This is a genomic window from Pseudoflavonifractor sp. BSD2780061688st1 E11, assembly GCF_005844125.1.
GTDB classification, from domain to species: domain Bacteria; phylum Bacillota; class Clostridia; order Lachnospirales; family Lachnospiraceae; genus Sellimonas; species Sellimonas catena.
Genome location: NZ_SPHM01000015.1, coordinates 1 through 57,671, shown reverse-complemented (window position 1 = coordinate 57,671; position 57,671 = coordinate 1). Strand labels below are relative to the sequence as shown.

Here is a 57,671-nt window from a genome sequence, read left to right as displayed (position 1 = left end):
TCATAGCACAGATCCAGCACGGTTTCTTCCCAGGAGCCAAAGGTCGGCATTTCAAGATTGGAACTTCCGCAGGCAACGGTTTCAATAGAAGGATCCAGCATTTTCATCATTCGTCCGGTTTCTTCGGCGGTACGTCCATATTCCACAGCTGTCTTGTGACCGATCTGCCATGGCCCGTCCATTTCATTTCCCAGACACCAGAGTTTGATCCGATGAGGTTTTTCATACCCATGCTTTTTCCGCAGATCGCTGAAGTATGTACCGCCTTCAAAATTACAATATTCCAGAAGATTTTTGGCATCTTCAGGACCTCTTGTTCCCAGATTGACTGCCATCATAACTTCCGTATCCGCTTTCTGTGCCCAGGTCACGAATTCATTTAGTCCAAACGCATTTGTCTCGATGACCTGCCATGCCGGATCCGGCCGGGCTGGACGCAGATCCTTCGGACCTACACCGTCTTCCCAGTGATAACCGGATACAAAATTTCCGCCAGGATACCGCACGACAGGAACCTGAAGTTCACGAACCAGTTCCAACACATCGGTACGCATTCCGTCTGTATCTGCAAAAGGACTCCCGGGCTGATAGATTCCCTCATATACAGCACGTCCAAGATGCTCAATAAAAGATCCAAAGATCCGTTTGTCGACGTCCCCAATAAGAAAATGCCTGTCCACAATAATTTCTGCTTTTTTCATTTAAAATCCTCCTTGCTCTTTTCGCGTGATACAATCGTCATGCTTACTTTACTTTTAATGATACTTTTTATGAATGGCTTAAAAATTAAAACTATAGAATATTCTAAAGACAGTATATCATAGAAACACATAGATCAGTACAGATTTCAATTCACAGGTACACGACGTAAATGGACAAAAAACGCCGGAACCCCGCTAAAAATAAGGCGGAAAAGGAATTGTCAGATTTTTTTCATCGGGGACGGGTTCCGAAACACCGGAACACGTCCCCGATGATATATAATTATTCATACTTTTTAAAAATGTGATTGTATATGAGTGAGGTGAGCAGGGCGGACAGGGAAAATCCGCAGAACATTCCGATCAGTGTGAACAGTCCCAGTATTTGAGGAAAGTGAAGAAGCAGGTAAAGTATCGTGCCGTAATACAGGAACAGCAGCAGTGTCCAGGGTAAGTGGGCGATGCTGAGAAGGAGAGCATTCTGTAATGCTTTTGTTGTCGGGCTGTTAAAGTAGGATACAACCGGGAATAAATAGAGGAAAATGGCGCATAGAATCAGGGTGATCAGTATCAGGAGGATGCGCAATATGGAAAAATCGGAGCCTTGTGCATTTAATATCCGGTAGTCGTATCCAAGGAAGCAGATCATAATAAGGCAGAAGATCCAAAGGATTGTGCTCTGCCTGAAATTGGAGCGGAAAGCCTCAAAAAAGCCTTTGATGATGTATGGTTCTTTTTTTCTCACTATTTTCAGCGTGACTGTATAAAGGGAACTGATGGATGTTCCGATTGTAAAAACCGGTATACAGCTGATGATAAAAACAATATTCAGCACAACAAGATCAAAGAGTTTTCCGAGCGTCTGCATTACGATATTATCCATATTAAACAGTCGATTCATAGATTTACCTCTCTTTCCGATATAAACTGCCCGGGGACATCAGTCGCCCCGGGTATATAAATGGGTTTTACGGTAGGTGCTGGGTGAAACCCCGGTCATTTTCTTGAATACAATAGAAAAGTACTGTGAGGTATCGAACCCGGTAACAGCTGCGATATTCTGTATTGATTCGGATGTTGATGACAGAAGCTGTTTGGCGTTCTTTATTCGTTCCTGGGAAACATACTCGGACAGGCTGATTCCTGTGAGCTGCTTGAACAGTCGCGAAATGTAGGTCTCATTATAATTTACAACCCGCGAGATTGTGGCAAGATTGATGGTTTCGCTCAGGTGCTGACCGATGTAAAGTTTGATTTTTTGAATCAGCAGATTGTTTTTATCGGTTTTTTTGGAATCCTGTATCTCGAACAGGTGATGTGACAGCGAGCCAATGTAATGAAATGCTTCTTTCCATGAGGAAAAGTCATAAATGTAGTACAGTTGGTAAAGCGCAATTTTAGAAGCAAGGTGTTCCTGAAGCTGATACAGGTCAATGTAGTTTAAAAGCAGCAGGGCGATGGACATATAAATTTTGATCGCCCGAATATCATGCATGCTCCGGATGGTCGTGCATTCTTCTTCGAGTTTCTTCAAAACAGCGGCATAGTCTGTTTCGCTTCCCTGATATAAGGAAAATGTCAGTTCCTGAAGAAGACGATCGATTTCGGTCCGTTCAATATAGTCCCCGGAATGCAGGAATAATGAGGAAGGCTCATCATCCAGAATGTTGACCGAGGAATAGATCAAAGGAGCCTTGGTGATAAAAGAGTCCGCATACTGCTGCAACGTGTAAAAGTTTTTGTATATGTTTTCCCAGTCTGAGGCGGCAGGATAAAGCACAACTGTCACATGGCGGTGCAGGGTATCCGTACAATAATCACTGAAATCATTTGCCAGAGACTCCAGCAGGTCGAATTCGGAAGCAAGGGACGGGTCAAAAGAGGGCTGAAACAGCCACAGCAAGGTACCCTGTTCCAGATCCAACATGGAATAGTGGAATTTATTGACGCACAGCCGGTCCATGAGCTGCAGATATTCCAGCGTTGTCCTGGAATGAATCCGGTATTTTTCCTGAAATGTACGATGATGGATCTGGGTGTACATCAGGAAAACGGGCGAGTTCAGATCAAGTGGAAATTCTGAGAAACTGATCTGAAGAGACTGGATAATTTTATCAATACTTCCACCTGAAAAAATCTCTTTTAAAATGGTTTGCTGCAGCAGATGGGAGAGAAGCATGGACTTCTGACTTGCTGTAGACAACAGATGAAGTTTGGCGGCTTCCGACTGAATTTCCCGGATTGCAGAAAATACTTCATCCAAAATGACCTCATCACTTTCCGTTTTCAGGAGATAGCGGGAGTGGTCAAGCTTGTCAGCAGCATAAATGTGTTCAAAATTATCAAATGCCGTAAGAAAAATGAAACGGCAGTCGGGATAATATCCGGCGATGCCGGAGGCGGTATCAATGCCGGATAATCCGGGCATGTGAATATCCAGCAGCGCCAGATCAATTTTCATGGTCTTTGCAAGATCCATCGCTTCGATTCCCGAGTAACATTTATAAACTTCAAGATCCTCGCCCGCATGTTCTAAAATCAGTGCGGCGAGATAATTTACAATATAGTGTTCATCATCAACGATCAGCAGTTTCATTTGTAAGATCCCCCTTTATTTTTTTGTCCAGTGTAATGGAAACTTTCAGCCCGCCGAGTGAAGAACGCGACACGTGAAGAGAATCATGGGTATTGGAGAAAATGATCAGCCGGCGCTGAATGTTCAGGATACCGGACATTTCAAGATCAGAACCGGGTTCTCTGACTTTCATCAGATTTTGTGTAAGCTGCCGGAGCTTCTGGTCCGTAAGCTCTTCACCGTTGTCCTCAATATCAATTCTCAGCAGATCTCCGGATGGATAAAAGCAGACCTGGCAGATTCCGTCTTTGATTTTATTTGCAAGCCCATAATTAAACGCGTTTTCCAGAATCGGCTGTAATATCAGTTTCGGAACAACGATGGACTCAAAGCCGTCAGGGAGCTGTTCAAAGTCAATCCGTATACGTCCGGTAAAACGGAGTCCCTGTATATATGCATAATTTTTTGCGTGTTCGTATTCTTCAGCGAGTGTCACATGATCCATACTGTTTCTGGTAAGATAACGGAAATAAAGACCGAGCGCATTCGCAATATTCTGTGCATCTTCGATATTCTCTGTCTGGATCATCCGTTGAAGCATAAAAAAACTATTATAGAGAAAGTGCGGATTTATCTGAGCCTGGAGCTGTTTCAGTTCTGCTTTTTGCAGAAGAAGTTTCTGGGTATAGTCTTTCTCAATGAGTTGATTTAGTTTTTTAGTCATTTCATTGAAAGCATGATACAGATAGGCAAAGTCCGGACTGTTCATATTGTCAATCTGCACTTTGAAATTTCCTTTCTCGACTTCGCGGAACGCATTGATCAGCTGGACAAGCGGTCTGTGGACAAGGCGGTAGATTTCCACGAAGAAGACGATGCATGCGATTGAGATCAACAACAGGAAAACAAGGTGCAGCAAAGGGGTAATACTTGTAGCATTTAAAATGTCCGCCGTTGGAATCAGCCGGATATATTGAAATGAGATATCCGGCATTTCGTAAACAAATGCATAGTAATCTATACCGTCAAGCGTGATGACTTCACAGGGAAAAGTGCTGTCCGATTCAGTCGATCTTTCCTGCATGTCCTGCAATTCCTCTTCCATATCTTTGCCCATATCAGTTAAAGAAAATTGTGTCCCGATCGTAAAAAGGTAATATTCATTTTCATAGGAACTGTTATTTTCCATATAAGACTGCAGATCGCTTACGGAAAGTACGAAAATGAGTCCGTAGGAGGCGTTTGAAAATGGCATCAGGCAGCAGGCAAGTTCTTCCTGCCCGGTGAGCGGATTTTGATAATAGTGAAAGGCACCTGTTTCCTGAGAAATCTTTTTCAGAGTTTCGCATTCTTCTTCTGTGATAGAGGTAAAACTTCCAAGCTGATATCCGTCGGAGTTGTACATGACTCCTAGATTTTCAAAAAAGATATGGGCGGACTGACAGAATGGAAGCGACAATGCAATTGCGGAAAGTTCTTCTCTCAGCAGATTGATCTGAGTTGACCTTCCGTAAGTGGACAGACCGGAAAAACCGTTTGAAAATGTCTGGAGGTTGGACTGCCGGACGAGAGTAAAACCGGATCCGTAAATGGTATAAAGAGAATTATTCAGGTGCGAAATATAGGTTGTGTTATTGGAATCTATGGAAGAAAGCACCTGTTGTCTCAGAATCTGATTGCTGTATCGGAGTGTAAAGAACCATACAATGATCAATGGAAAAACTAGACATAAAAACAGAATCACAATTTTTTTCAGTAATGTATTTTTTCGTTTCATTTGGTCTTCTCCTTTGATGCTTTCTTATTAAAGATAGTATATCATGAAAAGGAAGCGATTCAATTTGGAAAAGTTATAAAATATTGTGATCTGTATAAAAATCCGGTTGTTTTATTTTTAACTGTCAATAAATTATAAAAAAGAAAAGAAATTATATGGTTATTTTCCGGGTAACTCTGGATAATAGAAGAAACCTTATGAAATCTCATAAAGAAATGGAGGAGAGAAAATGAGAAAAAGAAAAAAAGTGCTTGCGGCCCTGTTGGCCGGATGTATGATGGCAGGTCTGCTTTCCGGCTGTATGGAGCAGGGAACCGGCGGTGGATCATCCAATTCGAGCAAGGAGGCAGTGGAGATCCCGGAAGGCCTGTGGGATCCGTATGAAGAAACCGTAACGATCAGTACTGTTGTCCCGGAGAATGCGGGAATTTTGTTTAAGGACGGCGACGACTATGATAACAACCCTTGGTATCGTGCGTATAAAGACCGCTTTAACATTGAGGTTGTAAATGACTGGGTAAGCAATGACTATGATACAAAATTGAATCTGACCATTGCGGATAAGAGTATTCCGGACGTTTTCTGTGTTGATTCACAGCAGCTACGCCAGCTGCAGGAAGCGGACATGATCTATGATCTGACGGATCTTTTTGATGAATATGCATCGGACCTTCTGAAAGGTTATATGGAACAGGAAAGCGATACGTTTGAAACCGGATATCTGGATGGGAAACTGTATGGAATTCCACAGTTGTCCTATGGAATTATCGATCAGCCGAACCAGATCTGGATCAGAAAAGACTGGAAAGAGAATCTGAATCTGGAAGACCCTCAGACGATGGATGATGTCATTGCCATTGCACAGGCGTTCCAGGAAAACTACGGTGGATATGGAATGACAGAGAATCAGGATCTGGAATGCTTTAAGATGCTGGCGGTAGCATGGGGAGCCCACCCGGATATTTGGGTAGAGACAGCTGACGGATCTCTTGGATATGGATCAGTACAGCCGGAAATGAAAGAAGCGCTGGAAGCATATGCACAGTGGTATGCTGATGGAATTATCGATCCGGAATTTACGACAAAAGATCTGGAAAAAATGCTGGAAGGCGAGAACAGCGAACAGGTAGGTGTCAGCCCGTACTATCAGTACTGGGGATATGATCCGGGCCCGAGTATCGTACAGAATCTTGGAGCAGATGCAATCTTTGAGCCATATAAGATTCCGTCAGCAAACGGAGAAGATGTTCTCTCAAATATTACATTTGCAAACTATGGATATATCGTAATCAGCAAGGAATGCAAGAATCCGGAAGCAGTGCTGAAGCTTCTCAACTTCTATGCGCATGTCATGGACGAAGGCGAAGAAGAAGATATGGATTTCATTAACGAACTATTTGGAAATAATAACAATGTTATTCCATATGCGCTGCGTGTTATTAATCCGAACACGGACTACAATCAGTTTGTTAAGGTTACCGATACACTTGCGGTGAGTCTGGATGAAGATCCGGCAACACTTGGAAAAGACGGAGTAAAATATGCTAATAGTGTAGACTTTATCAAAGAAGGAGCGGCTACAGGAGTAGGAGATTATCTGCAGCAGGGCGGACCTAAATCAGCATATCGCATATCCAAGGAGATTATCGATAATGAAGAATACATTCGTGACGCAATGTGGGGACCTCAGACGGAAACACTTCTGAGTGCAGGAAGCACATTGGATGATATCCTGATTGAAGGATTTACCAAAATTATCGTAGGAGAAGAAAGTATTGATTATTTTGATACGCTGGTAGCCGACTGGGAGAATGCAGGCGGTGCAAAGGCGACAGAAGAAATCAATGAAACATATGGAAATAACTAAGAAGGTGGGCGTATGAAAAAATTAAAAAAACAGTGGCAGTATCATATCATGCTGCTTCCGGGCGTGATTTTGATCTTCATATTTGCATATATTCCACTTTACGGGGTGATTATTGCATTCGAAGATTACAATCCGGCGCTTGGTTTTTCATCCCCATGGACCGGCTTGAAAAACTTTGAATATATTTTTAGTCAGCCGGCTTTTCTGAGAACGATCTGGAACACATTTTTTATTGCGGTGGCCAAGCTGATCGGAGGAATTGTCGTACCGGTTATCTTTGCACTATTGCTCAATGAGCTGGTATCCAACAGGTTGAAAAGAGTTTTTCAGACACTGATCTACATTCCGAACTTTCTGTCCTGGGTTATTATGGCAGGGGTTTTGATGGATATTCTTTCCAACAGCGGAGCAATCAATCAGCTGCTTGGTTTTTTCGGGATTGATCCGGTTAATTTTCTCGGAAGCGCGTCCATCTTTCCGTGGACGATGATTGTAACGGATATCTGGAAAGGGTTCGGCTTTGGTACAGTCGTATATCTGGCCGCATTGACAAGTATTGATCCGGGATTGTATGAATCAGCGATTCTTGATGGAGCGACAAGATGGCAGCAGATCCGGTATATTACACTTCCGCTTTTGATGCCGACCATTATTCTGATGCTGGTACTTGCTCTTGGAAACGTACTGAATGCGGGATTTGACCAGATTTATAATCTATACTCCCCGATCGTATACCAGACCGGAGATATTATTGATACCTATGTATACCGCCTTGGTATTGAGCAGGCACAGTACTCGGTCGGAGCCGCTATCGGCCTGTTTAAATCTGCCGTTTCTGCAGTACTGGTACTGACATCCTACATTCTTGCTGACAAGTGTGCAGGATATAAGATTTTCTAGGAGGGATGAGATGCAGTATAAGACAAAAGGAAATAAAATTTTTAACTTTGTAAATATTTTTATTCTGACGATTGTATCGCTGACCTGTATCCTTCCGTTTATCAATCTGCTGGCAATTTCCTTTAGTGACAGTGCGGCGGTTTCTGCGGGAGCGGTAGGATTTGTTCCGGTGAACTTCACTTTGAGCGCATATGAGTATGCGCTCAAAGGAGGAAAGTTTTTAAGAGCTCTTTTAATCTCGTTTGAGAGAGTATTTCTGGGAGTGGGGATTAATCTGATCCTCATGATTCTTACGGCATACCCCCTGTCGAAGACAAAAAAACAGGTCACAGGAAGAAGCGTCTATATGGTTTATTTTGTCATTACCATGCTTGTTTCAGGAGGAATGATTCCAACTTATCTGGTTGTAACAGGGCTTGGACTGAAAGATACAATCTGGGCGCTTGTGCTTCCGGGGGCGGTACCGGTTTATAACATGATTATCCTGATGAATTTTATGAGAGGAATCCCGGAAGAGATTGAAGAGGCAGCTGCTATTGACGGGGCAAGTCCGTTCCAGATTCTGGTGAAAGTTCTGCTTCCGGTCTTGAAGCCGGCACTTGCAACCGTGGGGCTGTTTTGTATTGTAACGCACTGGAATGACTGGTTCAGCGGAATGATTTATATGAACAATCCGAACAACTATCCTTTGCAGACCTATCTGCAGACTCTGCTGCAGAGTTTCGAACAGTTGCTTCGATCTGCCCAGGGTTCGGATATTCAGGCGTTGCTGATTCAGATGGATGCCAGAACCGGAAGAGCAGCACAGCTGTTCTTGGGAGCAATCCCGGTTATGATTATCTATCCGTTTCTTCAGAAATACTTCACAAAAGGTTTGGTCCTTGGAAGTGTAAAAGGTTAAAAGACAGAATCGGCATGCGAGGTGAAAGATGAGGCAGATTTATGTAAAAGAGTTCGGGATCATGCCCGGAGATGAGAAAGAAACAACCCTGAAACTGAGAAAGATGCTGCAGGAAATACAGAAAGAAGAAAAGCTGGAAATCCGTTTTGAAAAGGGAATCTACCATTTTTATCCGGATTATGCAGGAGAAAAACTGCTGTACATATCGAACCACGATGAAGACACCATAAAAAAGGTGGCATTTGATTTGAGCGGGATGAAACAGGTCAAAATCAGCGGTACGGATACGCAGTTTCTGTTCCACACGGATATTCTGCCGTTCCATATTGACAGATGCAGGGAGATCTGTATTGAAGGGATCACAATTGACTATGCACGGATCGGATATTCAGAAGGTAAAATTGTGAAAGTGACGGACAAAAAGATGCTTCTTGAGATCAATCGGGAGGAGTATCCATACCGGATCATTCACGGGAACATTTTTTTTGAAGAGGAAAATGGACTTGCTGAACTGTATTGCGGATGTCTGGAAATGGATGCCCGGAGATGTGCTCCGGTATACAGGGGAAGGGATATCAGTTTCAACAAGCCATACCCGTCTTCCTATGGGGCGACCTTCCGGGAAGAAGGGGAGAATCTGGTGGAAATCAGTCTTACAGGGGGGCAGAAGTTTCCCGAAACATCAAAGTCGGGGAATATTCTGATCCTGCGGCATCACTGGAGGACGCATCCGTGCTTTTATCTTACAGACAGCGCAGATGTAACATTAAGACATATTACGATTTATCACTGTACCGGGATGGCAGTCATATCACAGTTTACAAACAATATTACAATCGAACAGGTGGATATACGAAGACACCCGGTAAAGAAGAGAATGTTTACGGCGACAGCGGATGGATTTCATTTTGTGTATGCCGGTGGAAAAATTCAGATCAAAGACTGCCTGGTGGAAAATCAGCTGGATGACCCGGTTAATATTCACGGAATCTACGGAAGAATTCATAAGGTGCTTAACAAAAAAGAAGTCATTGTGGAACTCGTGGAAGGTATGCAAAAAGGAGTAAAACTGGGACAGCCGGGAGAACTCTTCGGGATCATTGACAACCGGACGATGCTGGAAAAAGAAAGAGCAGAAGTCTGTGAAGTTACGATGCTGAATAAAGATTTTCAGTATATCGCCTTTCGAGATGAGATGGAATCTCTGACACAGGGGTTTGTAGTAGAGAATAAATCCTATGCGCCGGATGTATTGATTGAGGGTTGTACATTTCGAAACAACCGGGCGAGGGGGCTTCTACTAACAACCGCGGGGCAGGTGATTGTGCGGAAGAACCGGTTTGAAACACCGGGAGCGGCTATTTTGATCGAAGGAGACTCTAATTATTGGTTTGAGTCAGGAGCGACGAAGTATATTCTTCTAGAGGAGAATGAGTTTATCAACTGTGCGTATGTTCCCCAATGGGGAAGTGCACCGATTCAGGTATCCCCAAGTGCCGGGATCTGGGAAGAAGGACAGAGATACCATCAGTATCTGGAAGTAAGGAAGAATCTCTTTCGATGCTTTGACAACCGCCTGGTTTACGCGGTTAATCTGGAAACACTGATTTTTCAGGATAACAAAATAGAAAAAACAGATCAGTTTCCGCCGATTGCGGGCAAGGCATTTAAGCTGGACGGAGTACTAAAGTTTCGGACAGATTATTATGGATAAAGGAGAACATCATGGGTGAAAAAATCAGAATCGGACTGATCGGATTGGGATGCAGAGGAGCAATGCTTCTGGAGGATGTCTTTCTCAATCATGAGGATGCAGTGATCAGTGCAGTGTGCGATGTATATGAAGACCGATGTGAAAAAGCGGCAAAACTGATCGTGGAGAAGACAGGAAAGGAGCCGTATCAGACTACGGATTACAGGAAGATATATGAATGTTCCGATATTGACGCGGTTATTTTGTGCAGCTCCTGGGAATCACATATCCGTCTGGCCATCGAGGCGATGGAAGCAGGAAAACCGGTCGGTTGTGAAGTAGGAGGCGCCTACTCGATTCAGGAATGCTGGAGACTGGTTGAAACGTATGAGAAAACGGGAACGCCGATTATGTTGCTGGAAAACTGCTGCTATGGGCGGGACGAGATGATGGCATACCATATGGTAAAAAAGGGCGTGTTTGGAAAAATTGTCCACTGTGCCGGAGGATATATGCATGATTTGAGAAAAGAAGTCGCTTACGGGAAAGAAGAACGGCATTACAGACTGAGAAATTATCTTCACCGTAATACAGAAAATTATCCGACCCACGAACTGGGACCGATTGCACGGATTCTTGGAATTAACCATGGAAACCGTATGGTGTCACTGACATCCATGGCGTCGAAAGCGGAAGGACTGGAAGAGTATATCAAAAAAGAAAAGCCGGATGATCAGGAACTTCGTGCAGTCAGATTTCAACAGGGAGATATCGTCACGACACTGATTAAATGTGCAAATGGTGAAACGATTACACTGAAACTGGACACGACTCTTCCAAGGTATTATTCCAGAGGATTTTTTGTGCAGGGAACAAAAGGACTGTTCAATGAGGAGAATGGATCGATTTTTCTGGATGGAGAACATGAGAAGTATGATTTCTCCTGGAAGGATCAATGGGGAAACATCGAAACTTACAGAGAAACATATGAACACCCTGTGTGGAGACGCTATCTGGAAGAAGGAGTAAAGCGTGGACACGGAGGAATGGACTGGCTTGTCTTCTGTGATTTTGTAGAAGCCATCAGAGACCATAAACCGATGCCGATTGATGTATATGATATGGCATCATGGATGAGCATTTCGACATTGGCGGAACAGTCTATTACACTTGGAAGCCAGCCGGTAGCAGTACCGGATTTTACAAACGGCGCATGGATGACGCGATAAATACATGAAATACTGAAGGGCACAGTTGAAAAGCTGTGCCTGTTTTTTTACAATAAAAGAAATGAAAAACGGGAGGAAACAATGGAACAGAAAAAAGAGATGTATGAAATAAGACTTGTAAGTTCTCTGGAGAAAGTTTTTCCGGAGGAAAGGCCGGTTTATCGTCCGGAGTGTATGAAGTTGACTTGCCTGAAGGGGGAAACGATTTCTTTTCAGGCTGCCTGTACGAGTACAGACTCGGAGCGGTGCCGGGTAACAGTGCAGGTAGAATCAGAGATTAAGGATCTGATCCGTGTCAGGCAGGTGGAAAATGTTCCGGTATGTAAGGCGTGTGGAAAAAGGACAGATGATAACTACCTGAAAACAAAAGCGGGCTTATATCCGGATCTGTTAAGAGAACTGGAAAATAATGAGACATATATCTACCCTCAGCAATGGAGGAGTTTCTGGATTGATATTGAAACGAGAGAAGATGTTTTGGCCGGAGTATATCCTGTTACGATTATCTTAACGAAAGGACAGGAAAAACTGACGGAAGCAAAGACAACGGTTACTATATACAATGCGGTACTTCCAAAGCAGAAGATCCTGCACACAGAATGGTTTTATGCGGACTGTCTTGCGGATTACTATCATGTACCGGTCTTTTCGGAAGAACACTGGAAGATTATGGAAAACTATATCCGGGAGTATGTAAAACGCGGCGGCAATATGATTCTTACACCGCTTTTTACACCGGCGCTTGATACGGCTGTCGGGCATGAGCGGACGACAACACAGCTCCTCGATATTGAAGTGAAATCAGGAGAGTATCACTTTGGGTTTGAAAAACTGAAACGCTGGGTCGATCTTTGCAGAAGCTGCGGCATTCAGTATTTTGAAATGAGCCATCTTTTCTCCCAGTGGGGAGCCGCATATGCGCCAAAAGTGGTTGCACTCAAAGATGGAAAAGAGGAGAAAATCTTTGGATGGCATACACCGGCATCAGGAAAGTATACAGACTTTCTGCATGTGCTGCTTCCGCAGCTTACGGGAAAGCTGAAAGAATGGGGGATCGCTGAGGTAACCTGGTTTCATCTGTCCGACGAACCACGAGAGGAAGATCTGGATAGTTACCGTGCGGCGAGAGAATCTATTGAAGACCTGCTGGACGGATTTCATACGATGGACGCACTTTCGGACTATAAATTTTATGAACACGGACTCGTTGAGCAGCCGGTTCCGGCAAATGATGCGATTCAAGAATTCCTGAACCACGGAGTAGAAAATCTGTGGACTTATTATTGTGTGTCGCAGTCTTATGAGGTGAGTAACCGATTTATGGCAATGCCGTCTCTCCGTAACCGGATTTACGGGTTGCAGCTTTATAAATACCGGATTGCCGGAATTCTGCACTGGGGTTATAATTTTTATAACAGTCAGTATTCTTTGGAAAAACTGAATCCGTATCAGGTGACAGACGCAGGGGGATGTTTTGCGGCGGGAGATCCGTTCCTTGTTTATCCAGGAGCAGACGGGTATCCGGAGGAATCCATTCGCATGATGGTGCTGGAAGAGGCGCTTCAGGATCTGCGCGCATGTGAACTTCTTGAATCTCTGGCAGGACGTGAAACTGTCATGGAATGCATAGAGGAGAATCTGGCAGAGCCTCTGACATTTACATGTTTCCCGAAAACAGACTATTATCTGATTGCTCTGAGGAACCGGATTAACCGCGAAATCGCAAAACGGATTTAGTCCATAACTATAGATAAAGATGATAAACTGATAGACAAACCTTATTTTACACTCCGAAGTGTACCGACGTATAATAGACGTACTATGAAGTTTGTTTGGGAGGAGGCAGCGGAGCGTTTATGGAGAAAAAGCAGATTTTCTGTGGGATTTGTTCGACCGGGTGTCCGATGGATGTTTATGTGGAGGATGGAAAGGTTGTTTCCGTTGAGGGCCGTGTGGAGAATGGAAAGAGCCGGGGACTTTGTTCTAAGGGAGCGGCGTCAAAGCAGTACCTTTATAATGAGGAGCGGATCCTGTATCCGATGAAGCGCGTCGGGGAGAGGGGAAGCGGAGAGTTTGAGCGGATTTCCTGGGAAGAAGCGTATGATCTGATTGTGGAGAATCTGAACCGGGTGAAGGAGCAGTACGGGGCAAAATCTGTGGTATTTTATGCGGGTTACCCAAAGTGGTACAGGCCTGCGCTTCTGCGCTTCGCAAATGCGTTTGAAAGTCCGAATTTCTGTACGGAATCAAGTACCTGCTTTCAGGCTTCGGATCTGGCGTGGAAGTCGGTTTACGGAAACGGGATCTGTTTTCCGGATCTGGCCCATACGAAGACGCTTTTGCTTTGGACGAGCAATCTGTTCCATTCTAATACACCGATGGGAAAGATGTACCGGAGTTTAAAGGAGCGGGGTGTGAAGATCATTGCGGTGGATCCGCGTAATACAGTGACTGTGAAGGAGGCGGATATTCATCTGAAGATCACGCCGGGGACGGATGGAGCGCTTGCCCTTGCGATGGCCCATGTGATTATTGAGGAGAATCTTTACGACAAAGAGTTCGTGGAAAAGTATGTACATGGGTTTGAGGAATATAAGAATTATGTCCGGAAGTTTACGCCGGAAAAGGCGCAGGAGATTACCGGGGCGGACGCGGATCTGATCCGGGAGGCGGCAAGGATGTATGCTTGCAACAGGCCATCGTCTATCCGCTTTTCGGTTTCTACGATTGTCCATCATATCAATGGTTTTCAGAATTACCGTGCAGTATTCTGCCTGATTGCACTTACTGGTAATTATGATGTTGAGGGAGGCAACCGTTCCAGGCCGGGGCCTGCATCACCGTGCAACGAGTTTGGAAAAGTCATTCGTTATAACAAAGAAGAGGCCATCGGGGAGAAGGATTTTCCGGTGTGGTTCGATCTGCCTTGTCAGGAGGCCCAGTGCACAAGACTTGCGGACTATATCCTGGAGGAGGATCCGTATCCTTTGAAGGCAGTCTTTGCCATGGGACTGAATCACCGGATGTGGCCGCAGCCGGAGCATCTGCAGAAAGCACTTGGAACGCTGGATTTCTATGTCAACACAGAGCTGTTCTGGTCGGATTCTTCTAAAATGGCAGACCTGGTGCTGCCTGCCTGCACCACATTTGAGCGTGAGGAGGTCAAGTCGCTTCGGGGAGGAATGTTTGCGCTGAATCAGCGGGCAGTGGAGCCTGTCGGAGAGGCGAAAAATGATATTGAAATCATTATGGAACTGGCACGGAGAATGCAGTTGAAAGATAAAGTGCTGACCGGCGGATACGAATCCTACATGAATTATATTCTGGAACCGTCGGGGCTGACACTGGAGGATCTCCGAAGTCATCCGGACGGCATGAGAGGCAAAGTGATCTTTCCGCCGGGAGTACGTACTTATGAGGATGAGCCGTTTCATACACCGTCCGGAAAGGTGGAGTTTTCCTCACTCGTACTTGAAAAATATAAGGAAAGCAGAGGATATGATCCGCTGCCTGTCTACAAGGATTTTCGGGAACAGGATCAGGTGGACCGGAAGGAGTATCCGCTGATTTTAAATACCGGATCCAGAAAACCGCAGTTTTTCCATGCGAGAATGTACCGGCTTCCGTGGCTTTCTGGTCTGGAAACGAACCCGATGGTGGAGATTCATCCGGATGACGGAAAGACTTACGGAATCGCAGACGGAGATCCGGTGAAAGTGACGTCTCCGGCCGGGGAAATGCAGGGGACAGCCGTGTATTCCATCACTGGAAATCCTGGCGTGGTCTACATTTATCACGGAAATAAAAAAGGGGAAGCAAATAATCTGATTGACCGGAACTATCTGGATCCCTATACGGGTTTTCCGGGATATAAAAGCTATTTCTGTAAAATAGAAAAGCAGGCGGAGGTGACAGGAAATGCCGTATCGACTGAAATTTAATACCGCAGGATGCGTTGGATGTTATGCGTGCCATACGGCATGTCTGGATGCGCATCACGGTGCAGAAGAAATTCATGCAAGAAGTTTTCGGACGATCCGGAAGGTGACAGATGAGGAAAAGGGATTTTCCTATGAGATCTGTCCGGGCTGCACCCATTGTGGCGCATGTGCAGAGGTGTGTCCGTCCGGTGCGCTTTACCGGGATCAGGAATACGGATTGATTCTGGTTGACAAGGAGATGTGTATCGGCTGCGGAGCATGTGAAAAGGTCTGTCCGGATCATGTGATTTTTCTGGATGAAAATAAAAAAGCAGCGAAATGTGACGGCTGCATTGAGCGGCTGAAAGAAGGAAGGGAGCCGGCGTGTGTGTCCGTCTGCTGTCTGGATGTGATTACACTGGAGAGAGAATAGATGAGCAAGCAGAGACCCGATCTGGCCGGATACATTCTGGCGGGAGGAAGAGGAAAAAGGATGGGCGGACGGCAGAAACTCTATCTGCGGCATCAGGGGAAGTATCTGGCTCTATGGGCAATGGAGACGCTCCGCTCTCTGGAGAATTTTTATATTTCGGTAGCTGAGATTCCAAATGAGACCGTGGGGAGTGCCAAATGGATTACAGATCTCTATGAGGAAGCAGGACCGCTTGGAGGGATCTTGAGCGGTCTTTTGCTGTGCCCTCAGGAAGCCCTGTTTGTTATGCCGTGCGATACCTTTGGACTTGATGAAGAGATGGCGGAAATGATGCTCCGGGAATATGAGAGGAGTGGACGTCCGGTATTTTACCGGACAGAAAAAGGGCCGGAACCGTTCCCGGGTATCTATACAAAAGCAATGATTCCCGTTATGGAACGGCAGCGCACAGCGGGAAATTACAGAATGAAGAGCCTGTTTGAGACAGAAGAAGCGAAGGAATATACGTTTCTCGACGTGACAAAGCAGCTGAAAAAGCTCGTCAATCTGAATACGGAGCAGGAATATCGAAGACTTCAAAGGAGGAACGATGGACGGGAAAACAGTGACAATAAATGAAGCGCAGGAACTGATAAAAAAGGTGGCTGCAGGGGAAGGAAAAACAGAGGAAGTCAGCCTGATGGAGGCGGGAGGGAGAATTCTTGCTGAAGAGATCAGGGCCTGGCAGGACAATCCTCCGTTTCCAAGATCTCCCTATGATGGGTATGCCCTCCGTGCGGAAGATATCCGGGATGCCGGAAAAGAGACGCCGGTCTGCCTGCGGGTTGTGGAAAAACTGTGGGCGGGAGAATATCCGAAGCGGGAAATCAGGCCGGGGGAAGCAGCGCGGATCATGACGGGGGCACCTGTTCCAAATGGGGCGGATACTGTCGTCAAGCAGGAAGAGACTGACGGCCAGGAACAGGAAGTACGAATAAAGAAGAGCCAGAATGCATACGACAACTACTGCCCGGCAGGAGAGGACTTCCGGGAGGGAGACCTTCTGCTTGAAAAAGGGATCAGGCTCGATGCCATCCGAATCGGAATCGCGTCTGCAGCGGGGTATCATACCGTCCGGGTAAGTAAGAAAGTGAAAATTGCGGTACTGACCACCGGGAATGAACTGTGTCTTCCGGGAAGAACGCTTCGTCCCGGACAGATTTACGACTCCAGTTTGTTCATGATTGCAGAGCGGATTCGGGAGCTTGGAGGAGAAGTTGTGCTGGCAGAAGAAATACCGGATGAGGAGGAAACTATTCGGACAAGCCTGAGAAAAGCGGCCGGCTGCGCCGATCTGGTTGTGACGACGGGCGGAGTCTCTGTGGGAGAAAAAGATCTGGTAAAAGATGTTCTGCAGCAGGAAGGAGCAAAGTTTCTTTTTGAACATGTTCTCGCAAAACCGGGTTCTCCTACAGCATGTTCTGTCTTACAGGGGACTTTGGTCGTAAGCCTTTCGGGGAATCCATTTGCAGCGGCCGTGCACATGGAGCTTCTTGTAAAATATGCGGCAGCATGTCTTGCCGGGTGCGAGGAACTGCTTCCAAAAGAAGAGCCGGGAATCTTGATGACAGCCTTTCATAAGACATGCAAAACAGACCGCTACATCAGAGGAAGAGAAGAGTCCGGCAGAATTACCATTCCTCAGGATAAAGAAAAATCAGGGATTTTAAGTTCCATGAATGGCTGCAACTGTCTGGTAAAAATCGAGAAAGGCAGAGAGCGGATTGAAAAGGGAGAACAGGTATGGTATATCAGAATATAGCAGGGCATCCGGTGCTCTTTGGAATAGCCGGGGAGAAAAATTCCGGGAAGACAACGCTGATGGAATCACTCATCCGGATTCTCACCGGAAGAGGCTTTCAGGTTGCGGCCATAAAGCATGACGGCCATGACTTTGAGGCGGACCGGGAAGGAACGGACAGCTGGAGGCACTATCAGGCAGGTGCCTATGCATCCGCAGTTTTTTCTTCCGGAAAATATCAGCTTGTGAAAAATCAAAGAGGTACGAAACTGGAAGAACTGACCGCATTTTTTCCTGAGGCGGATGTGATTTTGATTGAGGGAATGAAGGACGCGGATCATGAGAAATACTGGTGCTGTGATCCGAAGGAACTGCCGGATGCAGAAAAACTTGCGGACCGGATTGAAGAGAAGATACGAAAAGAGAGGAGTCAGATGATGGAGCTGGAAACATTGATGGAGAAGATTCAGCTTCCGGAGGAGGGAAGGAACTGTGCGGGATCCTTTCCGATGACGGAGACAGTTTATCAGAAATGGAAGAATTTATTTTACGAGGATACAAAGACATTTTTTGAGGAAGCAGATAAAAGGACGGACAAAGAACAGTTCTATCTCTGTCTGTACCTGCGTCTGGCATGCGATCTGTACCCGGCATTTATGGAGAAAGGGATTTCCGACCGCGTTTATTTTGATACCTTTTATGATCTTACGATCTGGTACAGGCGGTGCATGAAAACGAAGGGAATTCCGGGTATTGTGGAAGAACGCTGGCTGTCGCTCCCATTGCAGATGAAAATTTTCCGGCTTGGAAGACTTCAGTTTGAGCCGGATCCGGAGAATAAGGTTCTGCATGTGCACATTCCGGAGGGAGAGCCGCTTCTGGATGAGGAATGCGGAAAATCATTTGCGGAGGCAGACCGCTTTTTCGGACCGGAGTATACGATGTATGACTGTGAATCGTGGCTGCTCTCGCCGAAGCTTCAGAAACTCTTAAAACAGCAGAGCAACATTCTGAAATTCCAGAACCGGTTTGAGGTGGAAAAGATCATCTATCCTTTCCGCCAGGCGGAGGAAAGGGTATTTGGCGAAATCCGGGAAGATAAAGAAAACTATCCGGAACAGACAAGCCTGCAGAGAGCTGTGAAACAGCTTGTGATGACAGGGGAGGACGTCGGAATCGGCTATGGTGTGATAGAAATAAACTATAAAAGACCCCGCATATTTGTAATTTCAATTTGCCACCCCTTCCAGGGAAACAGTATAGTAATAGAAGAACATTATAACCATGGAGGAAAAGTGATGACAAAGCAAGAGACAGTTTATGAGATGAGGCTTGTAAGCTCTCTGGAAAAAGTGTTCCCGGATGAGAGACCGGTTTACCGGCCGGAGTGCATGAAAATGACGGGACTGAAAGGGGAGACCGTGTCCTTTCAGGCCGCCTGCACCTGCACCGGATTTATAAAAAACCGTGTGAAAGTGAGGATTGACTCTGAGCTGAAAGATCAGATTCATGTGCGTAAGGTGGAAACGGTTCCGGTGGGAAGGACCTGCGGACCGATCGTGGACGATAATTATCTGAGAACGGATTCCGGCGTATACCCGGATCTTCTGAGGGAACTGAAGGACGATGAGGCGGATATCTATCCGCAGAAATGGAGAAGCATCTGGATCGACATCGAGATCACAGAAGAAGTGAAAGCAGGAACGTATCCGATTACGGTAAGTCTGGAAAAGGATGGGGAGACACTTGTAAGCGCACAGACTGAGGTAACTATCTATGATGCCGTGCTTCCAAAACAGAAGATCATGCATACGGAATGGTTTTACCTGGACTGTCTGGCAGACTATTACCATGTGCCGGTATTCTCAGAAGAACACTGGGAGATTATTGAAAATTACCTTCACGAGTATGTGAAACGGGGGTGCAATATGATTCTTACCCCGCTCTTTACACCGGCTCTGGATACGGCAGTCGGAGCTGAGCGTACGACAACCCAGCTTCTGGATGTCAAGGTGGAAAACGGGGAATATGTCTTTGGATTTGACCGGGTGAAACAGTGGGTTGACCTCTGTCAGTCCTGCGGGATCGAGTATTTTGAGATGTGCCACCTGTTCTCCCAGTGGGGAGCAAAATATGCGCCAAAAGTTGTGGCAATGGTGGACCAGGAGGAGAAGCAGATTTTCGGATGGCATACGCCGGCAGTCGGAGAGTATACGAAATTCCTCCATGCACTGCTCCCTCAGCTGACACAGAAACTGAAAGAGTGGGGAATCGATCAGGTGACGTATTTCCACTTGTCCGATGAACCAAGAGAGGAGCATCTGGACAGTTACCGTGCGGCAAAAGAGTCCATTGACGGCCTTCTGGACGGATTCCACACGTTTGATGCACTTTCCAGCTATGAATTTTACAAACACGGTCTTGTAGACAAGCCGATTCCGGGAAATAATGAGATCGAAGAATTCCTGGAGCACGGACTGACCGACATGTGGACCTACTACTGTGTAGGACAGTTCTATGAAGTGAGCAACCGGTTTATGTCCATGCCGTCCCTCAGAAACCGGATTTATGGCCTGCAGCTTTATAAATACAAGATCATCGGAATTCTTCACTGGGGATACAACTTCTACAACAGCCAGTTCTCACTTGAGAAGATCAATCCGTATCAGGTGACGGATGCAGGCGGAGCATTCCCGTCCGGGGATGCGTTCCTTGTATATCCGGGAGAGGACCGGCATCCGGAAGAATCCATCCGTATGATGGTGCACGAAGAGGCACTTCAGGACCTGCGGGCATGTGAACTGCTGGAATCACTGGCAGGACGTGATTTTGTCATGGAGTGTATCGAAGAAGATCTGGCGGAGCCTTTGACATTCAAACGCTTCCCGAAATCGGATCATTACATGATCGCTCTTAGAAACCGGATCAACAGGGAAATCGCCAAAAGGGTACAGCAATAACTTAATTATATGAAAAAGCTATGCCGCTCTATTTTGAGCGGCATAAATTATCGTTTTAGGGAAGATGTAAGCGGGAATGGAGAATCCATGTATATTTTTCTTTGACGGAAAGATACTAATATAAATATGTATGAAATAAAAAATCGAAATATTAAATGCAAAAATGAAAGTTGAACACCGGGAAAGGTCATGATATACTGTATATATCAATGAATGCAGGGGTGGTGAATGCAGTGGAGAAACAGTTTATCAGAATTGAGAATATTACGATAGAAAACTTTAAAAATGTGAAGAAGGGAACGATTAGCTTAAAAAACAGAAGAAAGAATTATCGTGCAAGTATTCTTGGCTTATATGGACAAAATGGGTCAGGAAAAACGGCACTCATTGATGCAGTACAGTTATTGTGTTTTGCATTATGCAGTCAGCCAATTCCAGAAAAATATGCAGAATATATTAATGTAGAGGAGCGGACTTCTACATTAAAATTCCAGTTTATATTGCAGCAGGAGGACTATTGCTGTAATCTTTGGTATCAGTTTTCTATGGAAAAAGTTATAGACGAATCTCCTTATCATGATAACAAATTGGAAAATTCTAAAACGAAGTATAAAGTCAAGATTTTTGATGAAGTATTGAGTTATGGGTACACATCAAATGAGAAAAAAATTCGGAAAGGTCCGTTGATTGATACAAGCGCAGATGGAATTTTTCTCCCAAAATCAAAGTATCAGGAACTACTGGGAAACAGCACGGAAGACGTGACAGAGATGCTCGTGACAAAAAGGCTGGTTCAAGAGCAGTCCAGAACATTTATTTTTTCCAGAGAAATGATGAGGCGCTTCCGGGAAAACTGTCAGGTAAAGTTGTATTTGGATATTTTGGAAGGATTGCATCGATTTGGAAACAGAGAACTGTTTATAATTGATACGGAGCACGAGGGGCTAATCAATATGAATGCGCTTCCGCTGGCTTTTAAATATAAAGATGATACTTCAGAATCCTTTGGAAGTCTTTTGCTTCCATTGAATATCCCAGCATCAATTCCGGAAAAGGCAATGGAAATTGTTAGAAAAATTATTGCGAATATGAATATTGTGCTGCAGGAATTAGTTCCGGGGCTGACGATTGATATAATTGATTTGGGACCGGTTGTGGAAAAAGATGGAAGCCTGGGAAGAATGATTCAATTAATGTCTTTAAAAAACAACAAGGCGATTCCGTTTCGGTATGAATCAGAAGGAATAAAAAAAATCGTTTCGATTTTACAGTTGTTGATTGTAGTTTATAATAACCCATCAATTACTGTAGCAGTAGATGAACTGGATACAGGGATTTTTGAATATCTTCTCGGAGAACTGCTGCACATTATTTCTGAGAAAGGGAAGGGACAACTTATCTTTACTTCACACAATCTCAGACCATTGGAGACACTGGACAAAGGGTTTGTTGCGTTTACAACAACAAATCCGGAAAATCGGTATATTCGGTTTACAAATGTAAAAGGAACAAATAATTTACAGGACTTTTATTATCGAGATATTGTTCTTGGGGAACAAAATGAACAAGTATACTGTCCAACAAATAACTACGAGATTGCGTTAGCATTTCGAGAGGCGGGTGAGACATTTGTCCCATAGAAAAATTGTGCTTGTTATTGTGGAGGGACCCTCGGATGAGACGGCGCTTGGCGTGGCATTGAGTTAACTTTTCGACAGAGATAAAGTTTACATTCATATTATGCATGGGGATATTACATCCAGAAAGGGAGTTCAATCATCTAATATTATTTCTAAACTCGGAAATGAAATACGAAAGTATGCAAATTCCCAACATTATAAAGCAAAAGATTTTAAACAAATTATCCATATTGTAGATGCAGATGCCGTGTTTATACCAGATGAAAAAATTATTGAAGATGAATCGGCTAAAGAGATATTATATCAATCGGATGGAATTCATACACAAAAGCCTGATGAAATTATAGAGCGGAATCTTCAAAAAAAGGAGAACTTATACCGGTTAAGAAAAACGGGGCAGATATGGAATATCCAAATGGGCTTATATTGAAGAGGGGATGAATTCGATTGAACGTCATACAAATTTATGTATCGGTATTGAAGAAGAAGTAAAGAACTAACCCAAAAGAGGGTGCAGAGGAGTCGCCGCAAAGATGCGGGGACTCCTCTGCCTACTGTAGGAAAAGATATTATCCCGGGGAACCAGCGCTGCCTATCGTAAAGAAAAGAGCAACTCGTCGTAAGTTGGATATGGCAGGTAACTCCCCGGAATGATGGCTTCAGCCTGATCCACGGAGGCACGGAGGGTATCCATGTCTTTCAGAATTGAATCATGATAATAGCGTGCGGTCTCAAGTGGTTCCTCCATCTGTTCTGCCTTTTTTGTGTCCTCGGTGAGAGCGGCCAGAGCAAGTACGATCTGTTCGGAAGATTCGGTCAGCGTCTGGACGATTTTTTCTTCGTAGGACGCGGACAGGGACGGAAGGAGTTTCCGTTTGTCAAGCGCTTCCTTTGTCACATCGGATACATAGGCAAAAAGTGCCGGTGTGAAGTCTTTTTTCACCATGTCCTGCATGGTCAGAGACTCGATATGGATCGTCTTGGAGTAGTTTTCCAGAATGATTTCGTACCGGGAGTAGATTTCTTCCTTTGTGAAAATCCGATGTTTTGTAAAGAGGTCGATATTCTTTTCGGCGATAAACTGCGGCAGAGCATCCGGCAGGGATTTCAGGTTGAAAAGTCCGCGCTTTTTCGCTTCTTCCACCCATTCATCGGTGTATCCGTTTCCGTTAAAGAGAATACGCTTATGCTGCGTAATCATGGATTTTAAAAGTTCCTGAATCTGTTCTTCCATCTGTTCTTCCGGGACGTCTTTGAGCACTTCGTAGATCCGGTTCAGAGATTCTGCGACAGCGGTATTTAAGATGACGTTTGGCTCTGCGACGGACAGGGCACTTCCCGGCATACGGAACTCAAATTTGTTTCCCGTAAAGGCAAACGGTGAGGTACGGTTCCGGTCAGTTGTGTCTTTGGCAAAATGCGGCAGCACTTTTGCACCGATCTCCATAAGAATCTGCTTCTGCTTGAGAAAGTCGGTTCCTTCTTCGATGGATTTCAGTACGGAGGTCAGTTCATCGCCGAGGAAGATGGAGACGATGGCCGGAGGCGCTTCGTTGGCTCCAAGCCGGTGGTCATTTCCTGCACTTGCAACGGAGACACGCATCAGATCTGCGTAATCGTCCACAGCCGCGATAACTGCCATCAAAAAGACAAGGAACTGTGTATTTTCCGCCGGAGTTTTCCCGGGATCGAGAAGGTTCTCGCCGGAATCCGTGACGAGGGACCAGTTGTTATGCTTTCCGCTTCCGTTGACACCTTCAAATGGTTTTTCATGGAGAAGGCAGGCAAGATGATGGGAGTCAGCGATTTTTTTCATCATTTCCATGGTCAGCTGGTTGTGGTCGACCGCCACGTTTGCTGTATCGAATACCGGTGCAAGTTCGTGCTGTGCCGGTGCGACTTCGTTGTGCTTCGTCTTGACCGGAACACCGAGTTTCCAGAGCTCTTCGTCCAGATCATGCATATAGGCAGCCACCTTCGGTTTTAAGACACCGAAGTAGTGATCTTCCATTTCCTGTCCTTTCGGGGCCGGAGCGCCGATCAGCGTCCGTCCGCAGAAAAGCAGGTCCTTCCGTTTTTTATAAAGATCCTTGTCTACCAGAAAGTATTCCTGCTCGGACCCGATGGTCGTATCGACTTTTTTCACTTTTGTATTTCCAAGAAGATGAAGAACTTTCAATGCCTCCTTGTTCAGAGCTTCCATGGAGCGAAGCAGAGGAGTTTTCTTATCCAGGGCTTCACCATTGTAGGAACAAAAGGCAGTCGGAATATAGAGAGAGCCGTCCTTGATAAAAGCAGGGGAAGTCGGGTCCCAGGCGGTATATCCTCTTGCCTCGAAGGTGGCACGCAGGCCGCCGGAAGGGAAGCTGGATGCATCCGGTTCTCCTTTGATCAGTTCTTTCCCGGAAAACTCCATGATGACCTGTCCGCCGCCCACCGGGGAAATAAAGCTGTCATGCTTTTCCGCTGTAAATCCGGTCATCGGCTGGAACCAGTGGGTAAAATGGGTTGCGCCGTGCTCGATGGCCCATTCTTTCATGGCAGCGGCAACGGTATTTGCCACATCAAGCTCCAGGTGTGTTCCGTTCTGTATGGTTTTGTGAAGTGCCTTGTAGGTGTCTTTTGGAAGACGTTCGCGCATGACTTTGTCATTGAATACAAGACTTCCGTAAAGTTCCGGTATGGTTTTTGATACTTCTTTCATCATATAGAGACTGCTCCTTTCATTTCCTGAAGAAATCATGCATGAATCCGCGGATCCATACAACAGAAAAAGGCACTTCGGACAATGTCCAAAGCGCCTTTGCTTTATGCTGTGTAGTATAAACACAAAACAAGAAATCTGTCAATCCTTTTTTTGAAAAATAATAAAAAAAGAAAAAAACCCTTGCAAAACCGAAAAAGACCATTAAAATGTCTTAATATGAACGCGGTAGGTAATAACCACTTTGTTTTTTCTATTACAAGATGATGAGATCAATGGACGGAGGAAGGAAAATGAAGACATGTTTACAATATGATCAGTATCAGGAAACCGGAGTCAGAGAAGAGTGCGGTGTGTTCGGCATTTACGATTTTGACGGGAATGATGTTGCGTCATCGGTTTATTACGGGCTCTGTTCTCTGCAGCACAGAGGACAGGAATCCTGCGGTATCGTTGTATCCGATACAAAAGGAGACAGGGGAAACATCGCATATCATAAGGATCTTGGACTTGTCAGCGAGGTATTTAAGCCGGATACGCTGTCATCTCTCCATGGAAATCTTGGAATCGGACATGTCCGGTATTCAACAACGGGAGGCTCTACAAGAGAGAATGCACAGCCTCTTGTTTTGAATTATATCAAGGGGACGCTGGCTCTTGCGCATAATGGAAATCTGGTCAATGCTGCAAGTCTGAAAGAAGAACTCGTATACGGAGGTGCCATTTTCCATACAACGACAGATTCCGAGATGATTGCATATTATATTGCGCGCGAGAGAGTCCATACCAGAAATGTGGAGGAGGCTGTTCTCCATACAGCAAGACGGATCCGAGGTGGATATGCTCTTGTCGTGATGAGCCCGAGAAAACTGATCGCCGTGAGAGATCCGTTCGGTCTGAAACCGCTCTGTATCGGAAAGAGGAACAATGCTTACATTGTCGCATCGGAGAGCTGTGCCCTTGCATCCGTAGGAGCAGAGTTTATCCGGGACATTGAGCCGGGAGAGATGGTTGCAATTACGGAAAAAGGCATCACGTCCAATAAGGAACTGCAGCAGAAGGAGCGGGCACACTGTATTTTTGAATACATCTATTTTGCGCGTCTGGACAGTGAGATGGACGGCATTAAAATCTATGATGCCAGAATCCGTTCCGGACGGGCCCTGGCAAAAGCGTGGCCTGTGGATGCGGATCTTGTGACCGGTGTTCCGGAATCCGGACTTACGGCAGCAAAAGGATATGCCATGGAGGCAGGACTTCCATTCGAAATCGCCTTTTATAAAAACAGCTATATCGGAAGGACCTTTATCAAACCGACACAGAAAGAAAGAGAATCCAGTGTCAAGCTGAAATTGAACGTTCTGGAATCTGTTGTAAAGGATAAACGGATTGTACTGGTGGATGATTCCATCGTTCGGGGGACCACGATGGCCAACCTGATTCAGATGCTGAAAAAGGCAGGGGCAAAAGAGGTTCATGTACGCATCAGCGCCCCTCCGTTTCTGTATCCATGTTATTACGGAACGGATGTACCGTCCAATGAGCAGCTCATTGCGGCGGACCATACAACAGAAGAAATCCGTGAAATTATCGGTGCAGATTCCCTCGGATACATGAAAATTGAGGACCTGCAGACAATGGTAGGAGATCTGGGGATTTGTAAAGCATGTTTTGACAACCACTATCCGGTTCCTGCGGAAAGCGAAAAAAAGGGATTTACAAACGAAGAAAATTAGAGTATAGTAATGGAATAATAAAAAAAGAAAAGAGCATATGGCAATAAAGGCGGCAAAGGTGTCGATAAAGAAACGCAGGACGAAAGCGGTTTCGGGCACTTTTGCCCCCTTTTTATTTGAAATTCCATCCTGCCGGATGGAGGAAAGTCGTAAGGAGGTAACAGAAAGAATGGTAAAATATGTATTTGTAACAGGCGGAGTGGTATCCGGACTGGGGAAAGGAATCACGGCAGCGTCACTTGGAAGGCTGTTAAAAGCAAGAGGATATCAGGTGACCATGCAGAAATTTGACCCGTATATCAATGTGGATCCGGGAACGATGAATCCAATCCAGCACGGGGAAGTGTTTGTGACGGATGACGGAACGGAGACGGATCTGGATCTGGGACATTATGAGCGGTTCATTGACGAGAGCCTGGATAAGAATTCCAATGTCACCTCCGGAAAGATTTACTGGTCTGTGCTAAATAAAGAGCGCCACGGAGATTACGGCGGAGGCACTGTTCAGGTGATTCCGCATATTACAAATGAGATCAAAGAACGTTTTTACCGGGCAAAAGATCCGGGAGAGGACCGGATCGCCATCATTGAGGTGGGAGGCACTGTAGGGGATATCGAAAGCCAGCCGTTCCTGGAGGCGATCCGACAGTTTCAGCATGATGTGGGAAAGGAGAATGCGATCCTCATCCATGTAACGCTGATTCCGTATCTGAAAGCATCCGGAGAAATGAAGACGAAACCGACTCAGGCAAGCGTTAAGGAACTGCAGCGGCTTGGAATCTGGCCGGACATTCTGGTCTGCCGTTCCGAGTATCCGGTACCGCAGGAGATGCGGGACAAGATCGCACTCTTCTGTAATGTACCGTCAGAAAATGTTCTTCAGAACCTGGATGTGGACTATCTCTATGAAGCGCCGCTTGCCATGGAAAAAGAGCATCTGGCACAGGCGGTTTTAAAATGCCTGCATCTGGAAGACAGAGAGCCGGATCTTCAGGACTGGATCGAAATGACCGAAGCGCTCCGTCATCCAAAGCAGGAAGTCGAGATTGCCATCGTAGGAAAATATACCCAGCTTCACGATGCCTACCTCAGTGTGGTGGAAGCATTGAAGCACGGCGGAATCAGCTGCCATGCGGATATTCAGTTTAGATGGACGGACTCGGAGGAGATTACAGAGGAAAACCTGGAGGAGAAGCTTGGAGGCGTGGACGGAATTCTCGTACCGGGCGGATTCGGAAAGCGTGGAACGGAAGGGATGATTCTTGCGGCGGACTATGCGAGAAGAGAGAATATCCCGTATCTTGGAATCTGCCTTGGAATGCAGATGGCGATCGTTGCCTTTGCCCGGTATGTGGTCGGCTATCACGATGCGGACAGTATCGAGTTCCATCCGGAGACGCTGCATCCGCTGATTGCGCTGATGCCGGATCAGAAAGATGTGGAAAACATCGGCGGAACACTCCGTCTTGGTGCATATCCATGCGTACTGGATGAACATTCCAGAAGCTGTGCGCTCTATGGCAAAACAGAGATTTCCGAGCGGCACAGACATCGTTATGAAGTCAATAACGATTACAGGGAAGTGCTGGAAAAGGCAGGGCTTCATCTGGCAGGACTGTCACCGGACAAACGGATTGTGGAAATGATTGAGATCACAGATCATCCGTTTTATGTCGGAACTCAGGCTCATCCGGAATTCAAATCCAGGCCGAACCGTCCGCATCCGCTGTTTGCGGGCTTTGTCAAAGCGGCGGCAGAGCATCAGAAATAGAAACGAAGCGAAAGGAAGAAACAGATGAAAGGAAAACAAGGATTGTACTGCCCGATGCTGGAGCACGATAACTGCGGAATCGGCGCAGTCGTAAATATAAAGGGAAAAAAGACACACCGGGTAGTCAGCCAGGCGCTTGAGATTGTGGAAAATCTTGAACACCGGGCGGGGAAAGACGCAGAAGGAAAGACCGGAGACGGAGTCGGAATTCTGCTTCAGATTTCCCATTCTTTTTTCCGCGAAGCATGTAAAAAAGCACAGATCGATATCGGGGAAGAACGGGAGTACGGAATCGGGATGTTTTTCTTCCCGCAGAATGAACTAAGGAGAAACCAGGCCCGGAAAATGTTTGAGACCATCGTGAAAAAAGAAGGACTTACCTTTCTTGGGTGGCGGGAAGTCCCGGTCTGCCCGGAAGTACTCGGAAAGAAAGCAAAAGACTGTATGCCGAAAATTATGCAGGGGTTCGTGGCCAAGCCGGAGGATGTAGAAAAGGGGCTGGACTTTGACCGCAGGCTTTACGTTGTAAGGAGAGAGTTTGAGCAGAGCACAACAGAAACCTATGTGGTCTCTCTTTCCAGCAGGACGATCGTGTACAAAGGGATGTTTCTCGTAGGACAGCTTCGCACCTTTTTCACGGATCTGCAGGATGAGCGGTATCAGTCCTCGATTGCACTGGTACACTCCCGGTTCAGCACCAATACGGAGCCGAGCTGGCAGAGGGCCCATCCATACCGGTTTATTGTGCATAACGGAGAAATTAATACCATTCAGGGCAATGCGGATAAGATGCTGGCAAGAGAGGAAAACATGTCCTCCCCGTATTTTGAGGGCAAGCTTCACAAGATTCTGCCGGTAGTGGACCGGAGCGGTTCTGATTCCGCGATGCTGGATAATGCGCTGGAATTTCTTGTGATGAACGGTATGGATCTGCCTCTTGCGGTCATGTCTGTCATCCCGGAGCCATGGGCAAACAATGATACACTGACACAGGCGAAGAAAGATTTCTATCAGTATTATGCGACCATGATGGAACCGTGGGACGGTCCGGCATCGGTCATGTTCAGTGACGGAGACATTCTCGGCGCAGTACTGGACCGGAACGGTCTCCGCCCTTCGAGATACTATATTACAAAAGACCATCACCTTTATCTGGCCTCCGAGGTCGGTGTGTTAGAGGATATCCGGGAGGACCAGATCCTGGAGAAAGGAAGAATTCATCCGGGGAAAATGCTGGTGGTGGATACAATCGGACAAAGGATCATCAACGATGATGAGCTGAAAGAATACTATGCGAAGAGACAGCCGTACGGCGAATGGCTGGATCAGCATATGATGGAGCTGAAGGATCTGAAGATTCCGAACAGGAAGGTGGAGCAGTATACAACGGAAGAATGTGCAAAGCTCAGAAAGGCCTTCGGATATTCTTATGAGGAATATCATGATTCCATCCGGACCATGGCATTAAACGGTGCGGAAGGCATCGCGGCGATGGGAGTGGATACCCCGCTTGCAGTGCTTTCAAAAGAGCATCAGCCGTTGTTCTATTATTTTAAACAGCGGTTTGCGCAGGTGACGAACCCTCCGATCGATGCGGTCCGGGAGGAGATTGTGACATCTACAAGCGTGTACATCGGAAAAGAAGGAAACATCTTAAAAGAGCAGCCGGAAAACTGTCAGGTTCTGAAAGTCAACAATCCGATTCTTTCCGACACGGATCTTCTGAAGATCAAGGATATGAAAAAACCGGGATTCTGCCCGGCGGAAGTTTCCATCATCTGTTTTAAGAACATGCCGATGGAAAAGGCGCTGGACCGTCTTTTTATTGAAGTGGACCGTGCCTATAAGGACGGGGCTACAATCCTGATTTTGACAGACCGGGGCGTGGACGAAAACCATGTGGCGATTCCGTCGCTTCTGGCGGTTTCCGCAGTGCACCATTATCTCGTGCGGACGAAAAAGAGTACGTCCATGCCGATCATTCTGGAGTCTGCAGAGCCAAGAGAAGTCCATCATTTTGCGACGCTTCTCGGATACGGCGCAAGCGCGGTGAACCCGTATCTGGCGCATGAGACCATACGGGAGATGATTGAAAACGGACTTCTGGAAAAAGATTATTATGCGGCAGTTTACGATTACGATCAGGCAATTTTGAATGGAATTGTCAAGATCGCTTCCAAGATGGGAATTTCCACAATCCAGTCTTATCAGGGATCCCAGATTTTTGAGGCTGTGGGAATCTCCAAAGAAGTGATCGACAAATATTTTACCCATACCGTCAGCCGGGTGGGAGGCATCACCATGAAGGAAATCGAAGAAGATGTGGAACGGCTCCACAGTCAGGCATTTGATCCGCTGGGGCTGGATACGGACCTGACACTGGAGAGCATCGGACGCCACAGTTTCCGAAGCCAGGGAGAACATCACCGGTATAATCCGGAGACGATCCACCTGCTTCAGCAGTCGGTATGGCAGAATGATTACCAGATGTTTAAGGAATATACCGGGAAGATTGACAAGGAGAAAACCGGGTATCTGCGAAGTCTGATGGAGTTCAACTATCCGGAAAACGGCGTCCCGATCGAGGAAGTGGAAAGCGTCGAATCCATTGTGAAACGGTTCAAGACCGGCGCCATGTCCTACGGTTCCATTTCCCAGGAGGCACATGAGGCACTGGCCCTTGCTATGAATGCGATCCATGGAAAATCCAACAGCGGGGAAGGAGGAGAGTCGCCGGAACGTCTCCTGACCAAGGGGACAAAGGAGAACCGGTGCTCTGCCATCAAACAGGTGGCAAGCGGAAGATTTGGCGTGACGAGCCGGTATCTGGTGAGCGCCGACGAGATCCAGATCAAGATGGCACAGGGGGCAAAACCGGGAGAGGGCGGACATCTGCCGGGAAGGAAAGTGTATCCGTGGATTGCAAAAACACGGTACTCCACACCGGGCGTGAGCCTGATTTCCCCGCCGCCTCACCATGATATCTATTCTATCGAGGATCTGGCACAGCTGATCTACGATCTGAAAAATGCGAATAAGGATGCAAGAATTTCGGTGAAACTCGTATCCGAGGCAGGAGTTGGAACGATTGCGGCCGGCGTTGCAAAAGCGGGAGCGCAGGTCGTGCTGATCTCCGGATATGACGGTGGAACCGGAGCTGCTCCGGGAAGTTCCATCCACAATGCAGGGCTTCCATGGGAGCTGGGACTTGCGGAGGCACACCAGACTCTTCTGAAAAACGGTTTGAGGAACCGGGTGCACATCGAGACGGACGGAAAGCTCATGAGCGGCCGGGACGTAGCGGTAGCAGCGCTTCTTGGAGCGGAAGAATTCGGATTTGCGACGGCTCCGCTTGTGACTCTCGGGTGTGTCATGATGCGTGTATGCAATCAGGATACCTGCCCGATGGGCGTGGCAACACAGAATCCGGAGCTGCGGAAATGTTTTAAAGGGAAACCGGAGTACGTTATTCATTTCATGGAATTTATCGCACAGGAACTTCGGGAATATATGGCAAAACTTGGTGTACGGACGATTGATGAAATGGTAGGCCGCACGGATTTGTTAAAAGCAAAGGAACAGCCGGAAAACGAGCGTGGCAGGACCATTGATCTGAGTGCGGTCCTGGATCATCCGTATACCGGAGAAAACAATATCAAAGGGGAGTATGATTTCGGGCTGGAAAAGACGCTGGATGAAACGGTGCTGATCAGGGAACTTGGAGAAAAGCTTGCCAAGGAAAAACCGGGCCGGGTGGAGGTCCGCGTAAAAAATACAGACAGGACATTCGGCACCATGTTCGGTTCCGAGATTACCAGACGGTATCCGGAAGGGGTGCAGGAAGATATGTATACAGTGGAATGCACGGGAACCGGAGGACAGAGTTTCGGAGCATTTATTCCGGCAGGGCTTACGATCCGCCTGTCCGGGGACAGTAATGATTACTTCGGAAAAGGACTCTCTGGAGGGAAGCTGGCCGTGTATCCGCCGAAAGAAAGTACTTATCGGGCAGATGAAAACATGATTGTCGGAAATGTGGCGCTTTACGGCGCAACTTCCGGAAAAGCATTCATCTGCGGAATGGCCGGAGAGCGGTTCTGTGTGCGCAACTCCGGAGCAACAGCAGTGGTGGAAGGCGTGGGAGACCACGGATGCGAGTACATGACAGGAGGAAGGGTTGCCGTTATCGGCAGGACCGGAAAGAACTTCGCGGCAGGTATGAGCGGCGGTATCGCCTACGTGCTGGATGAGGAGAATTCGCTGTACCGGAACATCAACAAGTCCATGATTTCCATGGAGGAGATTACGTGGAAATCCGAGGCGGAAGAATTAAGAGGGATGATCCGGGAACATGTGGAGGAGACCGGTTCTTTAAAAGGCCGGATGATTCTGGAACATTTTGATGAGTACCTTCCGAAGTTTAAAAAGATCATTCCAAATGACTATAAAAAGATGCTTGTCCTGAGCAAACACTATGAAGAGATGGGACTTGGAAGCGAGCAGGCCCAGATCGAAGCATTTTATGAGAGTACAGGACAGAAAAAGATGGGAGGGAACCAGTAGCGATGGGAAAACCGACAGGATTTTTAGAATATGCAAGGCAGACCGGGAAAGAACGGCTCCCGAAAGAGCGGATTGTTGATTTCCATGAATTTCACGAACCACTCCCTCCTGCAAGGCAGAAAGAGCAGGGCGCGAGATGCATGGCCTGCGGCGTGCCGTTCTGCCAGTTCGGAGGAAATCTGAACGGGATGGCTTCCGGATGCCCGTTAAATAATCTGGTTCCGGAATTCAATGATCTGGTATTGGTATACCACGAGCAGTACGGGCAGGCCTACAAACGGCTTCAGAAGACGAACTGTTTCCCGGAGTTTACCTCCCGGGTATGTCCGGCACTGTGTGAGGCGGCCTGCACCTGCAATGTGAATACAGATCCGGTGGCGACAAAAGAAAATGAGCGTGCGATTATCGACAGAGCATTTGCCGAAGGCCTTGTTGTGCCGCATCCTCCGAAAATCCGGACCGGAAAAACGGTTGCGGTGATCGGAAGCGGGCCGGCAGGTCTCGCGGCGGCGCTTCTTCTGAACCGGAGAGGCCACAGCGTGACGGTATTTGAACGGCATGACCGGATCGGAGGGCTCCTGATGTACGGAATTCCCAACATGAAGCTGGAAAAATCAGCCATCGAGCGCAGGCGGAAGCTTATGGAGGCGGAAGGCGTTGTCTTCCGGACGAATACCGATGTGGGACGGGATCAGGACGCAAAAGAGATTCTGGCATCCTTTGACCGTGTCATCCTTGCCTGCGGAGCTTCCAGGCCAAGAGACATCGATGCGCCGGGAAGAGATGCCAAAGGCATCCGGTTTGCGGTAGATTTCCTCTCAGAAGTGACAAAGACCCTTCTGGATTCGGATTTCGCGAAGGTACCGTATGAGCTTGCCAAAGATAAAAACGTTGTCATTATCGGGGGAGGGGATACCGGAAACGACTGTGCCGGAACGGCCGTGCGCCTGAGCGCAAAATCGGTGGTACAGCTTGAGATGATGCCAAAACCGCCTGAAAAGCGGAGCGAAAATAATCCGTGGCCGGAGTGGCCGAGGGTTTTGAAAACCGATTACGGACAGCAGGAAGTGATCGCTCTTTCCGGAAACGATCCGAGAATTTATCAGACAACGGTGAAAGAATATATCAAAAACGAGGCCGGGGAAGTATGCGCCATCCGGACAGTCCGGCTGGAACCGAAGAAAAACAAGAAGACCGGGCGGATAGATATGGTTCCGGTCAAGGGAAGCGAACAGACGATCCCGGCGGATCTGGTGCTGATCGCTGCCGGGTTTACCGGGGCGGAGGACTATGTGATGGACGCATTTCAGGTCAAAAAGACCGGCAGGAACACGGTAGAGGATACGGGATTTGCATCCAGTGTTCCGAATGTGTTTACGGCAGGCGATATGAGACGCGGACAGTCTCTCGTTGTCTGGGCAATCCGGGAAGGAAAGGAAGCAGCAAGGGAAGTAGACATTTCCCTGATGGGCTATACCAATCTTTCCTGACAGGAGTGAAGATCATAAAAGAATAGCAGGATATGAAAGAACAAGGGCGTTCTTACCGGAATATGAGCGGTAAGTGCGCCTTTTTTCAGTGCTTTGACAGCAATAGAAAAGACAGGGGTGTGAATTGGATGGAAAAGATAACTGGTGTGACAAAGGATTCGGCCGGTGCGGCTGCGGCATTAAAGGCCATGGAAGAAGGAGCGCACGTAAAAGTAAAGGGTGCGGTCCATTCCGTCAGAAGGATGGGAGAGATTACCTTTCTCATTCTGCGGAGGCGGGACGGCCTGCTGCAGCTTGTCTGTGAAGAAGGAAAAACAAAGGAAGGGTACCGGGAGGTCCGGGAAGGAGATACCCTGAAAGCAGAAGGAACCATTCGGAAAGAAGAACGTTCGCCCGGCGGACTGGAAATTGTGACAGAAGAAGTCACAAAACTTTCCGAGTCGAAGAAGGCTTTCCCGCTTCCGGTATCCAGAAAAAAAATGAATACTTCACTGGAAGCGAAACTCTCCGTGCGGCCGTTATCTCTCAGAAATCTCAGAGAGCGGGCAAAATTTAAGATTCAGGAGGGGATCTGCCGGGCTTTCCGGGAGTATCTTTTTCAGAACGGATTCACGGAAATCCATACGCCAAAAATCGGAGCAAAAGGAGCAGAGGGAGGAGCCAACCTCTTCCGGCTTGACTATTTTCACAAAAAGGCGGTACTGGAGCAAAGTCCCCAGCTGTACAAACAGATGATGGTGGGGGTGTTTGACCGGGTATTTGAAACGGGACCTGTTTTCCGGGCAGAAAAACACAATACAAAACGACATCTCAATGAATATACCAGCCTGGATCTGGAGATGGGCTATATTGATGATTTCACCGATGTGATGGAAGTGGAAACCGGATTTTTGCAGTACATGACCCGCCTTCTGGAGCAGGAGTACCGGCCGTGGCTGGATCTTCTTGGCACCCGGCTTCCGAAGACGGATGAGATCCCGTCTGTCCGATTCGATGAGGCGAAACAGCTTGTTGCGGAAGTTTACCAAAGACCGATGCGGGCACCGTATGATCTGGAACCGGAGGAGGAAGAACTGATCGGCCGTTACTTTAAAGAGACATACGGCGCGGATTTTGTCTTTGTCACCCATTATCCTTCCAGAAAACGCCCGTTCTATGCGATGGATGATCCGGTGGACCCAAAGGTGACATTAAGCTTCGACCTTTTATTTCGAGGACTGGAAGTGACAACCGGAGGCCAGCGGATACATGATTATGATAAGCTGACCGCGAAAATCGGAGAAAAGAAGATGACGACAGAAGGACTGGAAGATTATCTTTCTGCCTTTTTATATGGAATGCCGCCTCACGGCGGGCTTGGAATCGGGCTGGAACGGCTGACCATGCAGCTTCTGGGGGAAGAGAATATCCGGGAGACCTGTCTGTTTCCGAGAGATTTGAAACGGCTGGAGCCGTAGAAAGGAGATGGCAATGAAAAAAATCAGCTGGGATGAAACTATGGAATATCTGGAAATCCTTTCCCAGATCAGTCTCACGGAAGAAGAAAAGCAGGAGACAGCCGGAGAGTTAAAAAAAATCCTTGCCTATATGGAAAAGCTGGAAGAGCTGGATACGGACGGGGTGGAACCCATGTCCCATGTCTTTCCGGTACAGAATGTATTTCGTGAGGATATTGTGGAACGGGAAGATCAGTGGGAAGCACTGCTTGAGAATGCTCCGCAGAAAAAAGAGGGGCAGTATCTGGTGCCGAAGACAGTATAGAGGAGGAATGGTATGGGAGAAGAATATCTGACATGGACGGCCGGGGAGCTTGCCCGAAAGATTCAAAAAGGGGAGATCCGCCCATCGGAGGCTGTGGAAGCTTCCCTGTTACAGATAGAAAGGATGGAACCGCAGATCGGAGCATTCCTGCAGATTGACCGGGAAGGAGCGCTTGCCCGGGCAGAGGAAGTGGAGCAGGGTATCCGATCCGGAAAATATCAGGGGCCATTTGCCGGAGTGCCGGCAGCGGTCAAGGATAATATCTGCACAAAAGGTATGGAAACAACGTGTGCATCCAGGATTTTAAGCGGTTTTTACCCACCCTATGATGCCTGTGCGGTAGAAAAACTCAAAGAGGCAGGCATCATTATTCTCGGGAAGACCAACATGGATGAGTTTGCCATGGGAAGCACGACGGAGACTTCTGCGCGGAAGGTGACAAAAAATCCGTGGAATACCGGACATGTGCCGGGCGGCTCTTCCGGGGGTTCCTGTGCGGCAGTGGCGGCGGATGAATGTTTTATTGCCCTGGGATCGGATACCGGAGGATCCATCCGCCAGCCAAGTTCCTTTTGTGGAGTGACGGGAATCAAACCGACCTACGGGACTGTTTCCCGGTACGGTCTGATCGCATATGCATCCTCGCTGGATCAGATCGGACCTATTGGAAAAGATGTGGCGGACTGTGCACGGATGCTTTCCCTTCTGGCCGGGCAGGACAGAAGAGACAGTACTTCTTTGAAGAGGGAGACTCTGGATTTTGAGGAGGATCTTGCGGGAGATATCCGCGGAATGAAGGTTGGGATTCCGAAAGAATATCTGGACGAAGGAATTGACCCGGAAGTGCGGGATGCTTTGAAGAAGACCATGGAGATCCTGAAAGAACGGGGAGCATCAGTGGAAGAGTTCTCCCTTGGCATGACAGAATATGTCATTCCTTCTTATTATATTATTGCCTCGGCAGAGGCAAGTTCCAATCTGGCCCGGTTCGACGGTGTCAAATATGGATACCGGAGTCCTCATGCGGACTCGCTCCATGAGATGTACAAAATGACCCGTTCGGAAGGATTCGGAACGGAAGTGAAACGGAGAATTTTTCTTGGCTCCTTTGTTTTAAGTTCGGGCTATTATGATGCATATTATCTGAAAGCACTGAAAGCCCGTGCCGTCATCAAGGAGGCATTTGACCGGGCATTTGCCGCTTACGATGTGCTGCTTGGCCCTGCAGCACCTCAGACTGCACCGAAAATCGGAGAAAGCCTTTCGGATCCGCTTCAGATGTATCTGGGAGATCTCTACACAGCGGCAGTCAATCTGGCAGGCCTCCCGGCCATATCCGTACCGTGTACGGTGTCAAAGGCGGGCCTTCCGATCGGAATCCAGCTGATTGGAGACTGCCTGCAGGAGAAGAAGATTATCCGTGCGGCAGCCGCTTTTGAAAAAGAGAGAGGCATATTTCCGAAGGCATATTCTGGAACAAAAAGGGGGAAAATCTGACGATGAGAAAACAGTATGAGACAGTGATTGGTCTGGAAGTGCATATTGAACTTTCCACAAGGACAAAGATTTTCTGCGGCTGTCCGACCGCATTCGGCGGAGAGCCCAATACCCATACCTGTCCGGTGTGCACCGGAATGCCCGGTTCCCTTCCGGTTCTGAACAGGAAGGTCGTGGAGTACGCATTGAAGGCGGGACTTGCCATGAACTGTAAAATCCATACTTTCTGCAAATTTGACCGGAAAAACTATTTTTATCCGGACAATCCTCAGAATTACCAGATTTCCCAGCTGTATCTTCCAATCTGCTATGACGGATATGTGTCGGTTGATACGGCACAGGGAGAAAAAAGAATCCGGATTCATGAGATGCACATGGAAGAAGATGCCGGAAAACTGGTCCACGATCCATGGACGGACAGCTCCCTTGTAGACTATAACCGAAGCGGCGTGCCGCTGATTGAGATTGTATCGGAACCGGATATGCGAAGTGCCCAGGAGGTCATCGCCTATCTGGAACAGCTCCGGATCATGGCTCAGTATCTGGGAATTTCAGACTGCCGGCTGGAAGAAGGCTCCATGCGTGCGGATGTTAACCTGTCCGTTCGGGAAGCGGGGACAGAAAGCTACGGCACCAGGACAGAGATGAAGAACCTGAACTCCTTTAAGGCCATTGCGAGAGCAATTGAAGGGGAGACCATACGGCAGATTGAACTTCTGGAAGAAGGAAAAGAAGTGATTCAGGAAACAAGGCGGTGGGATGACAATAAGGAATGTTCCTTCCCGATGCGCTCCAAAGAGGACGCTAAAGATTACCGGTATTTTCCGGATCCGGATCTTCCTCCGGTCGTGATTGACGATGCATGGATCGGACGGCTTAAAAAGGAACAGCCGGAACTGCGGGAAGAAAAGAAAAAACGGTTTATCCGGGAGTTTTCTCTTTCGGAATACGATGCCCGGATTTTGACAGAGTCCAGAAATATGGCAGATCTGTTTGAAGAGACGGCAAAAATCTGTTCGCAGCCAAAGAAGGCTGCAAACTGGATGACTCAGGACGCCATGAAGCTTCTGAAAGAAGCAGGAAAAAGTCCGGAGGAGATGAAGTTTTCTCCGGACCACCTGGCAGCGTTGATCCTGGTAGAAGAAGAGCAGAAGATCACTCACAAAGGTGCAAAGGAAGTTTTTGAACAGATTTTTGACCACGATGAAGAGCCGCTCGCCTACATTGAGGCGCATCATCTGTCCACTGTGGCAGATACGGACGTGCTGGAGCAGATCATCGAGGAAGTGATCCGTGAGCATCCGGATTCTGTGGCACAGTACCGGGAAGGAAAAGAAAAGGTATTCGGATTTTTTGTCGGGCAGGTCATGAAAAAGATGAAGGGAAACGCGGATCCGGCAGTTACGCGGGAACTTCTGCGTGAGAAACTCAGATAGAGAATTCAGGGAAAATATCTGTCATAGTTCTTGCCCTGAAGTCCTGATGCGGAATATAATAAGAACATCAGGGAATTGAGGCAGTCGAAAGATGGAGGAAATCAATATGGCGAAATATGAAACTTGGGAAATTCTTCAGATGATCGAAGAAGAAGATGTAAAATTCATACGTCTGCAGTTTGTGGACATTTTCGGGACCATCCGGAATATTGCTGTGACGGCGGGCCAGATGGAGAAAGCGCTTGCGGGGAAATGTATGGTGGACGGATACAGCATTGCCGGGATGAAAGAGCTTGGATATGACAGAGTTTATCTGAAACCGGACATTGATACATTTACGATCCTGCCGTGGAGGCCGCAGCAGGGAAAGGTGGCAAGATTCCTCTGTGATCTGATGGATCAGGAAGGGAATGATATTGCGGAGAGTCCAAGATATATTCTCAGACGTGTACTGAAAAAGGCAAAGCAGCAGGGGTACAGTTTTGATCTGGACCCGGAGTGTGAATTTTTCCTTTTCGAGACGGATGAAGAAGGGAACCCTACAACACGGACGAGAGAGAAGGCGGGCTATCTGGATGTGGCGCCTCTTGATCAGGGAGAAAATGCGAGACGAGACATGATTCTGACGCTGGAGGAGATGGGATTTGAGATCGAGTCTTCCCATCATGAGGATGCCCCGGCACAGCACGAGGTGGATTTTAAGCAGGCACAGGGCGTGAAGGTGGCGGATCAGATTGTGACATTCCGCTCCACGGTACGAACGATTGCCCAGAGACACGGCCTGCACGCGACATTTATGCCAAAGCCGAGGACAGACCTTCCGGGCTCCGCATTGTCTTTAAATATTTCCGGATTCCGGGACGGAAAAAACATGTTTGCGGATCCTCAGGCGGAGAACGGATTGAGTCAGGAAGCCTACTCTTTTATTGCCGGACTTCTGTCACATATGAATGGAATGGCTGCAATCGCCAATCCGATTGTCAATTCATATAAGAGACTGAAACCGGGATATCATGCCCCGACCGAGTTGTTCTGGTCCCTCAATGATTACCGTGCCCCGATCCGGGTAGTGAAAGGGAAAGAAGGAGACACGCACATTGAGTGGACGCTGCCGGACGGAGCGGCAAATCCGTATCTTCTGATTGCGATGGTTGTCGCGTCCGGCCTGAACGGGATTCAGGAAAAGATGATTCCACTGAAAGCGGATGAAAAGGCAGGGGCTCTTCCGGGTACCTTGAAGGAATCTTTGACCGCGCTGGAAAAAGATGAATTTTTAAGAAATGTCTGCGGAGAGAGCTACGTCAGAACCTATTTAAAGGAAAAGACAAAAGAATGGGAACTCTACACACAGGAAGTCACTGACTGGGAGCTGAAAGAGTATTTACACAGATTTTAACAGACAGCAGGGGGAAAGAAAATGGGAAGTATTATCATCGCACTTCCGCGGCAGGAAACCGCGAGAAAAATCAAAGAAATACTTCTGCGCCATGGTTTCGGAGATACCATTGTCGTATCAACGGCGGCAGCGGCGCTTCAGGAAATCGGGCGTCTTTCCCACGGAATTGTGATCAGCGGGACGAAGCTTCCGGATATGGATTATACCGATTTGCTGGACTGCCTGCCACGGTATTTTGATCTGCTTCTGCTGGATACGACACAGAATGTCAGTCACAGAAGGCAGCCGGGGCTGGTGGCCGTGACCATGCCGGTGAAAGCATATGAATTTATCGATACGGTCAACATGATGCTCCAGAATCTGGACCGCCAGGTAGTAAAGCGGAAAGATAAGAAGCCAAAACGGACGGAAAAGGAGGAAAACTATATCCGGAATGCCAAGTACGTCCTGATGGAACGGAACCATATGACGGAGGAGGAAGCATTCCGCTACATTCAGAAAAGCAGTATGGATACCGGAAGAAATATGGTAGAGACAGCGCAGATGATACTGACACTGATCTATAATGAGATTTAAAAATGACGAAAAAACGGAAAAAACATAGACAATTATATACAAATGTACTAAAATAAACGTATTGGCATTATGACAAATACGGAGGTAGTAATATGAAAGGAAATGTAATTGTTGGACAGTCAGGAGGCCCGACAGCGGCGATCAATTCAAGTCTGGCTGGTGTTTACCGTACGGCAAAGGACAGAGGGGCAAACAAAGTGTATGGAATGCTTCATGGAATTCAGGGGCTGATGGAGGAGAAATACATTGACCTGTCAGAACATATCACAAACGATCTTGATGCGGAGCTTTTAAAGAGAACTCCGGCTGCATATCTGGGATCCTGCCGGTACAAACTTCCGGAAATTCATGAAAACAGAGAAGTATATGAAAAGATCTTTGAAATTCTGGACAAGCTGGATATTGAAGCATTTATCTATATCGGAGGAAATGACTCCATGGATACGATCAAAAAGCTTTCCGACTACGCGATTGTGATGGGATATCCGACAAGATTTATCGGATGCCCGAAAACAATTGACAATGACCTTGCTCTGACGGATCACACACCAGGATACGGAAGCGCGGCAAAATATATTGGAACATCTGTAAAAGAGATTATCCGTGACAGCTTCTGTCTGGAGTACAGCAAGGGACTTGTCACGATCGTTGAGATCATGGGAAGAAATGCCGGATGGCTTACCGGAGCGGCGGCTCTTGCGAAAGGAGAGGACTGTTCGGGACCGGATCTGATTTATCTTCCGGAGCTGACATTTGATCTTGACAATTTCATGGAAAGAATCAAAGATCTGCTGAAAAAGAAAACTTCTGTTGTTGTAGCGGTTTCCGAAGGAATCCATCTGGAAGATGGAAGATATGTCTGTGAACTTGGAGCAAATGTAGATTTTGTAGATGCGTTTGGACATAAGCAGCTCACTGGAACAGCAGCTTATCTTGCACAGTATGTAGCAAATGAGATCGGATGCAAGACCCGCGCCATCGAATTGAGTACGCTGCAGAGATCCGCGTCTCACTGCGCGTCCAGAGTAGATATTCTGGAAGCGTCTCAGGTAGGCGGTGCTGCAGTAAAGGCGGCGGATGAGGGAGATAACGGAAAGATGGTTGTGCTCAAGAGAATTTCCGATGATCCGTATCAGTGCAGCACAGAAGTAAAAGATGTGCACAAGATTGCAAATGACGAAAAACTTGTGCCGAGAGAATGGGTCAATGAAGACGGTACTTATGTAACAGATGAGTTTGTTGCATATGTTAAACCGCTGATTCAGGGAGATGTATCTCCGGTTATGGTGGATGGTATTCCAAGACATCTGTACAAACCACATCATTAATATTTGAAGAAGGGATCAATGGTGAAGATCGGTGTAACAGGAGCGGACGGATTTCTCGGAAGCAGAATTCTCCGCTTCTATCAGGATAAATTTGATATGACGGGATACCGTCATACGGACATGGACTTTACGGATCCGGAAGAGGCAGAGGCGGTCCTGAAAAAGGACCGCCCTGATATTTTGATCCATACAGCAGCGGTCTCTGATGTGGGCGCATGTGAACAGGATCCGGAACGGTCGGAAAAAGTCAATGTGGACGGAGTCAGAATTCTGGCAAAGATCTGCCGGGAGATCGGGGCGCGGCTGATTTTCTGCAGCTCCGATCAGGTTTATGTGGGAAATGGAGAAAGAGAGCCCCACAGAGAAGAAGAGAGGATCGCTCCACCGACTGTGTACGGCAGGCAGAAGATCCGGGCGGAAGAGCTTGCGCTTAAAGCCCAGCCGGACACGGTGGCACTGCGCTTAAGCTGGATGTTTGCTGTCGACTTCCGGGAGGGACAAGAGCATGGGAATCTGATTTCGACGGTCTGCAAGGCCAGGGAATCAGGAGACCGAATCAGGTATCCGGTCTACGATCTCCGGAGTATCACGGATGTATGGGAAGTAGTTGAAAATCTGGAAATCATGTTTCATGCACCGGCAGGAATCTACAACTTCGGAAGTGAAAACGACAGGAGTACGTATGAAGTAGTGAAAGAGTTTCTGGAAAGTGCCGGAGCGGGATCAGAAAATCTGGAAAAGAATGAGGAAGCCTTCCGGGATCATCCGAGAAATCTGCGGATGAATATCGAAAAAGTGAAAAAACTGGGAGTCCGGTTCCTTACGACAGAAGAAGCATTGAAAAAGGCAGGAACGCGGTGGAAACACGATCCTGCATAAAAAGAAAATCCCCCGTAAAAGAGAGGATGCCGGGTGATCATCGGCTGATCCCCGGCATTTATTATGAAAAAGTTTATTCAAAAAGTATTTACTTGACAGCGTCTTTATCAGTTCTGTTTTGTTTTCTTTTTGATGATTTTAGTATACCTGTTATTCGTGAAAAAAAAGTGTTCTACAAATCAACATTTAAAAAACAAAAAATGAACAAAATATGAACGTAAAGACGGATGTTGTGCAGATTGTACACTTTCTCTTATTTTCTATAGATGAAATGTGGCAGGCCGTCTTTCTGAGGCACGTCCACCTGTCCCTGAATCAGCGGACGGACATAGTTCAGGAACGATTCTGTAACATCGGATCCATCTGCAGTGATCCAGTCGGAAGGAACAACTTTCTCTTCATTGCAGATCTGATTGACATCAGCAGTCCCTGGAACCATCTCGTAGGAATCCCCAGCCTGTCTCTCAAAGGTGATCATAACGCCGGTTTTCCCATCCATGGCACAGTCAACTCCATAAGAACCTGCACAGACTGCTTCTTCCAGATCAGTGCCGGACAGGCAGGAAGAAGAGCAGCGCTGGGAGACATTGAGTTCCACAGAGCGTACTTTAATACCAAGTGTATCTTTTACAAGGTTTTCCAGATATTTTCCGGAACCTGTCAACATTTTGTGACCAAAGGTATCGGTGCCGACTTCGCTTGCGTATTCACAGATAAAGGTGCCTTCGGCATCGTGAATTCCTTCGGAAATACAAACGACAAGGTTTGTAGTCTTCTTCAGGGCATCCTGTACCTGGGAAAGGAAACGGTCTTTGTCAAATGCAGTTTCCGGCAGGTAAATCAGTACCGGATTGTCTCCTTCAAACTTTCTTGCAAGAGCAGAAGCGGCAGTCAGCCACCCCGCATGTCGTCCCATAATCTCTACGATCGTAACGGAAGGCTTGTTGTCATATACTGATGCATCGACAGCGATTTCACGGACTGTGGATGCCACATATTTTGCAGCGCTTCCAAAGCCTGGTGTATGGTCTGTCATGACGAGATCATTGTCGATGGTTTTCGGAATACCGATAAAGCGGATGCTGCTTTCATTTTTGGCTGCATAGCGGGAGAGCTTGCTGACCGTATCCATGGAATCATTTCCGCCGATATAGAAGACGGACTGAATCTCATATTCCGCAAATTTTGCAAACAGCTGCGGATAAACCGGATCGGAGAGATCTTCCGGAAGCTTGTAACGGCAGGAGCCAAGATAAGCACCCGGTGTTGTCTTCAAAAGAGGAAGCGTGCCGTTTTCTTCCAGGGTACGCATGTCCATCATGTTTCCATTTAAAAATCCCTCAATTCCGTTGACCATTCCGTAAATATTGTCAATCTGCGGTGTCTCCAACCCTCTCTTAACGACGCCGTAGAGACTTCCGTTGATAACAGCGGTCGGCCCTCCGGACTGTCCTACCAGTATGTTATGTTTCATATTTCATATCCTCCAGTTTTTTTCTCATTTTGTAATTTAGTATAACGAAAAAGGGAGGAATACTCAATAGATGAGGCGTCAAAAATCCAGACGAAAAACTTATTGACATTTTTCAGAACGGTGTATATAATAACACATAGATAAATATCTATATAAGGAGGGAGAAGATGGATGATAAGAAGATCGCACTAATCTTTAAAGCATTCTGCGACGAAAACCGCATTAAAATTATAAAAATGTTGCGTTCGGGCGAGAAATGTGCCTGCAAGCTGCTGGAAGAAATCAATGTTACGCAGCCAACACTTTCACATCATATGAAAATACTCTGCGATGCTGAAATTGTTGTTGGACGCAAAGAAGGAAAGTGGACCCACTACTCCATTTCAGAGAAAGGTGTGGAACAGGCGAAAGAATGTTTACAGCGTTTGACTACGCTTGAAAGCGAATGTGAAGAGAAGTCGTGTTGTGAAAAGTAAGAGAATCAATGCTTTTCCGCACGGCTTATATTTGAGAGAACAAATAGACATATTTCAATGTGACTATATAAAAGGAGATTTTTATGGAGACATTAAAAGGAGCGTGGGACTTTTTTCAAAATGAAGTCCTCGGTATGAACTGGCTGAATCGACTTATTGAAACAATTTTGAACGCTTGTGGCTTAGATACCACAAGTAAAATCGGGGCCAGTGTTCAATTTTTTATTTACGATACTATAAAAATAATGGTACTGCTTGGCGTGTTAATTTTGATTATTTCGTATATTCAAAGTTATTTTCCACCGGAAAGAACAAAAAAGATACTCGGCAGATTTCATGGGATATGGGCCAATATCATCGCTGCCCTGCTCGGAACAGTAACACCGTTCTGTTCCTGTTCCTCTATTCCACTGTTTATCGGATTTACAAGCGCAGGTTTGCCACTTGGCGTTACATTTTCCTTTTTGATTTCTTCGCCTATGGTTGACCTTGGAAGCCTTGTTTTGTTGATGAGTATTTTTGGTTGGAAAGTCGCTGTTTTTTATGTTATTTTCGGATTGGTGATTGCTGTTGTCGGTGGTACGTTAATCGAAAAGCTGAATCTTGAAAATCAAGTAGAAGAATATATCCGAAACGGTCATTCTATTGATGTTCCGCAAGCAGAATTACATTTTAAAGAGCGAATGAACTATGCTTGGGACCAGGTTGTTTCAACAGCGAAAAAGGTTGCTCCTTATGTTTTGATAGGTGTAGGTATTGGTGCTATTATTCACAACTGGATTCCAGAAGAATTTATTGTCAAGGCACTTGGTGATAACAATCCGTTTGGTGTAATTCTTGCTACGATAGTCGGTATTCCGATGTATGCGGACATTTTCGGTACAATCCCGATTGCAGAGGCGTTGCTGGCAAAGGGAGCTTTGCTTGGCGTCGTCCTTTCCTTTATGATGGCCGTAACGACGCTTTCGCTTCCATCAATGATTATGCTTCGCAAAGCGGTTAAACCGAAACTGCTCGGTATTTTCATTGGAATATGTACGGTTGGCATTATTATCGTGGGTTACTTTTTCAATGCAATACAATATTTAATTATATAATTTAGGAGGTTCGCATCATGGCATTAGAGAATTTTGGCAAGAAAAAAATCGCTTTTATCTGTGTTCACAATTCCTGCCGCAGTCAGATTGCGGAAGCGCTCGGGAAACATTTGGCAGGAGACCGTTTTGAATTTTATTCAGCGGGAACGGAAACAAAACCGCAGATTAATCAGGATGCGGTAAGGATTATGAAGCAGCTATACGGAATCGATATGGAAGAAACACAGTACAGTAAGACGGTTGATAAAATTCCTGCACCTGATATTGCAATATCAATGGGGTGCGATGTCGGCTGCCCTTATATCGGGCGGGACTTCGATGAAGACTGGGGGCTTGCTGATCCAACAGGAAAGGACGATGCATGTTTCATACAGGTAATCGAAGAAATTGCCAGAAGAATAAAAGAGATGTAAGTAATAAATCCTATTAAGCAGATCATGCCTGTCCGGAACTGCTTAATAGGATTTTTAGTTTTGGAAGAAAGTAATCTCCTTTATTTATATGATTTGATAAGAGTAATGATTTCAGATGTTTTAGCGACTCTGCCTGACACGACTAATTTTCCGTCGATCATAAGAGAAGGAGCTGACATAACGCCGAGTTTTACGATATCAATAAGATCCTCCACTTTTTCTACTTCAGCTTCACATCCGGTTTCCTGCACGGCTTTCTGTACATTCTCATAAAGCCGGCTGCATTTTTCACATCCCACGCCTATTACTTTGATATTCATGATAATCTCCAATCTAGTTTTTTAACGTCATTTCCGTTCCAACACATTCCTGCCATGATGAAAAGATTTTTTTGATGATTGCAGGTCCGATTTTTGAAATAAATACAAGCTGTGATTTTTCAAATTCCTCAGAAGGTTTATAATCAATCAGTGCTTCCACGACATCAATCTGTGTCCAGCCTTCTTTTTCAAGTCTGCAAAATCCTTTTACCCGGTATGCATCAGGGGTCAGACTTTGCAAAAAACGATCCAGCTTACTTTTTTCAACGGTACCATTATATTCCAGGAAGATTGACTTTGGCTTGTTTTCCACGGAGTTGGTTGTCTCTTCGGACTCCGCCCACTGATAAATCGTCAGATCTTTCCGGAGAAAGGAATAGTCCATTTGGCCATTCGCGCTGATCAGAATTTCGCATACAGGATTGATGTCTCTGATCTGTTGTGTGACCTTTTGAATCTGTTCTTCATCTGCAAGATCGGTTTTTGTAATAATTGCAAGGTGACAGTGCTTTAACTGCCGGTATGTAGTCTCTTCGTCTTTTACCTGTTCAAGAAAATTTACCGCATCCACGAAACATAACACACCTTTGAAATCATATTCTTTGTCAGAAACGACCCTGGCTGCTTCGAGAATTTCGTTTACATTGGAAGGATCACCCCAGCCGGAGCTTTCCACGAACAGATATTCAAAATCCTGTTTCGACATTTCGGCAAGAGCATTTACAAAGTTTAGCTTCAGACAGGAGCAGAAAATCGAGCCCCGGTTGATTTCGACCATCTGAATATCATCATTTCTGAGAATGGTTCCGTCAATTCCCAGCTTTCCAAATTCATTTTGAATCACACCTATTTTGTGCCCCTTTAACTGTTTCAGCAGTTCCAGAAGTACAGTTGTTTTGCCGGAACCTAAAAAACCGGTCAAAACATATAGTTTTGTGTTTGCAGACATGTTAACAACTCCTTTGACAATTTTTATATTTTGGATCATGTATATTCATCTACCCCGTTTTTTTGATGAATATACATTGAAGAATATCTATATATCGTAGTATATAAAACACATAGAAAAATGTCAATATGTATTGCCGGATATTAAGAGAATGTTTTTTTATAGAGATTTTCCTTGGAAAATCGTTCAAAAACGATTATACTGTAAGCAGTAACTGCAAAAAAAGCAGGAACGGGGGAAGAACATGAAGTATATAACATTTGCAATACCATGCTATAACTCACAGGACTACATGGAGCGCGCGATAGAGTCTGTCCTCAAAGGAGGAAAGGACATCGAGGTCATCATTGTCAATGACGGATCCAAAGACGGAACCGAGGAGATCGCGAGACGGTACGAGCGGGAATACCCGGATATCGTACGAGTGGTCAGTCAGGAGAACGGCGGACATGGAGAAGCGGTCAACAGCGGTCTTCTGCATGCCCAGGGAAAGTATTTTAAGGTAGTGGACAGCGATGACTGGCTGGATGAAGAAGCGCTTCTGAAGATCATGGAGACGTTGCGGAGATTCGAGGAGAACGGCGAAGAAGTGGACATGCTGATTTCCAATTATGTATATGAGAAAGTCGGAGCCTCCCACAAGAAAGTGATTCATTACAGGAACTGCCTTCCTCAGGATCAGGTGTTCGGATGGAATGATCTCGGGCATTTCCGGATAGATCAGTATATTCTGATGCATTCGGTTATTTACAGGACAGAACTTTTGAAGCTTTGTCAGCTGCATCTTCCGAAGCATACGTTTTATGTGGACAATATTTATGTCTATTATCCGCTGCCGCATGTCAGAACGATTTACTATCTGGATGTGAATCTGTATCGCTATTATATCGGGCGGGATGATCAGTCTGTCAATGAGAAAAACATGATCAAGAGGATTGATCAGCAGTTGTATGTCAACCAGTCCATGATTGATATGTACCAGATGAAGATGATCTCGAATAAAAAGCTTCGGAGCTATATGATCAAATATCTGGCGATCATGATGACTGTTTCGTCCATTATCTGTATCCGGTCCAAGAAAGAGGAAAATCTGAAAAAGAAAAAGGAACTGTGGACCTATCTGAAAAGGAAAGATTATAAAACCTATTTCAAAATTCGATATGGAATTTTAGGACAGACCATGAATCTTCCGGGAAGATCAGGAAGAAAGATCTCGTCCATGGGATACTCTGTGATGAGAAGAATCATCGGATTTAATTAAATACGAATAAAAAGACGGCCATGGTGCATACTACTCTTTAAAAGAATGGAAAGGAGCAGTAAGTAACATGGCTGTTGAATTTTCACAGAGCAGAACAAAAGAAAATCTGATGAAAGCATTTGCCGGAGAAAGCCAGGCGAGAAACCGGTATACAATTGCGGCAGAGGAAGCGTGCCGGAAAGGTTTTTTCGCGCTCAAGGAGATCTTTCTTTTTACGGCGGATCAGGAGAGAGCGCATGCGGCCCGGTTTTATGAGCTTCTGAAGACGGAAGCGGGAGAGAACATCCGGATCGAAGGAGGATATCCGGTGGATCAGTCGGAAAGTCTGGTTGAACTTCTGATGATGGCAGCGCATAATGAGCAGGAGGAACATCAGGAGGTGTATCCGGCCTTTGCAAAGACAGCGGAGGAGGAAGGCTTCCCGGAAGCAGCATATGCATTCTCACAGATTGCGGAAGTGGAAAAAATTCACGGGGAGCGTTTTGCAAAGATTGCAGAAATGTTAAAGAAGGAGACTTATTATGAGTCTTCGGGACAGGGAGAATGGATGTGTCTGAACTGCGGCCATATTTTTAAAGGAGAAAAAGTCCCTCCGGTCTGTCCGGTGTGCAGACATGAACGGGGATATTTTATTCCGGCATGCATGGCTCCGTATCTTGGATTTTCAGCATGCAGGTAATACGAGGAAAGGGGAAAGAATGACCAGCCAGAAAATAGAAAATCTTTTAAATCTTGCACTGGACGCGACCGGGACAGAACGGCTTCGATCTGTAAATCTTCAGGTGGGATATAATGAAATGACAAACACGTGGGACGTCATTATTCTGTATTCTGGTACGCTGGAACGTGTGTCGGAGACTGCGGAGTCGGTGACGCCGCTTTTGAAAAATTTTGCTATTGTGCGGATACGGGAGGAAAATATTGAGAAGCTTGCTTCGCTGGAAGAAGTAATCTATATTGAAAAACCAAAAAGACTTTTCTTTGAAGTGGCAGACGGAAGAAGGGTGTCCTGCATCGATGCGGTGCAGACACCCCGTTTTCGTCTGACAGGAAAAGGGGTTTTGATCGGAGTGATTGATTCCGGGATCGAATATGCAAATGCAGACTTCAGACAGGAAGATGGCGCGACGAGAATCCGTTTCCTCTGGGATCAGACCGTGGAAGGGACACCGCCGGAAGGGTACCGGATCGGTTCGGAATTCTCGGCAGAGCAGATCAATGAGGCTCTGCAGCAGCCGAACAGGACGATGCGTCTGCAGAAGGTGCCAAGTGTTGATATCTCCGGTCACGGGACTGCCGTTGCCGGTGTGGCCGCAGGAAATGGAAAAAACAGCGGCGGACGTTACCGGGGAACGGCTCCCGACGCGGAATTAATCATTGTCAAACTGGGGAATCCGGGAGGTGTGGGATTTCCGCGGACAGCGGAGCTGATGCAGGCAGTAGACTATATTGTACAAAAGGCGGAAATGCTTCAAATGCCGGTATCGGTCAACATCAGCTTTGGGAATACATATGGCGCTCATAACGGAACATCACTGCCGGAGCGTTTTCTGGATGCGGCTGCGCAGATCGGCAGGACTTTAATCAGTGTGGGAACAGGAAATGAAGGGGCAGAGGCCGGACATACATCCGGATTTGTAAGAGAAGGAGAAGAAACAAGTGTACCGCTTGGAGTACAGGAACGTCAGGGAGCATTCAGTCTTCAGATCTGGACGGATTACACGGATGTGATCGGCGTGACGATTAAGACGCCGTCAGGAGAACGAGTCGGTCCGATTCGGGAAGTGATGGGTACCCAGCGTTTTCTGACCGGAAAAACGGAGATTCTGCTGTATTACGGGGAGCCGAGCCCCTACAGCGGTCTGAACGAGATTTTTCTGGAATTCCTGCCGGTGGATGATTATGTAAACAGTGGAGAATGGAATATTATTCTCGTGCCGGAGCAGATTGTCACAGGGCGGTTTGAAATGTGGCTTCCTGCCAGCTACACGCTGAATGAAGGGACGGCCTTTTTTTACCCGACCGAAGAGCTTACGCTCACGATCCCTTCGACAGCATCCAGAGTACTGACAGTGGCAGCATATGATGCGGACACCATGTCCTACGCTGATTTTTCAGGACGGGGCCGAAAAAGCCAGAATAATCAGAAACCGGATCTTGCCGCGCCGGGAGTCAATGTCGTTTCTGTACAGGGAGAGGAAGGGTATGCATCTTTTACCGGAACATCCTTTGCGGCTCCGTTTGCATCAGGCGGAGCCGCGCTTTTGATGGAGTGGGGAATTACAGAAAAAAATGATCTGTTTTTATATGGGGAGAAGGCAAAGGCGTTTCTGAGAAGAGGAGCCAGAGAACTTCCGGGATATGATTCGTGGCCGAATAATCAGCTTGGATATGGAGCCTTATGTATCAGGGACAGCATCCCGGAAACAAGAGTTTCGTGATTATAGACAGTTTTTTAACAAATATTTTATATATAGTAGACAAAAAACTCCTTGATAAGAAAAAAATATTATCCATTTTGATACCTGCTGTAGGATTTTGAAACTTATAGGTTATATTTATGACAGATAAAAAAAGAGGAAAAACATCTATAAGACGGCATGTAAAGGAGGAAAACATTATGATGACAATCTTATCAGGAGTTGGGATGCTTTTGCTTACACTGGCAATCTTCTCTCTCTTCAGCATGAAAATGCCGAAAGGGTCTTTGGCCATGAGCGGTATGGCAAATGCAGCAGTAGCAACGTTCCTTGTGGAGGCCATTCATAAGTACATTTCAGGGGATCTCTTTGGTATCTCCTTTTTCAAATCAGTTGGGGAAAATGCAGGCGGATTCGGCGGTGTGGCAGCAGCGATTGCGGTACCGCTCAGCATGGGGACCAATCCGGTACTGGCAATTGCAGCCGGTGTCGTTCTGGGACAGTTCGGTATCCTTCCGGGATTTATTGCGGGCTATATAGTAGGGCTGCTTTCTCAGTTGATTGAAAAATATCTTCCGGAAGGTGTCGATGTCATAGCAGGAGCACTGATCGTAGCACCGATCTCCCTGCTCGTAGCTACAGCGGCAGACCCGCTTGTTAATATGACGCTTGCAAGAATCGGTGGTACTATTACGGCGGCGGCAGAGCAGTCTCCGCTTGTTATGGGATTCCTCCTTGGAGGAATCATGAAGATGATCTGTACATCACCGCTCAGTTCCATGGCACTGACAGCCATGATCGGACTGGACGGACTTGCGATGGGTATCGCGGCAATCGCATGTGTGGGCGGATCATTCACAAACGGTATTGTATTCAAACGTCTGAAGCTTGGTGATAAGAGTAATATCATTGCGGTTATGATGGAACCTCTGACGCAGGCACCGATCATTACGGCAAATCCGATTCCGATTTATTGTTCCAACTTCTTCGGAGGAGGACTTGCAGGTGTATCCGCAGCAGTATTCCATATTATCAATAACGCGCCGGGTACCGCATCCCCGATTCCGGGACTTCTGGCACCGTTCGCGTTTAATGATCCGGTCAAAGTCGTGCTGGCAGTAATCTTCGCAGCGGTTGGCGGATCTTTGGCAGGATATGTAGGAAGCCAGGTTTTCAAGAAGAGTTATGAGAAAAAAGCAGAAGCAAGGCAGAATCTGACTATCGAACCGGCAGCAGAATAAAGCAGATAAAAAGGATCCCTGGGGCATTTTGAGCCAGGGATCCTTTTTGAGTGATCATCGATACACGGTTACACGTTCTCGCAGTAACAAAGCAGTGCATTGAGAAAGTTGCGGATTTTTACATTGCCGTGCCGGTCGGATTTTCCGCGGATATAATCCATTTCACGTCTGACCTGTTCAAAATTATAAAGCGTGTTGGAAAACTCGTTAAACACATCGTTCGAATAATCTTCCAGACCCAGATGGGCAAGATTGACCAGTCCGGTTGAGGCAGCCCGGCGGATTCGCTGCTCTACAGATTTCGGATTTTCGCTGAAACGCGAGAGAAGACTGCCAAGAGTCTGCTGCTCGAGAGTCTCATCCTGATCGTGCAGAAAGGTGATCAATGAAATGATATCCTTGCTGCCCAGCTCGCCGATGATGCCCAGTTTCTGAAGAACACCGGTAAGTCTGCCCTGAAAACTTTCAGACTGTGAAGAGGAGTCTGACGTTTTTCCCCGGGTGGAAAATTCCGCCTCAAAGAGAGTCTGAACCTTTCCGATTTTGCGGTGCATGGAAAGGCTTTTGATGACATTACGGATTACAGCCTCGACCTCGATGGCGTTGATTGGTTTCTGGATAAAAAATTCCACGCCTGCCTCATAGGCTTTGGCTATGAGATCCTTTGAAGCGACCTGGGAAATCATGATGCAGACAGAATCAGGAGAGATATCTCTTACTTTTTCCACAAAACTGATTCCGTCCATATCCGGCATGAGAAGGTCGACAAGGATGATATCAGGATGAAGGGCTTCCACATCTTCCAGAGCGTCGTAGCCGTTGCCGGATGAACCGCAGCATTTGCCGAGCTGTCTGTCAGTCACAAGAATTTTCAGTATGTTTCGTACATTCTTATCATCATCTACAAAATAAAAGTTCATTTTTAACCCTCCAGTGTTTCTTTTGGCAGACGGATGGAAAAACAGGTATTCCCCGGACGGGAGTCTGCATGGATGCGTCCGCCAAGATTTTCTTCCACAATCCCTTTTACGATATTGAGGCCCAGTCCGCGGCTGATTTTCCCGGTCTCATAGTTGATTTTTGTGGAAAACCCCGCGTCAAAGATCTGTGAGAGCGCATCCGGGGGGATTCCCTGTCCATGATCTGTGACCGTACAGAGAATTTCATCTGCTGTTTCTTCTAGTGTAACCTGAATAAAAACCTGATCATTTTTCGAAGCTTCTACCGCATTTGTAAAAAGATTCCGAAAAACAGAAAGCAATTCGTACACATGTCCGGTGCGGAATGAACAGCGCCCTTTCACTTCAAAAGAAAGCGTCTTGTGAGCGGCTGAGGCAATCTGCTCAACCGGGCTGCGCAGAAGGGAAAACAGTTCACCGAATTCCAGGCGGAGAGGGCCATCTTCTGTCTGCAGCGCATCGGAAAGTCCACGCAGGATCAGATAGTATTCTTTCTTGATTTCATGAATATCATTCGCGATAATCAGGGCGTCTTTGGCTGCATCCTTTGTACTTGAATCCGAACGAAGACGCTCAAAGAGCTGATATGCAGAATGCATGGTCGACTCTACCAGGGAGGTGTTTTTCTCCATCCAGATGACTTCCTCCTGAAGGCGGGCTGTCAACAGAGAAAGATTCCGGTAGTAGTCCTGCTGCTCCTTTTTCAGAAGTACCAAATGGTACCTGCGGAACACCGTCATGAAAATCAGAATCAAAGCAGTCCGGAACATAGCGGTCATCAAGATTCCGGATTGCGAAGAAAGGGAAAATGCATTAATATTAAGACGTAGCATCAGTTCCCCGAAATTTGCCGCATAGTCACAGAAAAGCAAAGCGGCGGTGTCCATCAGGACCGAGGATTTTCGGATTTTCACGATATAGACAGTCAGAAGGACACCATAAAAAAGATAAAAAAACAGTTCCGGGACTGCCAAAGAAAAGGAAATATTGAAAGATGATTCCCTGAAGCTGCCCAGAAAAGCCCGTGAAAACAGTACAAGGACGCCTGAAAGAGCAGACACCGGGAGAACCGGAAAATCCGGGGCAAGCATGGCAAAGGATGCCAGAAAGACGATTCCCAGTGAAACGCTGAATTCAGGAGAAAAAATATTGATGTAAAACTGTGCTGCCGCCACCGTGATCAGGCTGTAAAACAAGGTGTGCAGAAAAAGATCAAAATATTTCGGAGATTTCATTGATGCTTTTCCTCCGTTTCGTTATTCTGTCATAATTGACAGGATCAATGATTGGCATGAAAATATTCTATCATAAAAAGGGAGAAAAGAACATGGTAAAACGGGAAGATTTGTATGGAATCGCATATTATAAAAAAGCTGTGTATTACGGAAGCACCAAACCGGATCTTCGATTCCGGATCGCCTGGAACAAAAAGGACGATACACTGGAGGCGGCGGTATGGAAGGAGCCGTACTGTTATGATGTGACGCCGGAAGAAGAGATCGAAAGAAAAGTGTTTTCCGCAGATGACGAAGGACTGTGTCAGATTACAGACTGGATCAACGAAAAAGCAAACTAAAGGCTTTACTTTTCGGAAAGCTGTGATATAGTAAAAAAGATGTGAAATGAGCGTAAAGGAAGTTTGAAAGATGGAAGAGAAAACAGGAGTAATCCACGGCAGGTTTCAATGCCTGCATCTGAAACATATGGAGTATCTGCTTGCGGCAAAAAAGCAGTGCGACAGACTGATTATCGGAATATCCAATCCGGATGCAGGTTTTATCAGAACCAATATTCACGATACAAACCGTTCCAGACCGGAGAATAATCCGTTTACGTATTTTGAACGGTACGAAATGATTCGTGAGGCAATGCTGGAGTTTCACGTTCCGCGGGAAGAGTTTGAGATTGTTCCGTTCCCGATCAATACGCCGGAGCTGATTTTCCAGTATGCGCCGAAAGATGCAGTGTACTATATGAGTATCTGCGACGGATGGGGCGAGGACAAGTACCGGACACTGACCGGACTGGGACTTCAGGTGGAAGTTCTATGGAACCGCCCGCTTGAAGAAAAAGGAACGACCGGAACGGAAGTGAGGCATCTTATTATTGAAGGAAAGCCATGGGCACATCTGGTTCCAAAGAGTGTGTACCGGTATATTACGGAACATCATCTGGATGAACGGATCATCCGCCTGGCCAGGGAAGCGGAAGAAAAACAGAATAAAACGAAATAGTACAAGCCGGACGGGCAATGCAGAGAATGCATTCCTTCCGGCTTGTTGCAGTTTACGGACAAAACTGTCCGTGATTACGTGATGAATTTTCTAATCCTGACAGATCACGGTTCCGGTGCGGCCTTTCAGAGCATCGCGGAGAGATTCCTGGCAGGTGATAAAGGCACGGCGTCCTTCTCCCTTCTCGATGAAAGAGACAGAAGCACGGAATTTCGGAAGCATATTGTAGATGCCGAAATGTCCCTCTTCCATATACTGTTTTGCCTGGGAAACCGTAATTTCTCCAAGCTGTTCTTCCTGGTCAGTTCCCCGGTTGATAAATACCTTTTCCACGCTCGTCAGAATGATCAGAGCATCGGCACCGAGTTCTTCCGCAAGCTTTCCGGCAGTCAGGTCCTTCTCAATTACGGCACTTGCACCTTTCAGATGATGATCCTGTTCCAGAACCGGAATACCGCCGCCGCCGCAGGCAATAACTACCTGATCTGCGTCGGAGAGGGTGCGGATCGCATCCATCTCTACAATCTTTACCGGATTCGGGGCAGATACGACACGGCGGAAACCTTTTCCTGGCTCCTCCACAACGTAATTGCCTTTTTTACGCTCAATGGCGGCATCTTCCGCGGACATGTAACGTCCGAGTACCTTGGTAGGAGTATAGAACGCCTCATCGTACGGGTCTACCGTTACCTGAGTCAGTACTGTGCTGACCGTGCGGTAGATTCCACGTGTCAGAAGTTCCTCGCGGATGGCATTTTGAAGGTCAAAACCGATATATCCCTGTGTCATTGCAGAGCAGACTGACATCGGGGCCGGTGTATAGTCCGGATGATTCTTGCCGAATTCGTTCATGGCAGTGTGGATCATGCCAAGCTGAGGGGCATTGCTGTGTGTGATGACAACCTGATAGCCGTCCTGTACAAGATCCGCGACGGACTTTGCCGTTTGCTTGACCGCAACCTGCTGCTCCGGCAGAGTCGTTCCCAGTGCCCGGTGTCCCAATGCTACAACCACTTTCTTTTTCATACGCATTACCTCTATTTCTCTATGATGTTTCGTGTCTGTGATACAGAAATTATATAATTTTTCCATGGAAATTGCAACCTTCAAAGGGGCCGCAGACCTTGATTTTACAGGGAAAAAGAAATAGTTAGAAAATTGTATGAAATACCATATATAGTGGAATAATAGAAAAATCACAAGATATGGTAGAAAAAACGGCTGCACTCTGCTATAACCCGACTTTGCCACTTTATAAAAAGTAAATCTTCCAAAAACATCGTATTTATCAATGTTTTTGGAAGATTGATTCAA

Annotated in this window: 45 protein-coding genes (1 of these 45 running past the window's edge); 34 read left to right on the top strand and 11 right to left on the bottom strand. The window is 46.6% G+C overall.

Going from position 1 to position 57,671, the window contains the following annotated elements:
- From FGQ85_RS08705 to FGQ85_RS08690, 4 genes are all read right to left on the bottom strand, one after another.
- Nucleotides 1–701 carry the 5' portion of an alpha-N-arabinofuranosidase gene (locus FGQ85_RS08705; RefSeq protein WP_138373247.1) on the bottom strand. Its footprint begins 802 nt before the window's first position, so only the first 701 of its 1,503 coding nucleotides appear in the window; the start codon lies at nucleotides 699–701; its stop codon lies beyond the left edge, outside the window.
- A 283-nt stretch (nucleotides 702–984) separates the two neighbouring features.
- Complete coding sequence (locus tag FGQ85_RS08700) at nucleotides 985–1,602, bottom strand: YesL family protein (protein ID WP_138373246.1); 618 nt, start codon at nucleotides 1,600–1,602, stop codon at nucleotides 985–987.
- A 39-nt stretch (nucleotides 1,603–1,641) separates the two neighbouring features.
- Nucleotides 1,642–3,297, bottom strand: coding sequence for a helix-turn-helix domain-containing protein (locus FGQ85_RS08695; RefSeq protein WP_138373245.1), 1,656 nt, complete (start codon nucleotides 3,295–3,297; stop codon nucleotides 1,642–1,644).
- Nucleotides 3,278–5,053 (bottom strand): histidine kinase, encoded by a 1,776-nt coding sequence (locus tag FGQ85_RS08690; protein WP_138373244.1) that lies wholly within the window; start codon nucleotides 5,051–5,053, stop codon nucleotides 3,278–3,280. Before FGQ85_RS08690 ends, FGQ85_RS08695 begins: the two co-directional genes overlap by 20 nt.
- A 229-nt stretch (nucleotides 5,054–5,282) precedes the next feature.
- On the opposite strand from FGQ85_RS08690, the gene FGQ85_RS08685 reads away from it, so the two are divergent.
- The 13 genes from FGQ85_RS08685 to FGQ85_RS08625 all read left to right on the top strand — a co-directional run bounded on the left by FGQ85_RS08685 (nucleotide 5,283) and on the right by FGQ85_RS08625 (nucleotide 22,806).
- Complete coding sequence (locus FGQ85_RS08685) at nucleotides 5,283–6,920, top strand: extracellular solute-binding protein (protein WP_138373243.1); 1,638 nt, start codon at nucleotides 5,283–5,285, stop codon at nucleotides 6,918–6,920.
- A gap of 12 nt (nucleotides 6,921–6,932) precedes the next feature.
- A complete protein-coding gene (locus FGQ85_RS08680) occupies nucleotides 6,933–7,820 on the top strand; it encodes an ABC transporter permease subunit (RefSeq protein ID WP_138373242.1) in 888 nt (295 codons plus the stop codon).
- 10 nt (nucleotides 7,821–7,830) lie between these two features.
- Complete coding sequence (locus FGQ85_RS08675) at nucleotides 7,831–8,721, top strand: carbohydrate ABC transporter permease (RefSeq protein ID WP_087252419.1); 891 nt, start codon at nucleotides 7,831–7,833, stop codon at nucleotides 8,719–8,721.
- Nucleotides 8,722–8,749: 28 nt separating this feature from the next.
- The gene (locus FGQ85_RS08670; RefSeq protein ID WP_138373241.1) at nucleotides 8,750–10,435 is read left to right on the top strand and encodes a right-handed parallel beta-helix repeat-containing protein; all 1,686 of its coding nucleotides are present in this window, start codon (nucleotides 8,750–8,752) and stop codon (nucleotides 10,433–10,435) included.
- Between the two features lie 11 nt (nucleotides 10,436–10,446).
- Nucleotides 10,447–11,643, top strand: a complete 1,197-nt coding sequence (locus FGQ85_RS08665; RefSeq protein WP_087252421.1) for a Gfo/Idh/MocA family oxidoreductase — start codon at nucleotides 10,447–10,449, stop codon at nucleotides 11,641–11,643.
- A gap of 81 nt (nucleotides 11,644–11,724) precedes the next feature.
- On the top strand, nucleotides 11,725–13,380 hold the full coding sequence (locus FGQ85_RS08660; RefSeq protein WP_138373240.1) for a DUF4091 domain-containing protein: 1,656 nt from the start codon (nucleotides 11,725–11,727) through the stop codon (nucleotides 13,378–13,380).
- Between the two features lie 119 nt (nucleotides 13,381–13,499).
- Complete coding sequence (locus tag FGQ85_RS08655) at nucleotides 13,500–15,584, top strand: molybdopterin-dependent oxidoreductase (RefSeq protein ID WP_087168150.1); 2,085 nt, start codon at nucleotides 13,500–13,502, stop codon at nucleotides 15,582–15,584.
- A complete protein-coding gene (locus FGQ85_RS08650) occupies nucleotides 15,562–15,996 on the top strand; it encodes a 4Fe-4S dicluster domain-containing protein (RefSeq protein WP_138373239.1) in 435 nt (144 codons plus the stop codon). Before FGQ85_RS08655 ends, FGQ85_RS08650 begins: the two co-directional genes overlap by 23 nt.
- Entirely contained in the window at nucleotides 15,997–16,614 is a 618-nt protein-coding gene (locus tag FGQ85_RS08645) for an NTP transferase domain-containing protein (RefSeq protein ID WP_138373238.1), read from the top strand. It abuts the gene before it with no gap.
- Nucleotides 16,586–17,797 (top strand): gephyrin-like molybdotransferase Glp, encoded by a 1,212-nt coding sequence (glp, locus tag FGQ85_RS08640; protein WP_138373237.1) that lies wholly within the window; start codon nucleotides 16,586–16,588, stop codon nucleotides 17,795–17,797. The genes FGQ85_RS08645 and glp overlap by 29 nt, the downstream gene beginning before the upstream one ends.
- On the top strand, nucleotides 17,779–20,736 hold the full coding sequence (mobB, locus tag FGQ85_RS19175) for a molybdopterin-guanine dinucleotide biosynthesis protein B (protein ID WP_138373236.1): 2,958 nt from the start codon (nucleotides 17,779–17,781) through the stop codon (nucleotides 20,734–20,736). The genes glp and mobB overlap by 19 nt, the downstream gene beginning before the upstream one ends.
- Before the next feature lie 233 nt (nucleotides 20,737–20,969).
- Nucleotides 20,970–22,376: an AAA family ATPase gene (locus FGQ85_RS08630; RefSeq protein ID WP_138373235.1), complete on the top strand. Its 1,407-nt coding sequence runs from the start codon at nucleotides 20,970–20,972 to the stop codon at nucleotides 22,374–22,376.
- A gap of 100 nt (nucleotides 22,377–22,476) precedes the next feature.
- The gene (locus FGQ85_RS08625) at nucleotides 22,477–22,806 is read left to right on the top strand and encodes a hypothetical protein (RefSeq protein ID WP_138373234.1); all 330 of its coding nucleotides are present in this window, start codon (nucleotides 22,477–22,479) and stop codon (nucleotides 22,804–22,806) included.
- A gap of 162 nt (nucleotides 22,807–22,968) precedes the next feature.
- Here the strand turns inward: FGQ85_RS08625 and FGQ85_RS08620 are convergent, their stop codons facing one another.
- Nucleotides 22,969–25,080 carry a glutamine synthetase III gene (locus FGQ85_RS08620; protein ID WP_087168178.1) on the bottom strand — a complete coding sequence of 704 codons (2,112 nt, stop codon included), beginning with the start codon at nucleotides 25,078–25,080 and terminating at the stop codon, nucleotides 22,969–22,971.
- Between the two features lie 293 nt (nucleotides 25,081–25,373).
- Here FGQ85_RS08620 and purF point away from each other — a divergent pair, with 293 nt between their 5' ends.
- The 12 genes from purF to FGQ85_RS08560 all read left to right on the top strand — a co-directional run bounded on the left by purF (nucleotide 25,374) and on the right by FGQ85_RS08560 (nucleotide 43,513).
- On the top strand, nucleotides 25,374–26,816 hold the full coding sequence (purF, locus tag FGQ85_RS08615; protein ID WP_242958942.1) for an amidophosphoribosyltransferase: 1,443 nt from the start codon (nucleotides 25,374–25,376) through the stop codon (nucleotides 26,814–26,816).
- Nucleotides 26,817–26,985: 169 nt separating this feature from the next.
- Nucleotides 26,986–28,587 carry a CTP synthase gene (locus FGQ85_RS08610; protein ID WP_138373233.1) on the top strand — a complete coding sequence of 534 codons (1,602 nt, stop codon included), beginning with the start codon at nucleotides 26,986–26,988 and terminating at the stop codon, nucleotides 28,585–28,587.
- Between the two features lie 24 nt (nucleotides 28,588–28,611).
- Nucleotides 28,612–33,150 carry a glutamate synthase large subunit gene (gene gltB / locus FGQ85_RS08605; RefSeq protein ID WP_138373232.1) on the top strand — a complete coding sequence of 1,513 codons (4,539 nt, stop codon included), beginning with the start codon at nucleotides 28,612–28,614 and terminating at the stop codon, nucleotides 33,148–33,150.
- A 2-nt stretch (nucleotides 33,151–33,152) separates the two neighbouring features.
- Nucleotides 33,153–34,640, top strand: a complete 1,488-nt coding sequence (locus tag FGQ85_RS08600; protein WP_138373231.1) for a glutamate synthase subunit beta — start codon at nucleotides 33,153–33,155, stop codon at nucleotides 34,638–34,640.
- Between the two features lie 128 nt (nucleotides 34,641–34,768).
- Nucleotides 34,769–36,097, top strand: coding sequence for an aspartate--tRNA(Asn) ligase (gene aspS / locus FGQ85_RS08595; RefSeq protein ID WP_138373230.1), 1,329 nt, complete (start codon nucleotides 34,769–34,771; stop codon nucleotides 36,095–36,097).
- A 13-nt stretch (nucleotides 36,098–36,110) separates the two neighbouring features.
- A complete protein-coding gene (gatC, locus tag FGQ85_RS08590; protein ID WP_087168136.1) occupies nucleotides 36,111–36,401 on the top strand; it encodes an Asp-tRNA(Asn)/Glu-tRNA(Gln) amidotransferase subunit GatC in 291 nt (96 codons plus the stop codon).
- 12 nt (nucleotides 36,402–36,413) lie between these two features.
- Nucleotides 36,414–37,898, top strand: coding sequence for an Asp-tRNA(Asn)/Glu-tRNA(Gln) amidotransferase subunit GatA (gene gatA, locus FGQ85_RS08585; protein ID WP_087168135.1), 1,485 nt, complete (start codon nucleotides 36,414–36,416; stop codon nucleotides 37,896–37,898).
- A gap of 2 nt (nucleotides 37,899–37,900) precedes the next feature.
- Nucleotides 37,901–39,334 (top strand): Asp-tRNA(Asn)/Glu-tRNA(Gln) amidotransferase subunit GatB, encoded by a 1,434-nt coding sequence (gatB, locus tag FGQ85_RS08580; protein WP_138373229.1) that lies wholly within the window; start codon nucleotides 37,901–37,903, stop codon nucleotides 39,332–39,334.
- 106 nt (nucleotides 39,335–39,440) lie between these two features.
- Nucleotides 39,441–40,730 carry a glutamine synthetase family protein gene (locus FGQ85_RS08575; protein ID WP_138373228.1) on the top strand — a complete coding sequence of 430 codons (1,290 nt, stop codon included), beginning with the start codon at nucleotides 39,441–39,443 and terminating at the stop codon, nucleotides 40,728–40,730.
- A gap of 21 nt (nucleotides 40,731–40,751) precedes the next feature.
- A complete protein-coding gene (locus FGQ85_RS08570; RefSeq protein ID WP_087168132.1) occupies nucleotides 40,752–41,306 on the top strand; it encodes an ANTAR domain-containing protein in 555 nt (184 codons plus the stop codon).
- 92 nt (nucleotides 41,307–41,398) lie between these two features.
- Nucleotides 41,399–42,634 (top strand): 6-phosphofructokinase, encoded by a 1,236-nt coding sequence (locus FGQ85_RS08565; RefSeq protein ID WP_087168131.1) that lies wholly within the window; start codon nucleotides 41,399–41,401, stop codon nucleotides 42,632–42,634.
- Nucleotides 42,635–42,652: 18 nt separating this feature from the next.
- Nucleotides 42,653–43,513: a sugar nucleotide-binding protein gene (locus FGQ85_RS08560; RefSeq protein ID WP_138373227.1), complete on the top strand. Its 861-nt coding sequence runs from the start codon at nucleotides 42,653–42,655 to the stop codon at nucleotides 43,511–43,513.
- Between the two features lie 253 nt (nucleotides 43,514–43,766).
- Here the strand turns inward: FGQ85_RS08560 and FGQ85_RS08555 are convergent, their stop codons facing one another.
- Nucleotides 43,767–44,987 carry a 6-phosphofructokinase gene (locus FGQ85_RS08555; protein WP_138373226.1) on the bottom strand — a complete coding sequence of 407 codons (1,221 nt, stop codon included), beginning with the start codon at nucleotides 44,985–44,987 and terminating at the stop codon, nucleotides 43,767–43,769.
- Between the two features lie 167 nt (nucleotides 44,988–45,154).
- Between FGQ85_RS08555 and FGQ85_RS08550 the strand changes: the two genes are divergently transcribed.
- The 3 genes from FGQ85_RS08550 (at nucleotide 45,155) to FGQ85_RS08540 (ending at nucleotide 46,973) form a co-directional block, all read left to right on the top strand.
- Nucleotides 45,155–45,463 (top strand): metalloregulator ArsR/SmtB family transcription factor, encoded by a 309-nt coding sequence (locus tag FGQ85_RS08550; RefSeq protein WP_087168128.1) that lies wholly within the window; start codon nucleotides 45,155–45,157, stop codon nucleotides 45,461–45,463.
- Nucleotides 45,464–45,546: 83 nt separating this feature from the next.
- Entirely contained in the window at nucleotides 45,547–46,560 is a 1,014-nt protein-coding gene (locus FGQ85_RS08545; protein WP_138373225.1) for a permease, read from the top strand.
- Nucleotides 46,561–46,577: 17 nt separating this feature from the next.
- A complete protein-coding gene (locus FGQ85_RS08540; RefSeq protein WP_118636423.1) occupies nucleotides 46,578–46,973 on the top strand; it encodes an arsenate reductase ArsC in 396 nt (131 codons plus the stop codon).
- A gap of 80 nt (nucleotides 46,974–47,053) precedes the next feature.
- On the opposite strand, the gene FGQ85_RS08535 is transcribed toward FGQ85_RS08540, so the two are convergent.
- Together FGQ85_RS08535 and FGQ85_RS08530 are read right to left on the bottom strand one after the other, a co-directional pair.
- Nucleotides 47,054–47,293 (bottom strand): thioredoxin family protein, encoded by a 240-nt coding sequence (locus tag FGQ85_RS08535; RefSeq protein ID WP_087168125.1) that lies wholly within the window; start codon nucleotides 47,291–47,293, stop codon nucleotides 47,054–47,056.
- Nucleotides 47,294–47,306: 13 nt separating this feature from the next.
- Complete coding sequence (locus tag FGQ85_RS08530; RefSeq protein ID WP_138373224.1) at nucleotides 47,307–48,242, bottom strand: GTP-binding protein; 936 nt, start codon at nucleotides 48,240–48,242, stop codon at nucleotides 47,307–47,309.
- A 244-nt stretch (nucleotides 48,243–48,486) separates the two neighbouring features.
- Here FGQ85_RS08530 and FGQ85_RS08525 point away from each other — a divergent pair, with 244 nt between their 5' ends.
- From FGQ85_RS08525 to FGQ85_RS08510, 4 genes are all read left to right on the top strand, one after another.
- Nucleotides 48,487–49,503, top strand: a complete 1,017-nt coding sequence (locus FGQ85_RS08525) for a glycosyltransferase family 2 protein (protein WP_138373223.1) — start codon at nucleotides 48,487–48,489, stop codon at nucleotides 49,501–49,503.
- A 67-nt stretch (nucleotides 49,504–49,570) separates the two neighbouring features.
- Complete coding sequence (gene rbr, locus FGQ85_RS08520) at nucleotides 49,571–50,182, top strand: rubrerythrin (protein WP_138373222.1); 612 nt, start codon at nucleotides 49,571–49,573, stop codon at nucleotides 50,180–50,182.
- Nucleotides 50,183–50,201: 19 nt separating this feature from the next.
- Nucleotides 50,202–51,944, top strand: coding sequence for a S8 family peptidase (locus FGQ85_RS08515; protein WP_138373221.1), 1,743 nt, complete (start codon nucleotides 50,202–50,204; stop codon nucleotides 51,942–51,944).
- Between the two features lie 182 nt (nucleotides 51,945–52,126).
- Nucleotides 52,127–53,164, top strand: a complete 1,038-nt coding sequence (locus FGQ85_RS08510; protein WP_243128523.1) for a PTS sugar transporter subunit IIC — start codon at nucleotides 52,127–52,129, stop codon at nucleotides 53,162–53,164.
- A 68-nt stretch (nucleotides 53,165–53,232) separates the two neighbouring features.
- Here the strand turns inward: FGQ85_RS08510 and FGQ85_RS08505 are convergent, their stop codons facing one another.
- Both FGQ85_RS08505 and FGQ85_RS08500 read right to left on the bottom strand, forming a co-directional pair.
- A complete protein-coding gene (locus tag FGQ85_RS08505) occupies nucleotides 53,233–54,084 on the bottom strand; it encodes a response regulator (protein ID WP_087168120.1) in 852 nt (283 codons plus the stop codon).
- Between the two features lie 2 nt (nucleotides 54,085–54,086).
- The gene (locus FGQ85_RS08500; protein ID WP_138373219.1) at nucleotides 54,087–55,358 is read right to left on the bottom strand and encodes a sensor histidine kinase; all 1,272 of its coding nucleotides are present in this window, start codon (nucleotides 55,356–55,358) and stop codon (nucleotides 54,087–54,089) included.
- A gap of 92 nt (nucleotides 55,359–55,450) precedes the next feature.
- Here FGQ85_RS08500 and FGQ85_RS08495 point away from each other — a divergent pair, with 92 nt between their 5' ends.
- Together FGQ85_RS08495 and FGQ85_RS08490 are read left to right on the top strand one after the other, a co-directional pair.
- On the top strand, nucleotides 55,451–55,699 hold the full coding sequence (locus FGQ85_RS08495; protein WP_087168118.1) for a hypothetical protein: 249 nt from the start codon (nucleotides 55,451–55,453) through the stop codon (nucleotides 55,697–55,699).
- Nucleotides 55,700–55,769: 70 nt separating this feature from the next.
- Entirely contained in the window at nucleotides 55,770–56,357 is a 588-nt protein-coding gene (locus FGQ85_RS08490; RefSeq protein WP_138373218.1) for an adenylyltransferase/cytidyltransferase family protein, read from the top strand.
- 90 nt (nucleotides 56,358–56,447) lie between these two features.
- Here the strand turns inward: FGQ85_RS08490 and arcC are convergent, their stop codons facing one another.
- Entirely contained in the window at nucleotides 56,448–57,383 is a 936-nt protein-coding gene (gene arcC / locus FGQ85_RS08485; protein WP_087252443.1) for a carbamate kinase, read from the bottom strand.
- Nucleotides 57,384–57,671 lie beyond the last annotated feature (288 nt).

Coding starts and splice junctions, on each gene's coding strand:
- FGQ85_RS08700 (WP_138373246.1), bottom strand. CDS start 1,602: ATGAATCGACTGTTTAATATGGATAATATCGTAATGCAGACGCTCGGA.
- FGQ85_RS08695 (WP_138373245.1), bottom strand. CDS start 3,297: ATGAAACTGCTGATCGTTGATGATGAACACTATATTGTAAATTATCTC.
- FGQ85_RS08690 (WP_138373244.1), bottom strand. CDS start 5,053: ATGAAACGAAAAAATACATTACTGAAAAAAATTGTGATTCTGTTTTTA.
- FGQ85_RS08685 (WP_138373243.1), top strand. CDS start 5,283: ATGAGAAAAAGAAAAAAAGTGCTTGCGGCCCTGTTGGCCGGATGTATG.
- FGQ85_RS08680 (WP_138373242.1), top strand. CDS start 6,933: ATGAAAAAATTAAAAAAACAGTGGCAGTATCATATCATGCTGCTTCCG.
- FGQ85_RS08675 (WP_087252419.1), top strand. CDS start 7,831: ATGCAGTATAAGACAAAAGGAAATAAAATTTTTAACTTTGTAAATATT.
- FGQ85_RS08670 (WP_138373241.1), top strand. CDS start 8,750: ATGAGGCAGATTTATGTAAAAGAGTTCGGGATCATGCCCGGAGATGAG.
- FGQ85_RS08665 (WP_087252421.1), top strand. CDS start 10,447: ATGGGTGAAAAAATCAGAATCGGACTGATCGGATTGGGATGCAGAGGA.
- FGQ85_RS08660 (WP_138373240.1), top strand. CDS start 11,725: ATGGAACAGAAAAAAGAGATGTATGAAATAAGACTTGTAAGTTCTCTG.
- FGQ85_RS08655 (WP_087168150.1), top strand. CDS start 13,500: ATGGAGAAAAAGCAGATTTTCTGTGGGATTTGTTCGACCGGGTGTCCG.
- FGQ85_RS08650 (WP_138373239.1), top strand. CDS start 15,562: ATGCCGTATCGACTGAAATTTAATACCGCAGGATGCGTTGGATGTTAT.
- FGQ85_RS08645 (WP_138373238.1), top strand. CDS start 15,997: ATGAGCAAGCAGAGACCCGATCTGGCCGGATACATTCTGGCGGGAGGA.
- glp (WP_138373237.1), top strand. CDS start 16,586: ATGGACGGGAAAACAGTGACAATAAATGAAGCGCAGGAACTGATAAAA.
- mobB (WP_138373236.1), top strand. CDS start 17,779: ATGGTATATCAGAATATAGCAGGGCATCCGGTGCTCTTTGGAATAGCC.
- FGQ85_RS08625 (WP_138373234.1), top strand. CDS start 22,477: ATGCATGGGGATATTACATCCAGAAAGGGAGTTCAATCATCTAATATT.
- FGQ85_RS08620 (WP_087168178.1), bottom strand. CDS start 25,080: ATGAAAGAAGTATCAAAAACCATACCGGAACTTTACGGAAGTCTTGTA.
- purF (WP_242958942.1), top strand. CDS start 25,374: ATGAAGACATGTTTACAATATGATCAGTATCAGGAAACCGGAGTCAGA.
- FGQ85_RS08610 (WP_138373233.1), top strand. CDS start 26,986: ATGGTAAAATATGTATTTGTAACAGGCGGAGTGGTATCCGGACTGGGG.
- gltB (WP_138373232.1), top strand. CDS start 28,612: ATGAAAGGAAAACAAGGATTGTACTGCCCGATGCTGGAGCACGATAAC.
- FGQ85_RS08600 (WP_138373231.1), top strand. CDS start 33,153: ATGGGAAAACCGACAGGATTTTTAGAATATGCAAGGCAGACCGGGAAA.
- aspS (WP_138373230.1), top strand. CDS start 34,769: ATGGAAAAGATAACTGGTGTGACAAAGGATTCGGCCGGTGCGGCTGCG.
- gatC (WP_087168136.1), top strand. CDS start 36,111: ATGAAAAAAATCAGCTGGGATGAAACTATGGAATATCTGGAAATCCTT.
- gatA (WP_087168135.1), top strand. CDS start 36,414: ATGGGAGAAGAATATCTGACATGGACGGCCGGGGAGCTTGCCCGAAAG.
- gatB (WP_138373229.1), top strand. CDS start 37,901: ATGAGAAAACAGTATGAGACAGTGATTGGTCTGGAAGTGCATATTGAA.
- FGQ85_RS08575 (WP_138373228.1), top strand. CDS start 39,441: ATGGCGAAATATGAAACTTGGGAAATTCTTCAGATGATCGAAGAAGAA.
- FGQ85_RS08570 (WP_087168132.1), top strand. CDS start 40,752: ATGGGAAGTATTATCATCGCACTTCCGCGGCAGGAAACCGCGAGAAAA.
- FGQ85_RS08565 (WP_087168131.1), top strand. CDS start 41,399: ATGAAAGGAAATGTAATTGTTGGACAGTCAGGAGGCCCGACAGCGGCG.
- FGQ85_RS08560 (WP_138373227.1), top strand. CDS start 42,653: ATGGTGAAGATCGGTGTAACAGGAGCGGACGGATTTCTCGGAAGCAGA.
- FGQ85_RS08555 (WP_138373226.1), bottom strand. CDS start 44,987: ATGAAACATAACATACTGGTAGGACAGTCCGGAGGGCCGACCGCTGTT.
- FGQ85_RS08550 (WP_087168128.1), top strand. CDS start 45,155: ATGGATGATAAGAAGATCGCACTAATCTTTAAAGCATTCTGCGACGAA.
- FGQ85_RS08545 (WP_138373225.1), top strand. CDS start 45,547: ATGGAGACATTAAAAGGAGCGTGGGACTTTTTTCAAAATGAAGTCCTC.
- FGQ85_RS08540 (WP_118636423.1), top strand. CDS start 46,578: ATGGCATTAGAGAATTTTGGCAAGAAAAAAATCGCTTTTATCTGTGTT.
- FGQ85_RS08535 (WP_087168125.1), bottom strand. CDS start 47,293: ATGAATATCAAAGTAATAGGCGTGGGATGTGAAAAATGCAGCCGGCTT.
- FGQ85_RS08530 (WP_138373224.1), bottom strand. CDS start 48,242: ATGTCTGCAAACACAAAACTATATGTTTTGACCGGTTTTTTAGGTTCC.
- FGQ85_RS08525 (WP_138373223.1), top strand. CDS start 48,487: ATGAAGTATATAACATTTGCAATACCATGCTATAACTCACAGGACTAC.
- rbr (WP_138373222.1), top strand. CDS start 49,571: ATGGCTGTTGAATTTTCACAGAGCAGAACAAAAGAAAATCTGATGAAA.
- FGQ85_RS08515 (WP_138373221.1), top strand. CDS start 50,202: ATGACCAGCCAGAAAATAGAAAATCTTTTAAATCTTGCACTGGACGCG.
- FGQ85_RS08510 (WP_243128523.1), top strand. CDS start 52,127: ATGACAATCTTATCAGGAGTTGGGATGCTTTTGCTTACACTGGCAATC.
- FGQ85_RS08505 (WP_087168120.1), bottom strand. CDS start 54,084: ATGAACTTTTATTTTGTAGATGATGATAAGAATGTACGAAACATACTG.
- FGQ85_RS08500 (WP_138373219.1), bottom strand. CDS start 55,358: ATGAAATCTCCGAAATATTTTGATCTTTTTCTGCACACCTTGTTTTAC.
- FGQ85_RS08495 (WP_087168118.1), top strand. CDS start 55,451: ATGGTAAAACGGGAAGATTTGTATGGAATCGCATATTATAAAAAAGCT.
- FGQ85_RS08490 (WP_138373218.1), top strand. CDS start 55,770: ATGGAAGAGAAAACAGGAGTAATCCACGGCAGGTTTCAATGCCTGCAT.
- arcC (WP_087252443.1), bottom strand. CDS start 57,383: ATGAAAAAGAAAGTGGTTGTAGCATTGGGACACCGGGCACTGGGAACG.